The organism is Pseudomonas sp. PDM22, assembly GCF_014851965.1.
Taxonomy (GTDB): domain Bacteria; phylum Pseudomonadota; class Gammaproteobacteria; order Pseudomonadales; family Pseudomonadaceae; genus Pseudomonas.
This window is the reverse complement of the sequence record NZ_JACVAR010000007.1, coordinates 113,818-169,212: the sequence shown is the minus strand read 5'-3', so window position 1 is coordinate 169,212 and position 55,395 is coordinate 113,818. Positions and strand designations below refer to the sequence as shown.

General features: G+C 66.7%; 53 protein-coding genes, 1 pseudogene and 1 riboswitch (1 of these 55 only partly in view). Of the genes and pseudogenes, 36 read left to right on the top strand and 18 right to left on the bottom strand.

The features are described 5' to 3' along the window. The 8 genes in view from nuoG to nuoN are tightly spaced (at most 28 nt apart) and all read left to right on the top strand, a layout consistent with a single transcriptional unit that may run on beyond the window. On the top strand, positions 1–2,510 hold the 3' portion of the coding sequence (nuoG, locus tag IB255_RS24125; RefSeq protein ID WP_192210956.1) for an NADH-quinone oxidoreductase subunit NuoG. 205 nt of this gene lie to the left of the window's left edge; 2,510 of the gene's 2,715 nt are visible here — the last part of the coding sequence; its start codon lies off the left edge, out of view; the stop codon is at positions 2,508–2,510. Further along, positions 2,507–3,496 carry an NADH-quinone oxidoreductase subunit NuoH gene (gene nuoH, locus IB255_RS24120; RefSeq protein WP_081520492.1) on the top strand — a complete coding sequence of 330 codons (990 nt, stop codon included), beginning with the start codon at positions 2,507–2,509 and terminating at the stop codon, positions 3,494–3,496. The genes nuoG and nuoH overlap by 4 nt, the downstream gene beginning before the upstream one ends. An 11-nt stretch (positions 3,497–3,507) precedes the next feature. Continuing rightward, positions 3,508–4,056, top strand: coding sequence for an NADH-quinone oxidoreductase subunit NuoI (gene nuoI, locus IB255_RS24115; RefSeq protein ID WP_015477483.1), 549 nt, complete (start codon positions 3,508–3,510; stop codon positions 4,054–4,056). A gap of 11 nt (positions 4,057–4,067) precedes the next feature. Further along, complete coding sequence (nuoJ, locus tag IB255_RS24110; protein WP_017517115.1) at positions 4,068–4,568, top strand: NADH-quinone oxidoreductase subunit J; 501 nt, start codon at positions 4,068–4,070, stop codon at positions 4,566–4,568. A 4-nt stretch (positions 4,569–4,572) separates the two neighbouring features. Next, on the top strand, positions 4,573–4,881 hold the full coding sequence (gene nuoK / locus IB255_RS24105; RefSeq protein WP_017517116.1) for an NADH-quinone oxidoreductase subunit NuoK: 309 nt from the start codon (positions 4,573–4,575) through the stop codon (positions 4,879–4,881). Beyond that, positions 4,878–6,725: an NADH-quinone oxidoreductase subunit L gene (gene nuoL / locus IB255_RS24100; RefSeq protein ID WP_192210955.1), complete on the top strand. Its 1,848-nt coding sequence runs from the start codon at positions 4,878–4,880 to the stop codon at positions 6,723–6,725. The genes nuoK and nuoL overlap by 4 nt, the downstream gene beginning before the upstream one ends. A 28-nt stretch (positions 6,726–6,753) precedes the next feature. Next, entirely contained in the window at positions 6,754–8,283 is a 1,530-nt protein-coding gene (gene nuoM / locus IB255_RS24095) for an NADH-quinone oxidoreductase subunit M (protein ID WP_081520494.1), read from the top strand. Positions 8,284–8,290: 7 nt separating this feature from the next. Then, a complete protein-coding gene (gene nuoN, locus IB255_RS24090; protein ID WP_192210954.1) occupies positions 8,291–9,754 on the top strand; it encodes an NADH-quinone oxidoreductase subunit NuoN in 1,464 nt (487 codons plus the stop codon). A gap of 100 nt (positions 9,755–9,854) precedes the next feature. On the opposite strand, the gene IB255_RS24085 is transcribed toward nuoN, so the two are convergent. Both IB255_RS24085 and IB255_RS24080 read right to left on the bottom strand, forming a co-directional pair. Further along, the gene (locus tag IB255_RS24085; RefSeq protein WP_192210953.1) at positions 9,855–10,922 is read right to left on the bottom strand and encodes an AI-2E family transporter; all 1,068 of its coding nucleotides are present in this window, start codon (positions 10,920–10,922) and stop codon (positions 9,855–9,857) included. A gap of 92 nt (positions 10,923–11,014) precedes the next feature. Then, positions 11,015–12,334, bottom strand: coding sequence for a Na+/H+ antiporter family protein (locus IB255_RS24080; protein ID WP_081520496.1), 1,320 nt, complete (start codon positions 12,332–12,334; stop codon positions 11,015–11,017). A gap of 292 nt (positions 12,335–12,626) precedes the next feature. Here IB255_RS24080 and IB255_RS31340 point away from each other — a divergent pair. Further along, positions 12,627–13,865, top strand: a pseudogene (locus tag IB255_RS31340) (chemotaxis protein); the annotation flags it as partial. Positions 13,866–14,015: 150 nt separating this feature from the next. Next, positions 14,016–14,771: a methyl-accepting chemotaxis protein gene (locus tag IB255_RS31335; RefSeq protein WP_412548133.1), complete on the top strand. Its 756-nt coding sequence runs from the start codon at positions 14,016–14,018 to the stop codon at positions 14,769–14,771. Between the two features lie 116 nt (positions 14,772–14,887). On the opposite strand, the gene IB255_RS24070 is transcribed toward IB255_RS31335, so the two are convergent. The 4 genes from IB255_RS24070 to IB255_RS24055 are packed head-to-tail and all read right to left on the bottom strand — an operon-like array spanning position 14,888 to position 17,500. Then, positions 14,888–16,207: a sensor histidine kinase gene (locus IB255_RS24070; protein ID WP_081520497.1), complete on the bottom strand. Its 1,320-nt coding sequence runs from the start codon at positions 16,205–16,207 to the stop codon at positions 14,888–14,890. Then, complete coding sequence (locus tag IB255_RS24065; RefSeq protein WP_081520498.1) at positions 16,204–16,878, bottom strand: response regulator transcription factor; 675 nt, start codon at positions 16,876–16,878, stop codon at positions 16,204–16,206. The genes IB255_RS24070 and IB255_RS24065 overlap by 4 nt, the downstream gene beginning before the upstream one ends. Next, on the bottom strand, positions 16,878–17,192 hold the full coding sequence (locus IB255_RS24060; RefSeq protein ID WP_081520499.1) for a PepSY domain-containing protein: 315 nt from the start codon (positions 17,190–17,192) through the stop codon (positions 16,878–16,880). The genes IB255_RS24065 and IB255_RS24060 overlap by 1 nt, the downstream gene beginning before the upstream one ends. Beyond that, positions 17,192–17,500, bottom strand: a complete 309-nt coding sequence (locus tag IB255_RS24055) for a PepSY domain-containing protein (RefSeq protein WP_081520500.1) — start codon at positions 17,498–17,500, stop codon at positions 17,192–17,194. The genes IB255_RS24060 and IB255_RS24055 overlap by 1 nt, the downstream gene beginning before the upstream one ends. A gap of 147 nt (positions 17,501–17,647) precedes the next feature. On the opposite strand from IB255_RS24055, the gene IB255_RS24050 reads away from it, so the two are divergent. Together IB255_RS24050 and IB255_RS24045 are read left to right on the top strand one after the other, a co-directional pair. Continuing rightward, complete coding sequence (locus IB255_RS24050; RefSeq protein WP_081520501.1) at positions 17,648–18,730, top strand: hypothetical protein; 1,083 nt, start codon at positions 17,648–17,650, stop codon at positions 18,728–18,730. Positions 18,731–18,763: 33 nt separating this feature from the next. Then, positions 18,764–19,135, top strand: a complete 372-nt coding sequence (locus tag IB255_RS24045; RefSeq protein WP_081520502.1) for a DUF5329 domain-containing protein — start codon at positions 18,764–18,766, stop codon at positions 19,133–19,135. A gap of 210 nt (positions 19,136–19,345) precedes the next feature. Here the strand turns inward: IB255_RS24045 and IB255_RS24040 are convergent, their stop codons facing one another. From IB255_RS24040 to hmpA, 3 genes are read right to left on the bottom strand one after another with little or no spacing between them, the layout of a single operon-like run. Next, positions 19,346–20,536 carry an NnrS family protein gene (locus tag IB255_RS24040; RefSeq protein ID WP_081520503.1) on the bottom strand — a complete coding sequence of 397 codons (1,191 nt, stop codon included), beginning with the start codon at positions 20,534–20,536 and terminating at the stop codon, positions 19,346–19,348. After that, positions 20,523–20,780: a transmembrane sensor/regulator PpyR gene (locus IB255_RS24035; protein WP_081520504.1), complete on the bottom strand. Its 258-nt coding sequence runs from the start codon at positions 20,778–20,780 to the stop codon at positions 20,523–20,525. The genes IB255_RS24040 and IB255_RS24035 overlap by 14 nt, the downstream gene beginning before the upstream one ends. 50 nt (positions 20,781–20,830) lie before the next feature. After that, complete coding sequence (hmpA, locus tag IB255_RS24030; RefSeq protein ID WP_081520505.1) at positions 20,831–22,012, bottom strand: NO-inducible flavohemoprotein; 1,182 nt, start codon at positions 22,010–22,012, stop codon at positions 20,831–20,833. 171 nt (positions 22,013–22,183) lie between these two features. Here hmpA and norR point away from each other — a divergent pair, with 171 nt between their 5' ends. Both norR and queD read left to right on the top strand, forming a co-directional pair. After that, positions 22,184–23,743, top strand: coding sequence for a nitric oxide reductase transcriptional regulator NorR (norR, locus tag IB255_RS24025; protein ID WP_081520506.1), 1,560 nt, complete (start codon positions 22,184–22,186; stop codon positions 23,741–23,743). A 107-nt stretch (positions 23,744–23,850) separates the two neighbouring features. Further along, a complete protein-coding gene (gene queD / locus IB255_RS24020; protein ID WP_017516521.1) occupies positions 23,851–24,207 on the top strand; it encodes a 6-carboxytetrahydropterin synthase QueD in 357 nt (118 codons plus the stop codon). 64 nt (positions 24,208–24,271) lie between these two features. Here queD and IB255_RS24015 read toward each other — a convergent pair whose 3' ends face one another. Next, entirely contained in the window at positions 24,272–26,632 is a 2,361-nt protein-coding gene (locus tag IB255_RS24015) for a DNA polymerase II (protein WP_081520507.1), read from the bottom strand. Positions 26,633–26,783: 151 nt separating this feature from the next. Between IB255_RS24015 and IB255_RS24010 the strand changes: the two genes are divergently transcribed. Together IB255_RS24010 and IB255_RS24005 are read left to right on the top strand one after the other, a co-directional pair. Then, complete coding sequence (locus tag IB255_RS24010) at positions 26,784–27,935, top strand: murein transglycosylase A (protein ID WP_081520508.1); 1,152 nt, start codon at positions 26,784–26,786, stop codon at positions 27,933–27,935. A gap of 162 nt (positions 27,936–28,097) precedes the next feature. Further along, positions 28,098–28,337, top strand: a complete 240-nt coding sequence (locus IB255_RS24005; protein WP_139791688.1) for a hypothetical protein — start codon at positions 28,098–28,100, stop codon at positions 28,335–28,337. A gap of 5 nt (positions 28,338–28,342) precedes the next feature. Here the strand turns inward: IB255_RS24005 and IB255_RS24000 are convergent, their stop codons facing one another. Beyond that, positions 28,343–29,299, bottom strand: a complete 957-nt coding sequence (locus IB255_RS24000) for an AraC family transcriptional regulator (protein ID WP_081520510.1) — start codon at positions 29,297–29,299, stop codon at positions 28,343–28,345. A gap of 190 nt (positions 29,300–29,489) precedes the next feature. Between IB255_RS24000 and IB255_RS23995 the strand changes: the two genes are divergently transcribed. The 15 genes from IB255_RS23995 to IB255_RS23925 all read left to right on the top strand — a co-directional run bounded on the left by IB255_RS23995 (position 29,490) and on the right by IB255_RS23925 (position 43,208). After that, a complete protein-coding gene (locus IB255_RS23995) occupies positions 29,490–30,401 on the top strand; it encodes a bile acid:sodium symporter family protein (protein ID WP_081520511.1) in 912 nt (303 codons plus the stop codon). Then, positions 30,398–31,141, top strand: coding sequence for a sulfite exporter TauE/SafE family protein (locus IB255_RS23990; protein WP_081520512.1), 744 nt, complete (start codon positions 30,398–30,400; stop codon positions 31,139–31,141). The genes IB255_RS23995 and IB255_RS23990 overlap by 4 nt, the downstream gene beginning before the upstream one ends. Further along, positions 31,138–32,931, top strand: coding sequence for an N-acyl-D-amino-acid deacylase family protein (locus IB255_RS23985; RefSeq protein ID WP_081520513.1), 1,794 nt, complete (start codon positions 31,138–31,140; stop codon positions 32,929–32,931). The genes IB255_RS23990 and IB255_RS23985 overlap by 4 nt, the downstream gene beginning before the upstream one ends. 158 nt (positions 32,932–33,089) lie before the next feature. After that, positions 33,090–33,230 carry a hypothetical protein gene (locus IB255_RS23980; RefSeq protein ID WP_167523196.1) on the top strand — a complete coding sequence of 47 codons (141 nt, stop codon included), beginning with the start codon at positions 33,090–33,092 and terminating at the stop codon, positions 33,228–33,230. Positions 33,231–33,353: 123 nt separating this feature from the next. Further along, positions 33,354–34,523 (top strand): MFS transporter, encoded by a 1,170-nt coding sequence (locus IB255_RS23975; RefSeq protein ID WP_081520515.1) that lies wholly within the window; start codon positions 33,354–33,356, stop codon positions 34,521–34,523. A gap of 222 nt (positions 34,524–34,745) precedes the next feature. Beyond that, positions 34,746–34,850: riboswitch (guanidine-I (ykkC/yxkD leader) on the top strand. 44 nt (positions 34,851–34,894) lie between these two features. Continuing rightward, positions 34,895–35,902 (top strand): ABC transporter substrate-binding protein, encoded by a 1,008-nt coding sequence (locus IB255_RS23970; protein ID WP_225594992.1) that lies wholly within the window; start codon positions 34,895–34,897, stop codon positions 35,900–35,902. A 54-nt stretch (positions 35,903–35,956) separates the two neighbouring features. Next, positions 35,957–36,979: a fatty acid desaturase family protein gene (locus IB255_RS23965; RefSeq protein WP_081520516.1), complete on the top strand. Its 1,023-nt coding sequence runs from the start codon at positions 35,957–35,959 to the stop codon at positions 36,977–36,979. Between the two features lie 2 nt (positions 36,980–36,981). Further along, entirely contained in the window at positions 36,982–37,755 is a 774-nt protein-coding gene (locus IB255_RS23960; RefSeq protein ID WP_081520517.1) for an SDR family NAD(P)-dependent oxidoreductase, read from the top strand. Further along, entirely contained in the window at positions 37,755–38,504 is a 750-nt protein-coding gene (locus tag IB255_RS23955; protein WP_081520518.1) for an SDR family NAD(P)-dependent oxidoreductase, read from the top strand. Before IB255_RS23960 ends, IB255_RS23955 begins: the two co-directional genes overlap by 1 nt. Further along, positions 38,504–39,379, top strand: coding sequence for a DMT family transporter (locus IB255_RS23950; RefSeq protein ID WP_192210952.1), 876 nt, complete (start codon positions 38,504–38,506; stop codon positions 39,377–39,379). Before IB255_RS23955 ends, IB255_RS23950 begins: the two co-directional genes overlap by 1 nt. After that, positions 39,376–40,140 (top strand): creatininase, encoded by a 765-nt coding sequence (locus tag IB255_RS23945; RefSeq protein WP_192210951.1) that lies wholly within the window; start codon positions 39,376–39,378, stop codon positions 40,138–40,140. Before IB255_RS23950 ends, IB255_RS23945 begins: the two co-directional genes overlap by 4 nt. Further along, complete coding sequence (locus tag IB255_RS23940) at positions 40,137–40,775, top strand: cysteine hydrolase family protein (RefSeq protein ID WP_269140624.1); 639 nt, start codon at positions 40,137–40,139, stop codon at positions 40,773–40,775. The genes IB255_RS23945 and IB255_RS23940 overlap by 4 nt, the downstream gene beginning before the upstream one ends. Then, positions 40,763–41,530, top strand: a complete 768-nt coding sequence (locus IB255_RS23935; RefSeq protein ID WP_192210950.1) for a hypothetical protein — start codon at positions 40,763–40,765, stop codon at positions 41,528–41,530. The genes IB255_RS23940 and IB255_RS23935 overlap by 13 nt, the downstream gene beginning before the upstream one ends. Beyond that, on the top strand, positions 41,527–42,357 hold the full coding sequence (locus tag IB255_RS23930) for an ABC transporter permease (protein WP_192210949.1): 831 nt from the start codon (positions 41,527–41,529) through the stop codon (positions 42,355–42,357). The genes IB255_RS23935 and IB255_RS23930 overlap by 4 nt, the downstream gene beginning before the upstream one ends. A 5-nt stretch (positions 42,358–42,362) precedes the next feature. After that, the gene (locus IB255_RS23925; RefSeq protein WP_081520523.1) at positions 42,363–43,208 is read left to right on the top strand and encodes an ABC transporter ATP-binding protein; all 846 of its coding nucleotides are present in this window, start codon (positions 42,363–42,365) and stop codon (positions 43,206–43,208) included. 201 nt (positions 43,209–43,409) lie between these two features. Here IB255_RS23925 and putA read toward each other — a convergent pair whose 3' ends face one another. Both putA and IB255_RS23915 read right to left on the bottom strand, forming a co-directional pair. Continuing rightward, complete coding sequence (putA, locus tag IB255_RS23920) at positions 43,410–47,348, bottom strand: trifunctional transcriptional regulator/proline dehydrogenase/L-glutamate gamma-semialdehyde dehydrogenase (RefSeq protein ID WP_081520524.1); 3,939 nt, start codon at positions 47,346–47,348, stop codon at positions 43,410–43,412. Positions 47,349–47,746: 398 nt separating this feature from the next. After that, positions 47,747–48,070, bottom strand: coding sequence for a winged helix-turn-helix transcriptional regulator (locus tag IB255_RS23915; RefSeq protein ID WP_192210948.1), 324 nt, complete (start codon positions 48,068–48,070; stop codon positions 47,747–47,749). A gap of 109 nt (positions 48,071–48,179) precedes the next feature. On the opposite strand from IB255_RS23915, the gene gstA reads away from it, so the two are divergent. Then, complete coding sequence (gene gstA / locus IB255_RS23910; RefSeq protein WP_192210947.1) at positions 48,180–48,788, top strand: glutathione transferase GstA; 609 nt, start codon at positions 48,180–48,182, stop codon at positions 48,786–48,788. Positions 48,789–48,916: 128 nt separating this feature from the next. Beyond that, on the top strand, positions 48,917–49,321 hold the full coding sequence (locus IB255_RS23905) for a hypothetical protein (RefSeq protein ID WP_081520527.1): 405 nt from the start codon (positions 48,917–48,919) through the stop codon (positions 49,319–49,321). Between the two features lie 248 nt (positions 49,322–49,569). Here the strand turns inward: IB255_RS23905 and IB255_RS23900 are convergent, their stop codons facing one another. From IB255_RS23900 to IB255_RS23890, 3 genes are all read right to left on the bottom strand, one after another. Continuing rightward, complete coding sequence (locus tag IB255_RS23900; protein WP_192210946.1) at positions 49,570–50,679, bottom strand: alkene reductase; 1,110 nt, start codon at positions 50,677–50,679, stop codon at positions 49,570–49,572. Between the two features lie 200 nt (positions 50,680–50,879). Beyond that, on the bottom strand, positions 50,880–51,191 hold the full coding sequence (locus IB255_RS23895; RefSeq protein WP_225594991.1) for a DUF2388 domain-containing protein: 312 nt from the start codon (positions 51,189–51,191) through the stop codon (positions 50,880–50,882). Then, a complete protein-coding gene (locus IB255_RS23890; RefSeq protein ID WP_081520529.1) occupies positions 51,185–51,634 on the bottom strand; it encodes a GNAT family N-acetyltransferase in 450 nt (149 codons plus the stop codon). Before IB255_RS23890 ends, IB255_RS23895 begins: the two co-directional genes overlap by 7 nt. Before the next feature lie 354 nt (positions 51,635–51,988). On the opposite strand from IB255_RS23890, the gene IB255_RS23885 reads away from it, so the two are divergent. Beyond that, the gene (locus IB255_RS23885; protein ID WP_192210945.1) at positions 51,989–52,306 is read left to right on the top strand and encodes a DUF883 family protein; all 318 of its coding nucleotides are present in this window, start codon (positions 51,989–51,991) and stop codon (positions 52,304–52,306) included. Between the two features lie 60 nt (positions 52,307–52,366). Here IB255_RS23885 and IB255_RS23880 read toward each other — a convergent pair whose 3' ends face one another. Further along, positions 52,367–52,594: a hypothetical protein gene (locus tag IB255_RS23880; RefSeq protein ID WP_081520531.1), complete on the bottom strand. Its 228-nt coding sequence runs from the start codon at positions 52,592–52,594 to the stop codon at positions 52,367–52,369. A 413-nt stretch (positions 52,595–53,007) separates the two neighbouring features. Here IB255_RS23880 and IB255_RS23875 point away from each other — a divergent pair, with 413 nt between their 5' ends. Next, a complete protein-coding gene (locus tag IB255_RS23875; protein ID WP_151187296.1) occupies positions 53,008–53,385 on the top strand; it encodes a DUF3509 domain-containing protein in 378 nt (125 codons plus the stop codon). A 2-nt stretch (positions 53,386–53,387) separates the two neighbouring features. Further along, the gene (locus tag IB255_RS23870; RefSeq protein ID WP_167523197.1) at positions 53,388–53,540 is read left to right on the top strand and encodes a hypothetical protein; all 153 of its coding nucleotides are present in this window, start codon (positions 53,388–53,390) and stop codon (positions 53,538–53,540) included. A 150-nt stretch (positions 53,541–53,690) separates the two neighbouring features. Here the strand turns inward: IB255_RS23870 and IB255_RS23865 are convergent, their stop codons facing one another. After that, on the bottom strand, positions 53,691–55,301 hold the full coding sequence (locus tag IB255_RS23865; protein ID WP_192210944.1) for an arylsulfatase: 1,611 nt from the start codon (positions 55,299–55,301) through the stop codon (positions 53,691–53,693). Positions 55,302–55,395 lie beyond the last annotated feature (94 nt).

Genomic DNA, 55,395 nt, shown 5'->3' with positions numbered 1-55,395 from the left:
CTCCCGCTACCGACAACACCTGGATTTCCATCGAAGACGAAGAATCCAAGGCATTCCGTGCCAGCGTCGTCGAATGGCTGATGACCAACCACCCGCACGACTGCCCGGTCTGCGAGGAAGGCGGTCACTGCCACCTGCAGGACATGACGGTGATGACCGGCCACAACCAGCGCCGGTACCGCTTCACCAAGCGCACCCACCAGAACCAGGAACTCGGCCCGTTCATCGCCCACGAGATGAACCGCTGCATCGCCTGCTACCGCTGCGTCCGCTACTACAAGGACTACGCCGGCGGCACCGACCTGGGCGTCTATGGTGCGCACGACAACGTCTACTTCGGCCGTATCGAAGACGGTGTGCTCGAGAGCGAATTCTCCGGCAACCTGACCGAGGTCTGCCCGACCGGCGTGTTCACCGACAAGACCCACTCCGAGCGCTACAACCGCAAGTGGGACATGCAGTTCGCCCCGAGCATCTGCCATGGCTGCTCCAGCGGCTGCAACATCAGCCCCGGCGAGCGTTACGGTGAAATCCGCCGCATCGAGAACCGCTACAACGGCTCGGTGAACCACTACTTCCTGTGCGACCGCGGCCGCTTCGGCTACGGCTACGTCAACCGCGAAGACCGCCCGCGCCAGCCGCAGCTGATGTTGAGCAAGCAGAAGCTCTCGCTGGACGGCGCCCTGGACCAGACCGCAGCGCTGCTCAAGGGCCGCAAGGTCATCGGCATCGGTTCGCCGCGCGCCAGCCTGGAAAGCAACTACGCCCTGTCCGCACTGGTCGGCGCGCAGAACTTCTACAGCGGCATCTCCGCTGACGAGCTGCAACGCCTGCAGCTGGTCCTGAAAGTCATGCAGGAAGGCCCGCTGCCGGTGCCGACCATCCGTGACATCGAAGACCATGACGCGGTATTCGTGCTTGGCGAAGACCTGACCCAGACCGCTGCCCGTATCGCCCTGGCCCTGCGTCAGTCGGTCAAGGGCAAGGGCGAGGACATGGCCGCCGCGATGAAGATCCAGCCCTGGCTCGACGCCGCGGTGAAGACCATCGCCCAGCATGAGATGAACCCGCTGTTCATCGCCAGCCTGGATGAAACCCGTCTCGACGACGTAGCCGCCGAGTGCGTGCACGCCGCTACCGAAGACCTGGCGCGCCTGGGCTTCGCCGTGGCACACGCGATCGACTCGAGCGCTCCGGCCGTCGCCGGCCTCGACGCCGAAGCCGCCGCCCTCGCCCAGCGCATCGCCGATGCCCTGGTCGCCGCCCAGCGTCCGCTGGTCATCTCCGGCACCTCGCTGGGCAGCAACGCCCTGATCGAAGCCGCGGCCAACATCGCCAGCGCGCTGAAGAACCGCGAGAAGAACGGCTCCCTGAGCCTGGTCGTTCCGGAAGCCAACAGCCTGGGCCTCACCCTGTTCGGTGGCGCCTCGGTTGAAGCCGCCCTGGAGCAGCTGACCTCCGGCGCCGCCGATGCCGTGGTGATCCTGGAGAACGACCTGTACCGCCGCGCCGACGCTGCTGCTGTCGATGCCGCCCTGGCCGCCGCGAAGATCGTCGTCGTCGCCGATCACCAGCAGACCGCCACCAGCGCCAAGGCCACCGTCCTGCTGCCGGCCGCCAGCTTCGCCGAAGGCGATGGCACCCTGGTCAGCCAGGAAGGCCGCGCCCAGCGCTTCTTCCAGGTCTACGACCCGACCTACTACAACGCCGACATCCTGGTTCGCGAAGGCTGGCGCTGGCTGCATGCCCTGCACAGCACCCTCGAAGGCAAGCGTGTCGACTGGACCCAACTGGACCACGTGATCGACGCCGTCGTCGCTGCCAAGCCGCAACTGGCCGGCATCCGCGAAGCCGCACCGAACGCCGCGTTCCGCATCAAGGGTCTGAAGCTGGCGCGCGAGCCCCACCGCTACTCCGGCCGCACTGCCATGCGTGCCAACATCAATGTCAGCGAGCCGCGTCAGCCGCAGGACATCGACTCCGCGTTCGCCTTCTCCATGGAAGGCTACGCCGGCAGCGCCGAGCCGCGTCAGCAGATTCCGTTCGCCTGGTCCCCGGGCTGGAACTCCCCGCAGGCCTGGAACAAGTTCCAGGACGAAGTCGGTGGTCACCTGCGTGCCGGCGATCCGGGCGTACGCCTGATCGAGGCCAAGGGCGATGCCCTGTGGTTCAGCGAGATTCCTGCGCCGTTCCACACCGCCGCCAGCCAGTTCAAGGTGGTGCCCTTCTATCACCTGTTCGGTAGCGAGGAGAACTCCTCGAAAGCCGCCCCGGTGCAGGAGCGCATCCCGCAGACCTACGTCACCCTGGCCAAGGCCGAGGCTGACCGTCTGGGCGTGAACGAAGGCGCGATCATCCGCCTGACCGTCAAGGGCCAGGAACTGCGCCTGCCGCTGCGCGTGAGCGAAGGGCTCGGCGCCGGCCTGGTTGCCCTGCCGATCGGTCTGCAAGGCATTCCTGCCGGTGTCATCGGCGCTGTCGCTGAAGGTCTGCAGGAGGCTGCGCAATGAGTTGGCTGACACCCGCCATCGTCGACATCCTGATCGAGGTCATCAAGGCCATCGTCATCCTGCTCGCCGTGGTCGTCTGCGGCGCGCTGCTCAGCTGGGTCGAGCGTCGTCTGCTCGGCCTCTGGCAGGACCGCTACGGTCCGAACCGGGTCGGCCCCTTCGGTGCCTTCCAGCTCGGCGCCGACATGCTGAAGATGTTCTTCAAGGAAGACTGGACCCCGCCGTTCGCCGACAAGATGATCTTCACCCTCGCCCCCATGATCGCCATGGGTGCGCTGCTGGTGGCCTTCGCGGTCATCCCGATCACCCCGAACTGGGGCGTGGCGGACCTGAACATCGGCATCCTGTTCTTCTTCGCCATGGCTGGCCTGACCGTGTACGCGGTGCTGTTCGCCGGCTGGTCGAGCAACAACAAGTTCGCCCTCCTCGGCAGCCTGCGCGCCTCGGCCCAGACCATCTCCTACGAGGTGTTCCTGGCCCTGTCGCTGATGGGTATCGTCGCCCAGGTCGGTTCGTTCAGCCTGCGCGACATCGTCGAATACCAGGCCCAGCACGTGTGGTTCATCATTCCGCAGTTCTTCGGCTTCATGACCTTCTTCGTCGCCGGCGTCGCCGTGACTCACCGTCACCCGTTCGACCAGCCCGAAGCCGAGCAGGAACTGGCCGACGGTTACCACATCGAGTACGCCGGCATGAAATGGGGCATGTTCTTCGTCGGCGAGTACATCGGCATCGTGCTGGTGTCCGCGCTGCTGGCGACCCTGTTCTTCGGCGGCTGGCACGGTCCCTTCGGCATCCTGCCGCAGATCCCGTTCTTCTGGTTCGCCCTGAAAACCGGCTTCTTCATCATGATGTTCATTTTGCTGCGGGCCTCCATCCCACGCCCGCGCTATGACCAGGTGATGGCCTTCAGCTGGAAGTTCTGCCTCCCGCTGACCCTGATCAACCTGCTGGTGACCGGCGCTGTCGTGCTGGCCAGCCAGTAAGGAGTAGGACCATGATCAAGTACATTTTCGACGTGGTGCACGGCACCTACACCCAGCTGCGCAGCCTGGTGATGATCTTCGGTCACGCCTTCCGCAAGCGTGACACCCTGCAGTACCCGGAAGAGCCCGTGTACCTGCCGCCGCGCTACCGTGGCCGCATCGTGCTCACCCGCGATCCCGACGGCGAGGAGCGCTGCGTTGCGTGCAACCTGTGCGCCGTGGCCTGCCCGGTCGGCTGCATCTCCCTGCAGAAGGCCGAGACCGACGACGGTCGCTGGTACCCCGAGTTCTTCCGCATCAACTTCTCCCGCTGCATCTTCTGCGGCCTGTGCGAAGAAGCCTGCCCGACCACCGCGATCCAGCTGACTCCGGATTTCGAGATGGGCGAGTTCAAACGCCAGGACCTGGTCTACGAGAAGGAAGACCTGCTGATCTCCGGCCCCGGCAAGAATCCGGATTACAACTTCTACCGCGTTGCCGGCATGGCCATCGCCGGCAAGCCGAAAGGCGCCGCGCAGAACGAGGCCGAACCGATCAACGTCAAGAGCCTGCTGCCGTAAGGAGACGTCGCGTGGAATTCGCTTTCTACTTCGCCGCCGGCGTCGCCGTGCTGGCAACCTTCCGGGTCATCACCAACAGCAATCCGGTGCATGCCCTGCTCTACCTCATCATCTCGCTGCTCGCAGTCTCGATGACCTTCTTCAGCCTCGGCGCCCCGTTCGCCGGTGCCCTGGAAATCATCGTCTACGCCGGCGCGATCATGGTGCTGTTCGTCTTCGTGGTCATGATGCTCAACCTTGGCCCGGCGATTGCCGAGCAGGAGCGCAAGTGGCTCAAGCCCGGCGTCTGGATCGGCCCCGGCGCCCTGGCTGCCGTGCTGCTGGTCGAACTGCTGTGGATGCTCTCGCGCACTCCGAGCGGCATCGGCATCGGCCACACCACGGTGGACGCCAAGGCCGTGGGCATCAGCCTGTTCGGCCCGTACCTGCTGGTCGTCGAACTGGCCTCGATGCTGCTGCTGGCGGCACTGGTCGCCGCCTACCACCTCGGCCGCCACGAAGCGAAGGACTAACACCATGAATGCAATCCCTCTCGAACACGGACTGGCGCTCGCCGGTGTGCTGTTCTGCTTCGGCTTGGTGGGCCTGATGGTACGACGCAACATCCTGTTCGTACTGATGAGCCTGGAAGTGATGATGAACGCCGCCGCTCTGGCCTTCGTGGTCGGTGGCGCCCGCTGGGGCCAGCCTGACGGCCAGGTGATGTTCATCCTGGTGCTCAGCCTGGCTGCGGCCGAGGCCAGCATTGGCCTGGCGATCCTGCTCCAGCTGTATCGCCGCTTCCATACCCTCGATATCGACGCTGCCAGCGAGATGCGCGGATGAACCTGCTGCCCCTTACTTTCCTGTTCCCCCTGGTCGGCTTCCTGCTGCTCTCGTTCTCCCGTGGCAAGTGGTCGGAAAATCTCTCGGCACTGGTGGGTGTCGGCTCCGTGGGCCTCGCGGCCCTCTCCGCCTTCTGGGCGATCTGGAGCTTCCACAGCAACCCGCCCGAAGGTGGCGCCTACAGCCTGGTGCTGTGGCAATGGGTGAGCGTTGGCGACTTCAAGACCAACTTCACCCTGTACCTGGACGGTCTGTCGGTCACCATGCTCGGCGTGGTCACCGGCGTCGGCTTCCTGATCCACCTGTTCGCCTCCTGGTACATGCGCGGTGAAACCGGCTACTCGCGTTTCTTCGCGTACACCAACCTGTTCATCGCCAGCATGCTGTTCCTGGTGCTGGGCGATAACCTGCTGTTCATGTACTTCGGCTGGGAAGGCGTGGGCCTCTGCTCCTACCTGCTGATCGGTTTCTATTACAACCACGTACCCAACGGCAACGCAGCGCTGAAGGCCTTCATCGTGACCCGCGTGGGTGACGTGTTCTTCGCCATCGGCATGTTCATCCTGTTCCAGCACCTGGGCACGCTGAACATCCAGGAGCTGCTGGTCCTGGCTCCGCAGCACTTCGCCAAGGGCGACCTGTGGATCACCCTGGCGACCCTGATGCTGCTCGGCGGCGCCGTCGGCAAATCCGCCCAGCTGCCGCTGCAGACCTGGCTGGCGGACGCGATGGCCGGCCCGACGCCGGTCTCCGCACTGATCCACGCCGCCACCATGGTGACCGCGGGCGTCTACCTGATCGCGCGCTGCCACGGCCTGTTCGAACTGGCTCCGAATGTCCTCGAGCTGGTGGGTATCATCGGCGCCGTGACCCTGGTCCTGGCCGGCTTCGCCGCCCTGGTGCAGACCGACATCAAGCGTATCCTCGCCTACTCGACCATGAGCCAGATCGGCTACATGTTCCTGGCCCTGGGCGTTGGCGCCTGGGGTGGCGCGATCTTCCACCTGATGACCCACGCCTTCTTCAAGGCCCTGCTGTTCCTTGCTTCGGGTGCGGTGATCGTCGCCTGCCACCACGAGCAGAACATCTTCAAGATGGGTGGCCTGTGGAAGAAACTGCCGCTGGCCTACGCGAGTTTCGTGGTCGGTGGTGCGGCCCTGTCCGCCCTGCCCTTCCTGACCGCCGGCTTCTACTCCAAGGACGAGATCCTCTGGGAAGCCTTCGCCAGCGGTCACCAGAACCTGCTGATCGCAGGGCTGGTCGGTGCGTTCATGACCTCGCTGTACACCTTCCGCCTGATCTTCATCGCCTTCCACGGTGAAGCGAAGACCGAAGCGCACGCCGGCCATGGCGTCAGCCACTGGCTGCCGCTGGGTGTCCTGATCGTGCTCTCCACCTTCATCGGCGCGCTGATCACTCCGCCGCTGGCCGGCGTCCTGCCGGAAAGCGCCGGTCACGCCGGTGGTGAAGCCAAGCACAGCCTGGAAATCGCCTCGGGCGCCATCGCCATCGCCGGTATCCTGCTGGCGGGCCTGCTGTTCCTCGGCAAGCGCCGCTTCGTCACTGCCGTCGCCCAGAGCGCACCGGGCCGCTTCTTCGGTACCTGGTGGCTGCATGCCTGGGGCTTCGACTGGCTGTACGACAAGCTGTTCGTGAAACCCTATCTGCTGATCTGCCGCCTGCTGGCCGCGGACCCGATCGACAAGACCCTGGTCCTGGTCCCGCTCACCGCCCGCGGTGGTCACAAACTCCTCAGCCTCACCGAGAACGGCCGCCTGCGTTGGTACGCCGCTTCCCTGGTGGGTGGCGCCGCGCTGCTCCTCGGCGCGCTGCTGCTGGCTTAATGAATTCACGAAAGAGATTGAGCCCGACATGATTCTGCCCTGGCTAATCCTGATCCCCTTCATCGGCGGCTTCCTTTGCTGGATCGCCGAGTACACCAGCAAGACCCTGCCCCGCTGGGTCGCCCTGGGATCGATGGTCCTCACCCTGGCGCTGAGCCTGTGGGTGTGGCACACCGGTGACTTCCAGCTCGCCCCGGCGCCCGGTGGCGAGCCGCAATGGACCCTGCAGTTCCAGGTGCCCTGGATCGAGCGCTTCGGCATCAGCGTACACCTGGCAATGGACGGCCTGTCCCTGCTGATGGTCGCGCTGACCGGCCTGCTCGGCGTGCTGTCCGTCCTCTGCTCGTGGAACGAGATCCAGCGTCGCATCGGCTTCTTCCACCTGAACCTGCTGTGGATCCTGGGCGGTGTGATCGGCGTGTTCCTGGCCGTCGACCTGTTCCTGTTCTTCTTCTTCTGGGAAATGATGCTGGTGCCGATGTACTTCCTCATCGCGCTCTGGGGTCATAGCTCGGACGATGGCAAGAAGACCCGCATCTACGCCGCCACCAAGTTCTTCATCTTCACCCAGGCCAGCGGCCTGGTGATGCTGGTGGCGATCCTGGGCCTGGTGTTCGTGCACTACAACAGCACCGGCGTCCTGACCTTCAACTACGCCGACCTGCTGAAGACCCAGTTGCCGCCGCACACCGAATGGCTGCTGATGCTCGGCTTCTTCGTCGCCTTCGCGGTGAAGATGCCGGTCGTGCCGGTACACTCCTGGCTGCCGGACGCCCACGCCCAGGCGCCGACCGCCGGTTCCGTGGACCTGGCCGGCATCCTGCTGAAGACCGCCGCCTACGGCCTGATCCGCTTCGCCCTGCCGCTGTTCCCCAACGCCTCGGCCGAGTTCGCCCCGATTGCCATGACCCTGGGTCTGATCGGCATCTTCTACGGCGCCTTCCTGTCGTTCGCACAGACCGACATCAAGCGCCTGGTGGCCTACTCCTCCGTGTCGCACATGGGCTTCGTGATGATCGGCATCTACTCCGGCAGCCCCCAGGCGCTGCAGGGTGTCGTCGTGCAGATGATCGCCCACGGCCTCTCTGCTGCCGCGCTGTTCATCCTGTGTGGCCAGCTGTACGAGCGCCTGCACACCCGTGACATGCGCAAGATGGGCGGCCTGTGGTCGCGCATCCCGTACCTGCCGGCCGTGGCCCTGTTCTTCGCCACCGCATCGCTGGGTCTGCCGGGCACCGGCAACTTCGTCGGCGAATTCCTGATCCTGCTGGGCAGCTTCAAGGTCGTTCCGGTGATCACCGTGATTGCCACCTTCGGCCTGGTGTTCGGTTCGGTCTACTCGCTGATCATGATCCACCGCGCCTACTTCGGCCCGGCCAAGTCCGACACCGCCATCGCCGGTCTGAACTTCCGCGAGCTCTCCATGGTGCTCGGCCTGGCGGTGCTGCTGATCGTGCTCGGCGTCTACCCGCAGCCGGTCCTCGACACCTCCGCGGCAACCATGCACGGCGTCCAGCAATGGCTGGGTGCCGCCCTCTCCACTCTGGCAGCACGGTAAGCGCGAAATGACCTTCACGATTCAACACTTCATCGCGCTCCTGCCACTGCTCATCACCAGCGCCACCCTGGTGGTGGTGATGCTCGCGGTAGCCTGGAAGCGTAACCACTCGATGGCCGCCACCCTCTCGGTGATCGGTCTGAACCTGGCCCTGCTGTCGATCATCCCGGTGCTGAAAGTCACTCCGATCGAAGTCACCCCGCTCATGGTGGTCGACAACTTCGCCTGCTTCTACATGGCCCTGATCCTCATCGGCGCCCTGGCCTGCACTACCCTCGCCCACGCCTACATGGAAAGCTTCCCGGGCAACCGCGAGGAACTGTACCTGCTGCTCCTGCTCTCCACCGCAGGCGGCCTGGTACTGGTCAGCGCGCAGAACCTGGCCGGTCTGTTCATCGGTCTGGAGCTGCTGTCGGTTCCGGTCTACGGCATGGTGGCCTACGCCTTCTTCAACAAGCGCACCCTGGAAGCGGGCATCAAGTACACCGTACTGTCCGCCGCCGGCTCCGCGTTCCTGCTGTTCGGCATGGCCCTGCTCTACGCCGAGTCCGGCAACCTGGGCTTCTCCGCCATCGGTGCCTCGCTGGCCGAAGGCACCAGCCACGGTCCGCTGCTGGCCATCGGCGTCGGCATGATGGTCGTCGGCCTGGGCTTCAAGCTGTCCCTGGCGCCGTTCCACCTGTGGACCCCGGACGTCTACGAAGGCGCGCCGGCTCCGGTCGCCACCTTCCTGGCCACCACCGCCAAGGTCGCCGTGTTCGCCGTGCTGCTGCGCCTGTTCCAGATCGCTCCGGCGGCCCTGAACAACGGCCTGCTGCATGACGCCATCACAGTAATCGCCGTCGCCTCGATCCTGATCGGCAACCTGCTGGCGCTGACCCAGAGCAACATCAAGCGCCTGCTGGGCTACTCGTCCATCGCCCACTTCGGCTACCTGCTGATCGCCCTGGTGGCGAGCAAGGGTCTGGCCGTGGAAGCGGTCGGCGTCTACCTGACCACTTACGTCGTCACCACCCTGGGCGCCTTCGGCGTGGTCACCCTGATGTCCACCCCGTACAGCGGCCGCGACGCCGACGCGCTGTTCGAATACCGCGGCCTGTTCTGGCGCCGTCCGGTGCTGACCGCGGTAATGACCGTGATGATGCTGTCCCTGGCCGGCATCCCGCTGACCGCCGGCTTCATCGGCAAGTTCTACATCGTCGCCACCGGTGTCGAGTCCCAGCACTGGTGGCTGGTCGGCGCCCTGGTACTGGGCAGCGCCATCGGCCTGTTCTACTACCTGCGTGTCATGGTGACCATGTTCCTGGTCGAGCCGAACATGAAGCGCCACGACGCTCCCCTGGACTGGGCCCAGCGCGCCGGCGGCATCATGCTGGTAGCCATCGCCCTGCTCGCCTTCTTCCTCGGCGTATACCCGCAACCGCTGCTGGACATCCTCCAGCACAGCGGCCTGGTAGCCATCGCCGGCTAAGGTCGACAGGCAACAAAAAACCCCGCTTCGGCGGGGTTTTTCATTCGGCGGATTTATTGCCGTGAGGCGTTGCGGCTTTTCGTAGGATGGGTGCTCTGCCCTACTCTGCCGGCTTGGCTGCTTCGCCTTCACGACCGGCGAACAGATCCCACGAGGCCATGAACAGCGCCGCGATCAGCGGGCCGATGACGAAGCCGTTGAGGCCGAACAGCGACATGCCGCCGAGGGTGGAGATCAACACCACGTAGTCGGGCATCTTGGTGTCCTTGCCCACCAGGATAGGGCGCAGGATGTTGTCCACCAGGCCGATCACCACCACGCAGAACAGCGTCAGCACCACGCCCTGCCAGATCGCTCCGGTGAGCAGGAAGTAAGCCGCCACCGGCACCCAGATCAGCCCCGCGCCAATTGCCGGCAGCAGCGAGAGGAAGGCCATCAACGTGCCCCAGAGCAAGGAGCCCTGGATGCCGAGGAACCAGAAGATCAGCCCGCCCAGCGCGCCCTGGGTCGCAGCGACGGCGATGTTGCCTTTCACCGTGGCGCGGATCACCGTGGTGAACTTGGCGAACAGGTGCTGCTTGTGCTCCACGCTCAGCGGCACCGCCTGCTTGATGCGACGCCCCAGCGTCGGGCCGTCGCGCAGGAGGAAGAACAGCAGGTACAGCATGATGCCGAAGCTGATGACGAACTCGAAGGTGTTCTGGCCGATGCTGAAGGCCTTGGTGGCCACCAGCTGGCTGGCCTGCATCGCGCCCGCCGAGAGCTTTTCCTGCAGGCTGGACAGGTCCGCCAGGTCGAAGCGCTCCAGCAACTGATGCGCCCAGCCCGGCAGCGCAGCGACTGCCTGCTGGTAGTAGGCGATGAAGTTCAGCTCACCGGACTTCAGCCGCTGGTAGACGGTCGCCCCCTCCTGCACCAGCGCGCCGGCGATGAAGGTCACCGGCAGGATCACGATCAGGAAGCAAACGGCGAGGGAAAGCAGCGCGGCGAGGTTGTTGCGCCCATTGAGCTTCACCCGCAGGCGGCGCTGCAGGGGCGCGAAGATGATCGCCAGGATGGTGCCCCAGAAGACCGCCCCGTAGAAAGGCAGCAGGATCCAGCCGAAGGCGAGCGTCACCACCAGCAGCAGGGCGAGGAACGTCCGGTATTCCAGTTTCGATTCGAACATGAGCGGGTCCATGGATGGATAAACCTGCTCATTAGTCAGCAGTTGCCCCGCCAAGTGCAACTTTCAGCGCGCGTTCCGTGCGCGCGAGCGCTCTAGAGCACCATTGCGGCCACCCAGCCGAATACCAGCAGCGGCAGGTTGTAGTGCAGGAAGGTCGGCACCACGGTGTCCCAGATATGGTTGTGCTGGCCGTCCACGTTCAGGCCCGAGGTCGGGCCGAGGGTGGAGTCCGACGCCGGCGAGCCCGCATCGCCCAATGCGCCCGCAGTCCCCACGATGCTGACGATGGCCAGCGGGCTGAAGCCCAGGTGCACCGCCAGCGGCACGAAGATCGCTGCAATGATCGGCACCGTGGAGAACGACGAACCGATGCCCATGGTCACCAGCAGGCCCACCAGCAGCATCATGAAGGCGCCCAGCGCCTTGCTGCTGCCGATCCAGCCGGCGGCGCTGTCCACCAGACTGGCGACCTGCCCGGTGGCAGTCATCACCGCGGCGAAGCCCTGGGCGGCGATCATGATGAAGCCGATCATCGCCATCATCTTCATGCCCTCGGTGAACAGGTCGTCCGCTTCCTTCCAGCGCACCACGCCGGACAGCGAGAACACCAGGAAGCCCACCAGCGCGCCGAGGATCATCGAGTCCAGCAGCAGCTGCACGGCAAAGGCCGCCGCGACGGCAACGCCCGCCACGACCAGGCTCATCCTGCTGTAAGGGGTATCGACCCGCTCGGCCTGCTCGATGCGTTCCAGGTCGTAGTCACGCTTGCGGCGGTAGCTGAACAGCACCGCGATCAGCAGGCCGCAGACCATGCCCAGAGCCGGAATCAGCATGGCGTGAGTGACGTTGATGCCCTGCACGTCGACGCCCGCTCGGGCCACGTTGGCCAGCAGGATCTGGTTCAGGAAGATGTTGCCAAAACCCACCGGCAGGAACATGTAGGGGGTGATCAGGCCGAAGGTGATGACACAGGCGATCAGCCGGCGGTCGATCTGCAGGCGCGTCAGCACATAGAGCAACGGCGGCACCAGCAGCGGGATGAAGGCGATGTGGATCGGCAGGATGTTCTGCGAGGAGATCGCCACCACCAGCAGCAGGCCGACCATCATCCACTTGAAGCCATTGGAGCCGTTCACCTCGTGGCGACCGAGCATCGCCAGGGCGCGATCGGCCAGCGCGTGCGCCATTCCGGAGCGCGCGATGGCCACGGCAAAGGCGCCGAGCATGGCGTAGGACAGCGCCACCGTCGCACCGGCACCCAGGCCTTCGTTGAAGGCCTTCAGCGTGCCGTCCATGCCCAGGCCGCCCAGCAAACCACCGGCCACCGCGCCGGCGATCAATGCGACCACCACATGCACGCGACACAGGCTCAGGACCAGCATCAGGCCAATGGCGATCAGCACCGCATTCATCTTCACCACTCCTCTCGCGGATCGCCGCGCCTGGGCGCGGGCAAAAGGCGCGCACTCTGCCAAACCCCTGGCGGGGTGTCAAAACCCGTGTCGAATCAAGACGTTTCCAGAGTCGCCAGGCGTGAATTTCACCGCCGCTTGCACGCTTTTTGCCTGAAAGTCGCCGCCCGTCGTCAGGGCACGCCAGAATCGCCTGTTTTCCCGCGTTTCGCCCCGTCACGGGTCAAGAAGATTCGGGAAAGGCCGATATATCAGGCATCCCAGCGCTTAGTTCAAACAAGGATTCCCCTCCATGCTGCTGCGCCGTCTCTCCATCCAGTGGAAGATCACGTTGCTTGCCGGGCTGTGTCTGCTCGGCGTCGTCTCGCTGCTCTCCGGCCTGTCCGTCTACCGCACGCAAACCAGCACCGCGCTGGTCAAGCAATCGAGCACCGAAATGCTCGATGAAGCGGCCAAGGCCCGCCTGCAATCGCGCGGCGAAGTCCAGGCCATGCGTATCCAGCGCTACATCATGGATGCCTACCAGTACGGCAAGGGCTTCTCGCGGCAGGTACTGTTCCTGCGCGACCAGGCGCAGAAGCGCTTCCTTGACGCCTATGACCTGCGCGAAGACCTGACCCGCCAGGTGAAGACCGCACTGGAAGGCAACCCGGAACTGCTGGGCCTCTATGTCGCCTTCGAACCCGATGCGCTGGACGGCAAGGACAAGCTCTTCGCCGGCCAGGGCGAGCTGGGCAGTAACGACGCGGGCCGTTTCTCCATCTACTGGTCGCAGGCCACCCCGGGCCACCTGGAATCGGAAGCCATGGCCGAGTCGCTGCTGCAGGACACCAGCCCAGGCCCGAGCGGCAGCGCCTACAATGCCTGGTTCACCTGCCCCAAGACCACCGGCCAACCCTGCGTACTGGACCCGTACTTCGACGACGTCGGCAACAAGCGCATGCTGATGACCAGCATCGCCTTCCCGCTGGAACTGGACGGCAAGGTCATCGGCGTCATGGGCCTGGACATCAGCATGGAGAAGCTGCAGGAAATCAGCGTCGAGGGCAGCCAGGAGCTGTACGACGGCCAGGGTCGCGTCAGCATCGTCAGCGCCGCCGGCCTGCTCGCCGGGCACAGCGCGGATGCCTCCAAACTGAGCAAGAACCTCAAGGAGGTCTACCCCAACCAGGGCGCCGACCTGCTGCAGGCCATCGCCGCCAACCATGAGCAGGTGTTCCGCCAGGACGACCAGCTGCGCGTGGTCGAGCCGCTGCAACCGATCCCCGGCTCCAAGCCCTGGGGTGTGCTGCTGGAAGTCCCGCAGAACGTCCTGCTCGGCCCGGCCATCGAGTTGCAGAACGAACTGGACAACCAGCGCGTGCAAGGCACCGTCTCGCAACTCGGCTTCGGTTTGATCGCCATCCTGATCGGCCTGTTCGCCATGTGGCTCACCGCCCGCGGCGTGACCCGGCCGATCCTCAACGTCGCCGCCATGCTGCGCAACATCGCCAGCGGCGAAGGCGATCTGACCAAACGCCTGGACTACAGCGGCAAGGACGAGCTGGGTGAACTGGCCGGCTGGTTCAACCGCTTCCTCGACAAGCTGCAGCCGATCATCCGTGACGTGAAATCCTCAGTGCAGGACGCCCGCGCCACTGCCGACCAATCCTCGGAAATCGCCAGCCAGACCAGCGCCGGCATGCAGCAGCAGTTCCGCGAAGTCGATCAGGTGGCCACCGCCTCGCAGGAAATGAGCGCCACCGCCCATGACGTCGCCAACAGCGCCGCCATGGCCGCCGATGCCGCCCGTGGCGCCGACGGCGCGACCCGTGATGGCCTGAGCGTGATCGACAACACCACCCGCCTGATCGACGAACTGGCCAGCGACATGAGCAGCGCCATGAGTCAGGTCGAAGGGCTGGCGGCGAGCAGCGAGCAGATCGGCTCGGTGCTGGAAGTCATCCGTGGCATCGCCGAACAGACCAACCTGCTGGCGCTCAATGCCGCCATCGAAGCGGCCCGCGCCGGTGAGGCCGGGCGCGGCTTCGCGGTGGTCGCCGACGAGGTGCGCAACCTCGCCAAGCGCACCCAGGATTCGGTGGAGGAAATCCGCCAGGTCATCGAAGGCCTGCAGAACGGCACCCGCGACGTGGTCGGCGCCATGAACAACAGCCACCGCCAGGCGCAGGACAGCGTGAACCAGGTCGAACAGGCCGTGGCCGCGCTGAAGCGCATTGGCGACGCCGTGGGTGTGATTACCGACATGAACCTGCAGATCGCCAGCGCCGCCGAGGAACAGAGCGCGGTGGCCGAGGAGATCAACCGCAACGTGGCGGGCATCCGTGACGTCACCGAATCGCTGTCCAGCCAGGCGCAGGAATCGGCGCAGGTCAGCCAGTCACTGAACAAGCTGGCGAACCATCAGCAGGGGCTGATGGATCAGTTCCGCGTCTGAGCCCCGCAGCAGGATCGGTCGCCGGCAAGGCCGGCTCCTACAGGTGAACGCCGAGTCATATCGGACCTTGTAGGAGCGGGCCATGCCCGCGATCCGCCGGCAAGGCCGGCGTCAGATTAGACCGTGCGGCGCGGCAGCTCCACCACCACTCGCAACCCGCCCAGCTCGCTGCCTTCCAGGGTCAGGCCACCCCCACAGGCCGCCGCGATATCCCGCGCTATACCCAAGCCCAGGCCGTGCCCGGCCACCTGCTCATCCAGCCGCGTGCCACGCTCCAGCACGCTGTCACGCTGGTCCTCGGCAATGCCGGGGCCATCGTCATCAACGCTCAACCGGTAGGCATCGGCGCCCTTCTCAACCGTCAGGCGAACCTGGGCATCGGCCCATTTGCAGGCGTTATCCAGCAGGTTGCCGAGCATCTCCAGCAGGTCCTCCCGGTCATACGGCAGGCGCGTCGCGGGCGGCGCCTGCCAGTCGATGGCGAGGTGGTCGCCATGGATGAGCTTGAGCATGTCGCACAGGCTTGGCAGCTCCGCATCGCAATCGAAGTGGGCGCCGGGCAATGCCTCGCCCACCAGCCGCGCGCGTCCCAGCTCGCGGGCCAGGCGCTGCTCGATCTGCTCCAACTGCTCCTGCAACACACGCCGTAGCTCGGGGTGCTCGCGCAGCTCCTCGCGGTCGGCCAGGCTGATCAGCACGGCCAGCGGCGTCTTCAAGGCATGGCCGAGATTGCCCAACGCATTGCGCGAGCGGCGCAAGGTGTCCTCGGTGTGCTGCAGCAGATGGTTGGTCTGCTCCACCAGCGGCTCCAGCTCGCGCGGTACCTGGCGGTCCAGCTGGCTGCGCTGACCCTCCTGCAACTGCGCGATCTGCTGGCGCACGCGCTCCAGCGGGCGCAGCGCGCGGCGCACGGCGAAGCTCTGGAACACCAGGATCAGCAGCAGCGCCAGCGCGCCGGCCCCCAGGCCGATATTGCGCAGGCGGTTGAAGCTCTTGAGGACGGGTGTGTAATCCTGCGCGACGACAATGTTGAGCTTCTTGCCGTAGCGCTTGTAGTCGCCGCGGAAGACCAACAGGCGCTGACCCTCCGGGCCTTTTTCCAGCTTGCTGGCCAGGCCCTTGTGCGACGGCAGCTTCAGCTCGTTGTCCCACAGCGAGCGCGAACGCCAGGTCTGGTCATCGAAGCGGATCACGAAGTAGCGCCCGGAGAACAGCCGCTCATAGGTGGCGTCGACCCGCTGTCCGTCCAGCTGCAGCCCGGCCGGGCCACGGGTGATGCCCACCAGCAGGCTTTCCGCCTCGTCCTGCAGGCCGTTCACCAGGTAACGGCGCAAACCCTGGTCGAACAACCAGAGACCCGCCTGGGCCAACGCCAGGCCGACCACCACCAGTACCACGCCAAGCCCGAGTCCGAGCCGGCGCTGGATCGACATCAACGGCCGACTCCGTTGCCGGTGAAGCGGTAGCCCTGGCCACGACGGGTTTCGATGATCTCGCGGCCGAGCTTGCGCCGCAGGTGGTTGATATGCACCTCGATGACGTTGGAATCGCGCTCGGTCTCGCCGTCATACAGGTGCTCGGCCAGGTGCGATTTCGACAGCAACTGGCCGGGGTGCAGCATGAAATAGCGCAACAGACGGAACTCGGCGGACGTCAGGTCGACCTCCTTGCCGCCCTGCTGCACGCACTGGCGCGACTCGTCGAGGCTCAGGCCGGCGACTTCCAGCTGGCTCTGGTTGGCCAACCCACGGGCACGGCGCAACAGTGCCTGGATGCGCAGCAACAGTTCCTCGGGATGGAACGGCTTGGTCAGGTAATCGTCGGCACCGGCCTTCAGGCCATCGATGCGCTCAGCCCAGGAACCCCGTGCGGTAAGGATCAGCACCGGAATCGAAAGCCCCATGCCGCGCCACTCCTGCAGCACTTCCAGGCCGGGACGGCCCGGCAGGCCGAGGTCGAGGATCACCAGGTCGTAGGGCTCGCTGGCACCCTGCACGGCGGCGTCGCGGCCGTCGGCCAGCCAGTCCACCGCATAGCCCTGGCGGGTCAGGGTCGCCAGCAGCTCATCGGCCAGGGGTACGTGGTCTTCCACCAGCAGCAGGCGCATCAGTCGTCTTCCTTATCCTTGAGGATGCGGCCGTCGCGGGCATCCAGTTCCAGTTCGCGCACCACGCCTTCGGTGGTCAGCAGTTCCACCTCGTAGATGTAGGTGTCGTGCTCCTTCTCCAGTTCGGCTTCGAGCAGGCGCGAGCCGGGGTAGCGGCTCAGCGCGGCGGGGAGGATTTCCTCGAAGGGACGGATCACCCCTTCCTTGCTCAGGCGCAGGGCTTCGTCCTGGCTCAGGTCATGGGCCTGCGCGACGCCAGCAATGGCGGCAAGCGCCAGGCCGAGCAGCGCCACGCGCGGCAGAACGGTCTTCATCAGTCATCCTGGTGATCGGTGAGGACTTCGCCGGTGACCGCATCCAGTTCGACATCCCACTTCACGCCCTGGGCGTCCTTGAGGTCGACCTTGTAGAGATAGCGGCCATGTTCCAGCTCGAGCTCGCTATCGTACACCGAACCGCCGACATGCTTGGCCAGCGCAGTGCGGTTGAGCTCCTCGAAGTTGCGGATGGTGCCGGCATCGCGCAGGCGCAGCGCCTCGTCCGGGCCGATGTCGTGGGCTGTGGCAGCGCCCGCGCCCAGCAGCAGGGCGGAGAGCGCGGTCAGGATCAGCAGCCATTTCATGAGCGTACCTCGTCAGAATCTTCTTACCTCCAGATTAAGGCGAAGGACTTAATTCAAGCTGAATCGGCAAGGATCATTCACCTGGTGAAGTATCCTTGCTCCCTGCGTACAGGCTCTATAATCGCGGCCTGCCAAAGCGAGGCCCGCATGACCGCCATCCAGATCAAGACCCCCGCCCTCACCCTCAAGGCCGGAAGCCGCGCGCTCCAGCGCATCCGCGAACAGGGGCTGGCCCCTGCCGATGTAGGCATCCTCCCCGGCGCCGCTGGCGGCCCGAAGGCGCTGGGCATCCAGGGCCTGGACCTCGCCCTGTTCGGTGAATGGCTGCCGCGCGCACCGCGTGAGCGCTCGCTGATCGGCGCCTCCATCGGTTCCTGGCGCTTCGCCAGCGCCTGCCTGCCCGATCCGGCCGCCGGCATCCGCCGCCTCGGCGAGCTCTACACCGAGCAGCGTTTCGCCCGCAACGCGAGCATCAGCGACGTATCGAAAAGCTGCGCGAAGATGCTCGACGACCTGCTCGATGGCCACGATGCCAGCGTGCTGGACAACCCCTGGTACCGCCTCAACGTCGTGGTGGTGAAGAGCCACGGTCGCCTCGCGCAGGACGGCAAGGCCAACCTCGGCCTGGGCCTGGGCGCGGTGATCCGCGACAACCTGATCGGCCGCCGCCACCTGCACCGGCACTTCGAGCGTCTGATCATCCACGACGCCCGCCGCACACCACCGCTGGAGGCGCTGTCGGACTTCCCCTCGCGCTACCTGCACCTGGACCTGGCCAACCTGCGCCATGCCCTGCTCGCCTCCGGCTCCATTCCCATGGTCATGGAAGGCGTGCGCGACATCCCCGGCGCCGGCCCCGGCACCTACCGCGACGGCGGGCTGCTGGACTACCACCTGGACCTGCCCTACCAACCCGAGGGCGTGGTGCTCTACCCGCACTTCACCGACAAGGTCATCCCCGGCTGGTTCGACAAGGGCCTGCCCTGGCGCCGCGGCGACGCCGGCCGCCTGCAGGACGTGCTGCTGCTGGCGCCGTCGAAGGACTACCTGGCACTCCTGCCGCACAACAAGCTGCCGGACCGCAAGGACTTCCACCGCTACCTGGGCGACGACGCGGGCCGCGAGCGCTACTGGCGCAAGGCAATGGATGAAAGCCGGCGGATGGGTGACGAGTTCCTTGAACTGGTAGACAGCGGGCGCCTCGGCGAACGGCTGCAGCCGCTGACATAATCAGCGGCTTCACGCCTACAGCAAGGAATCGCCATGCCGCACTCTCGAAAGCTTCGCTCGCTTCTGGGCGCTCTCCTGCTCATCAGCATGGGCGCGCAGGCCGCAGTCGATGAGAAGGCGCAGCGGGAAATCACCCAGTTGCTGGACTTCGTCGAGCTCAGCGGCTGCCAGTTCATCCGTAACGGCAGCGAGTACCCGGCCGCCGAAGCACGCGCGCACCTGCAGAAGAAGATGGATTACCTGGAAAACAAGAACATGGTGAGCAGCGCAGAAGACTTCATCGAGCGCGCCGCGACCAAGAGCAGCATGAGCGGCCAGCGCTATCAGGTGGATTGCCCGGCGGGCAAGCAGGACTCCAGCGCCTGGCTGAATGACGAGCTCAAGCGGCTACGCCAGCCTCAGTGAAGCTTTCCCGCAAATGCGTAGCAGCGGACTGCGTCCACGGCGGCCCCCAGGCCGCTCAGGTCCGTAGTCCGTAGGGCGCATAACCCGGAACGGGTTATCCGCCGATGGGCCCGCGGCGGATAACGCTGGCGCGTTATCCGCCCTACGACCTGTAGGCGCGGGCCATGCCCGCGAGCCGCCGCCGAAAACGGCGTTACCGCAACACTCCGATCAGCCCGGCTGCCCATCCAGCCGCGGCTTCCAGAACATCGGACCGTAGTGCCAGGCGAACATCAGGAACGCCACCACCCAGCACGCTGCCGCGATGCTCAGGCCTTCCAGCGGCCACCACATCACCAGCAGCACCCGCGCGACGACACCCAGGTTGAGCAGCGCGAAGGCCCAGGACATCACCTTCGGCGGTTGCAGCGGGCGACCGGTGTGGCCAAGGCTCACCCGCGCGACCATCGCCAGGATCAGCCCGCCGACGCCACCCACGGTGAGCGCGTGGATTGCCAGGCTCACGTTGAAGCTCGGCGAGAAGTTCCACAGCGCCATGCCTGCCGGGGCCAGCATCATCCACAGATAGGCCAGGTGCAGCGACCAGAGCAGCGGCACGCCCCAGTAGTCCTTGTCGTACCAGCGCCACAGACGGACCAGATGCCCCACCGCCAGCGCGGCGAACAGCAGGCCCACCAGCGGGTGCGGCGTCAGGCCGATGCCGACTGCGCTCAGCACCGCCACCAGCATGGTGCCGCCCAGCAGCGAATTGTCCAGCCAGTTCCAGGCCGGCACCTGGGCGGTGCGGCCCAGCCCGCGCTGGGTGAAGAAGGGAATCACGCGGCCGCCGATCAGGCCCATCAGCGCCGCCACCAGCCATAGCGCACCCAGTGCGCCACCGCGCTGCCAGGCATCGTTGCCGGTCCAGACGCCGGCCATCACCAGCACGTCGGCGAGTGTCAGCAGGCTCAGCACCGCGATGATCGGGTAGTTACGCTTCTGCCGGACCTGCCACAGGCTGCGGCCAATGAAGAAGGCCAGCGCCGGCATGAACGCCAGCTCGAGCACGGTGACCAGCCACAGCGGCGCACCCACGAGCCAGCCAACCCGCGCCGCGAGCCAGACCAGCGACAACACCATCAGCGGCTTGCCGCTGACACCGGGGCGGCCGGTCCAGGTCTGCACCGCGGTCAGCAGGAAGCCGGCAATGATCGCCGCCGCGAAGCCGAAGAGCATTTCATGACGGTGCCAGGCCAGCCAGCCGCCCAGCGGTTGCCAGGCCGGCAGCACACCGAGCAGTACCGCCGCCCAGGCCGCGATGGCGATCAGCGCGAACACCGCGCCACCGAGGAAGAACGGGCGGAAGCCCAAGCGCCACAGGGGCGGTATGGTCAGCAGAGCTTTTCGATCAACCAGTAACACAGCAAGCCTCCCAGCCTTCCTTGCGCATCTGATGTTGGGCTACCAGCCGCAGCACATAGCCCAGCTTCAATAGTGTCGGGCCGAGGATGGTGAAGGCATGCGCTGCGACAATGCTTTGCAGGTTCAGATGGCCATCGACGAAATAGGCTCCCACGATTCCCAGCAGCAGTAATACGAGCCCGCCGGTCAGCAGTGACCAGGACATCGACAGATTGCGTTGCGGGCAGGCGAACAGACTTTCCATCACACACCTCCTCGGGTTGCGCCGGCCCGCCATCGGGCCGGCGCTCAGGTTCAGGCCTCCAGCGCGCTGGCCGGGCCGAAGAACTCGTAGTGGGACTGTTGCTCGGGCACGCCGATATCACGCAGGTGGCGCTTCACCTGGGCCATGAACGGCTTGGGACCGAGGAAGTAGGCGTCCAGGTCGCGGTCTTCCGGCAGCCAGTCCGCCAGCAGCTCGCGGCTGAGGAAGCCTTCGATGTGGGACGCGTCCTGCGCGCGCGGCTCGCTGTAGCAGAAGTAATGCTTGAGCTGCGGATGCTCGTCGGATTGCGCCTCGACCCATTCGCGGAACGCATGCACGCCACCGTGGCGGGCGCAGTGGATGAAGTGCACTTCACGCCCGGACTCCAGCGCCGGCTTGAGCATCGCCAGCGCCGGGGTGATGCCCACGCCGGCGGTGATCAGGGCCAGCGGCTTGTCGCCACCGCGCAGGACGAAATCGCCCGCCGGCGGGAACAGGTCCAGCTCGTCGCCCACGCTCAGGCGATCGTGCAGGTAGTTGGACGCCTTGCCTTCGGGCTCGCGCTTCACGCTGATGCGGTACTCACGGCCGTTCGGCGCGTCGGACAGCGAGTAGGTGCGACGCACTTCCTCGCCATCGATCTCCAGGGACAGGCCGATGTACTGGCCGGGCTGGAAGTCCAGCAGCGGCTCGCCATCCAGCGCCTGGAAGTAGAAGGAGGTGATTTCCTCGCTCTCGGCTTCCTTGCGGGCAATACGGAAGCGCCGCGCGCCACGCCAGCCGCCATGTTGCTCGGCGTTCTGCTGGTACACCGACTCTTCGGCGCCGATCAGGATGTCGGCCAGCTGGCCGTAGGCGGCGGCCCAGGCGTCGATCACGGCCTGGGTGGCGATCTCCTCGCCCAGCACTTCGCGGATCGCCCGCAGCAGGCAGCTGCCAACGATCGGGTAATGTTCCGGCTGGATCTGCAGGGCAACGTGCTTGTTGACGATCTTCGCCACCAGCGGGCCGAGCTGCTCCAGCTCATCGATGTGGCGGGCGTACATCAGCACGCCGTTGGCCAGCGCACGGGGCTGGTCGCCGGAAGCCTGGTGCGCCTGGTTGAACAGCGGACGAACTTCCGGGTACTCGCTGAGCATCATCTTGTAGAAGTGCTGGGTCAGGGTCTCTCCGCCGGTCTCCAGCAGCGGGACAGTGGCCTTGACCAGGGTACGGTGTTCGTTGGACAGCATGTGGATCTCCTCGGGTTGGCCAGGCAATGAGTGGGTGCGCCTGAGCTTTCTGACTGAGGTATTTCAGGAAGCGTGCCAATCCCGCAGGCCTCTGTTTCCGGGACTTTCGCCTGAAAATGAGTCATAATGACCACGCAAATACCAGGTCAAAACGACTCCAAAGAGGTCAATATGACTCGCAACCCTCTTCTGGCCACCCTGCTTCCACTGGTTGCCGACCTGTCCCGCGAGCTGCCGGAAAGCGAACGCTATCGCCGCCTGCTGGAAGCCCTGCGCGGTCTGCTTCCTTGCGATGCCACCGCCCTGCTGCGCCTGGAAGGCGACCAACTGGTGCCGCTGGCCGTCGATGGCCTGAGCCAGGACACCCTCGGTCGCCGCTTCAAGATCAGCGAGCATCCGCGCCTGCGCGCCCTCATCGAGCACCCCGGCCCGACCCATTTCGCCGCCGACTGCGGCCTGCCGGACCCCTATGACGGGCTGGTGGAGGGCTTGCACGGCCACCTGGAAGTCCACGACTGCCTCGGCTGCCCGCTGCTGGTGGACGAGCAGCCCTGGGGCCTGCTGACCCTGGATGCACTGGACCCCGAGCGCTTCTCCACTGGCGACCTGGACAACCTGGAAGCCTTCGCCAGCCTCGCCTCCGCCACGGTGAAGGCCAACCAGCGCATGACCGACCTGGCCCAGCGCGCCGAGCACGAGCAGCAGCGCGCCGACGCCTACCAGCGCGCCTCCGGCGACCAGCCCAGGGAGCTGATCGGCCAGAGCAAGTCGCACCAGGCGCTGATGCATGAAATCCAGGTGGTGGCCGGCAGCGACCTGAGCGTGCTGATCACCGGCGAAACCGGCGTCGGCAAGGAACTGGTCGCGCAGTCGATCCACGCCAATTCGCTGCGCCGCACCGAGCCGCTGATCAGCCTGAACTGCGCGGCGCTGCCGGAAACCCTGGTGGAAAGCGAACTCTTCGGCCACGTCCGGGGCGCCTTCTCCGGCGCCGTGGGCGAGCGTCGCGGCAAGTTCGAACTGGCCGACGGCGGCACCCTGTTCCTTGACGAAGTGGGCGAGCTGCCGCTGGCGATCCAGGCCAAGCTGCTGCGCGTGCTGCAGAGCGGCCAGTTGCAGCGCCTGGGCTCGGACCGCGAACACCATGTGGACGTGCGCCTGATCGCCGCCACCAACCGTGACCTCGCCGAGGAGGTCCGCGCTGGCCGCTTCCGCGCCGACCTCTACCACCGCCTGAGCGTCTATCCGCTGCGCGTTCCGCCCCTGCGCGAGCGCGGCAACGACGTGTTGCTGCTGGCCGGCTACTTCCTCGAACAGAACCGCCCGCGCCTGGGCCTGCGCAGCCTGCGCCTGACCCGCGAAGCCCAGGCCGCGCTGGTCGATTACGCCTGGCCGGGCAACGTGCGCGAGCTGGAACACCTGATCGGCCGCGCCTCGCTCAAGGCCCTGGCGAACCACTCGCAGCGCTCGCGCATCCTCAGCCTGGGTGTCGACGACCTCACTCTGAACGCCCTGCACAAAGGCGCGCCCGATGCCGGCGCGAGCAAAGGCGACAATGCCATCGGCGAGGAGCTGGCGGGCGAGCTTCGCCCGGCAGTGGACGCCCTCCAGCGCCGGATGATCAGCCAGAGCCTGGAACGCCACGAAGGCAACTGGGCAGCCGTGGCGCGCGAGATGGGGCTGGACCGCGCCAACCTCAATCGCCTGGCGAAACGCCTGGCGATCAAGTGAGCCGCTGGCCGGATCGGCCGGCCCGGAGGGTGCGATGGTGATAGACTGTGCGCCCATTTTCCGGCCGGCCCGTTCCAGGGCCGGCGATCGTCACAGAGCACGCTACTTTGGAACTGTTCAAGGAATTCACCTTCGAGTCCGCCCACCGCCTGCCCCATGTTCCCGCCGGGCACCAGTGCGGACGTCTGCATGGCCACTCCTTCCGGGCCGCCATCTACATCGAGGGCGAGGTCGATCCGCATACCGGCTGGATTCGTGATTTCGCCGAGATCAAGCAGATCTTCAAGCCGATCTACGACCAACTCGACCACAACTACCTGAACGACATCCCCGGCCTGGAAAACCCCACCAGCGAAAACCTCTGCCGCTGGATCTGGCAACAGCTCAAGCCGCTGCTGCCGGAGCTGTCCAAGGTGCGCGTGCACGAGACCTGCACCAGCGGTTGCGAATACCGCGGCGACTGATGCGCCCCACGCCATGAAAAAGGGCCGGCCATTGCCGGCCTTTTTCATTTCGGCGCGCCAGGCCTCAGAACAACCCCATCTGGCGGTCGACCAGCGCGCTGAAGTCATCGTCCACGAAGGGCAGGATGGCGTCAGCGATGGGCTGAAGCTGCCGGCTGACGTAGTGGTCGTAATCGATCGGCGAGCTGAGCGTTTCCAGCGGCTCCGGGCCGTTGACCGTGATCACGTAGCTGATCCAGCCACCGCGCTGGTATTGGCGCGGGCGGCCCTGGCGCTCGTTGTAGTCGTCGGCGATACGCGCGGCGCGCACGTGGGGCGGCACGTTGCGTTCGTAGTCGCCGAGCTGGCGACGCAGGCGCTTGCGGAAGATCAGCAGGTCATCCTGCTCGCCCGCCAGCGTGCGGTTCACGTAGTCGCGGACGTAGTCCCGGTATGGCTGGCGCTGGAAGATGCGCAGGTACAGCTCCTGCTGAAACTGCTGGGCCAGTGGCGACCAGTCGGTGCGCACCGTTTCCAGGCCCTTGAAGACCATCTCGTCGCTGCCGTCATCACGTCGCACCAGGCCCGCGTAGCGCTTCTTGCTGCCCTCTTCGGCGCCACGGATGGTCGGCATCAGGAAGCGCCGGAAGTGCCGTTCGAACTGGATTTCCAGCGCACTCTCCAGCCCGTACTCCTCGCGCAGGTGGTCACCCCACCACTGGTTGACGTGACGCACCAGCGCGTGGCCGATCTCGGCGGCGGCTTCCTCGTCGTGGGCGCGACCCAGCCAGACGAAGGTGGAGTCGGTGTCGCCATAGATCACCCGGTGCCCCTGCCCTTCGATCAGCTCGCGGGTGCGCCGCATGATCTCGTGGCCCCGCATGGTAATGGACGAGGCCAGGCGCGGGTCGAAGAAACGGCAGCCGCTGGAGCCAAGCACGCCGTAGAAGGCGTTCATGATGATTTTCAATGCCTGGGACAACGGCGCATTGCCGTCACGCTTGGCGGCGTCGCGACCCTGCCAGACGCGCTCGACAATGGCCGGCAGGCAGTGCTGCGTGCGCGAGAAACGCCCGCCACGGAAGCCGGGAATCGACGCCTCGTCCGAAGGGTCGCTCAGGCCCTCCACCAACCCCACCGGGTCGATCAGGAAGGTACGGATGATCGACGGGTACAGGCTCTTGTAGTCCAGCACCAGCACCGACTCGTAGAGCCCCGGGCGCGAATCCATGACGAAGCCGCCAGGGCTGGCTTCCGGTGCCTTGCCACCGAGGTTCGGCGCCACGTAGCCCAGCCGGTGCATCGGCGGCAGGTACAGGTGGGTGAAGGCCGCCACCGAGCCGCCGCTGCGGTCCGCCGGCAGACCGGTGACGCTGGCGCGCTCGAGCAGGAAGTCGAGGATGCGGGTCTTGTCGAAGATGCGCGTGACGAGCTCGCAGTCCTTGAGGTTGTATTTCGCCAGTGCCGGCTTGTCCTCGGCGAAGCGGCGGTCGATCTCGGCCATGCGGTCGTAGGGGTTGTCGATGGACTTGCCCTCGCCCAGCAGCTGCTGCGAGACGCTCTCCAGGCTGAACGACGGGAAGCTCCAGAACGCCGAACGCAGCGCCTCGATGCCGTCGATGATCAGCCGCCCCGCCGCCGCGGCGAAGTAGTGGTTGCTCGAGGCGTGCTGCCGCCAGCCCATTTCGTCGCCACCGCGCCCCAGGCGCAGAGGAATCTCCAGGCGCTTGGCGTGCTCCTGCAGCACCCGCAGGTCGAACTGCACCAGGTTCCAGCCGATGATCGCATCGGGGTCGTGCTCCGCCAGCCACTGGTTCAGGCGCTCCAGCAGCTGCGCGCGGCTGTCGCAGTACTCCAGCTCGAAATCGCGCTCGCCATCGACACCGTTGGCCGGGCCGAGCATGTACACCTGGCGCTGGCCGCAGCCTTCCACGGCGATGGAATAGAGGTCGCCACGGATGTTGGTTTCGATGTCCAGCGAGGCCAGCTTCAGCTTTGGCCGGTACTCCGGCGCCGGCCGCAGTTGGGCGGTGACGGTGCTGCCGCCCTCGCCCGGCTCGCCGCTGAAGGTGACCGGGGCGGTGATGAAGCGCTCCATCAGGTAGCGCTCGGGTGGGCGGATGTCCGCTTCGAACACCTCGACGCCAGCCTCGCGCAGGCGCTTTTCCAGGTTCATCAGTTGGCGATGCTGCTGGCAGTAAAGGCCCAGCACCGGGCGTTGCTGGAAGTCGCGCAGACCCAGCGGGCGCAGTTCGGCGCCGCGCTCGCCGGCCAGCAGCTTCTCGGCGCGGGCGCGCTGTTCGGCCGGCACGAAGGCTACCGACGTCTGCGGCGGCAGCAGCACGTGCCGGGGCCCGTCATCGGTGGCCAGCCAGAAACCCACCTCGGTGCCTTCGGGCGTATCCCGCCAATGTCGCGTCAGGACGAAACCCTGCCTTGCCTCCACGCTCTAACCACCCGTCAGTCGATTCATGCCGACATTCTACCGGTCCGCCTGAGGATTCGTTGCAAGGCATGTAAATCCGACCGATGCGTTTGACGCACGCCCCGCGTCTGCCCAAGCTAGCGGGCTTTCGTTTGCCTGCCAGGACTCGCCCGTGACCGATTCGTCCCGCCACTGGACCCGCCCTCTCCTCGCCACCCTGTGTTTTTCCACCCTGCTCTCCGGCTGCGGCCTGTTCGGCGAAAAGCCCGAAGAAGCCCAGGCGCCCACCTATTCCAAGGCCGGCTGGTCGGACCTGCCGCAGACCGCCGACACCGACGTGCTGCAAGGTTTCAGCGCCTGGCGCTCGGCCTGCGCGGTGCGCCTGAAGAAGGATGACATCTGGGCCGCGACCTGCGCCGACGCCGCCAGCGTGCCGGCCTCCGCCCCGGCGATCCGCCAGTTCATGCAGGCGCACCTGCAGCCCTACCAGCTTCGTTCCGGCGAAGGCAGCAAGAATGGCCTGATCACCGGCTACTACGAGCCCGTCTACCGCGGCAGCCAGCAGCGCGACGCCAAGCACACCGTGCCGGTCTACGGCGTACCGAAGGATCTGATCACCGTGGCGCTGGACAGCGTCTACCCGGAACTCAAGGGCAAGCGCCTGCGCGGCAAACTCGAAGGCAACACCCTGGTGCCCTACGCCGACGCCGCCGGCATCCGCCGCGATGGCGTCAATGCCCCCGTGCTCGCCTGGCTACCCGACCCGATGGACCTGCAGTTCCTGCAGATTCAGGGCTCCGGCCGCGTGGAGCTCGCCTCCGGACGCCAGCTGCGCCTGGGCTACGCGGACCAGAACGGTCGGCCGTACAAGCCGGTAGGCCGCTGGCTGGTGGAACAGGGGGAGCTGAGCAAGGAAGAGGTCAGCATGGCGCGCATCCGCGACTGGGCGCGCGCGCACCCGCAGCGCGTCGACGAGCTGCTGGCGAGCAACCCCAGCTACGTGTTCTTCAGCCAGCGCCCGGACAGTAACGAGGGCCCGCGCGGCTCGCTGAACGTGCCGCTGACGCCCGGCTACAGCGTGGCCATCGACCGCAAGGTCATCCCGCTGGGCAGCCTGATGTGGCTTTCCACCACCCGCCCGGACGGCGCGCCAGTCGTGCGCCCGGTAGCTGCCCAGGACACCGGCGGCGCCATCGTCGGCGAAGTGCGCGCGGACCTGTTCTGGGGCACTGGCGACGCTGCCGGCGAGCTGGCCGGGCACATGAAGCAGGACGGCCAGCTGTGGCTGCTGTGGCCCAAGGACAAGGCGCTGCCGGGAGCCTGAATCGAATTGCGCATGAAGGCATCAGACAATTCATTCAGAGGTAATTCCTACTCGTCCTACAGAGCTCTCTGAATCACCGGCAGCACCGCACACCGGAAAATGGCCGGCGAATCCAGGCACTCCCTGGTTTCGCCGACTCTCTATCCGAACGCAGTGACCGCCATGAAGAAAAACCAGCCTCCCCTTCGCTCGCAGCGCCAGCACCGTGGCTGGCCGCTGGACTACGACGTGCTCTGCTGGATCGGCGCCATCGCCCTGATCCTGCTGTTCTTCGGCGTCGATCAGTTCTTCGTGTCGAAGCTGCCGGGCACCGGTGTCATCGAGCACCAGCGCAGCGTTCCCCGGCGCCTGGACCTGCCCGCTGCCCAGGCGCTGGCAACGGTGAACCATAACCGCCAGTAAGCGCTTCAGTTGCCCTGGCGGAACTGCCCCGGCGTCATCCCGCTCCAGCGTCGGAAGGCCTTGGCGAAGGCGCTCTCGTCGGAGAAACCCAGGCGCTCCGCCACCTCGCCCAGCCGCGACGAATCGCGCAGCAGCTGCTCGGCCATGGTGTACAACACCTGCTCGCGCAGCAGCTTGAAGCTGGTGCCCTCGTCGGCCAGCTTGCGATTGAGATGACGGCCACTGAGTTCCAGCTGATCGGCCACCTTCTCCTTGCCCCAGCGCGGGTTCTGCCGCAGCAGTTGCTGCACGCGCGCGGCGAGGCTCTGCGCGCCCAGGCGTTCCAGCTGCGCATCGGCCAGCGCACGCAGGTGCTCGCGCATCAGCGCATTGGCCTGGATCAGCGGCACGTCGAGATCGGCCAGGGCGAAGCTCAGCGCGTTCTCGGTGCAGAAAAAATCCACCGGGCACTCCAGCAACCCGACGTAACGTGAAGGCTCGCCCCGTGCGGCATGGCTCAAAGCCAGGCGCTGCGGCCTGACGCGGTCGCCAGTGATCCAGCGCGTCAGGTGCACCAGGCTGGCCAATGCGGCCTCCACCCGCTCCTCGCGGCGTACGCTGTAGCTGGGGCGATAGACCAGCCGCACCTGCGTAGCGTCCTGCTCACTCTGGAACTCGCTGCCCTCGGCAATGATCGGGTAGTACTCGAGCAAGGCGTCCAGCGCCTCGCCGTAATGCTCGCAGCTCATCAGCAGCGCGCCGACCATGTCCAGGTGCCCGACCTGCAGGGCGCTGCCCAGGTGCAGGCCCAGCAGCGGGTCGCCCGAGGCGGCGCAGAGGGCTTCCCAGAAGGCGTCCTGGCGCTGCAGGGGGATGCGCGGTTCGAGGCTGGCGGCCTGCAGATCGGCAGGCACCGGCAGCCCCAGGCGCTGGGCGGCCTGCAGGATGCCCTGGGCGTAATGGACGGTAATGGTGTGCGGCATGGTCCCGAATTAACCGGCGAAGGTCCCGATTGAGCCGTTACCGGGCGGTAACGCTCCCCTATGCTTGCCAATTACAACGATAAATACAAACAAGAGTCGCCTTGCATGCTGATTGAAACCGGAGCCGCGCCCGTGCCGCCGGCTACTGCCCGTTCGCCATTCCCCGCCCTCCTGCTGCGGGAGAACGGCGATGCCTGAAGTCCATCTCGAATTCTCCGGCGGTTCGATGATCGCGCTGAACGCCATCATCGCCCTGATGATGTTCGGTGTATCGCTGGAACTGCGCCGCGACGACTTCGCCCGCATCCTGCGCCAGCCCAAGGCGCCGGTGATCGGCATGCTCGTGCAGTTCCTGCTGCTGCCCGCCGCCACCTGCCTGCTGACCATCGCCCTGCCGATCGACCCGGAACTGGCGCTGGGGATGATCCTGGTCGCCACCTGCCCCAGCGGCACCTTCTCCAACATCATGACCTGGATGGCCCGCGGCAACGTCGCGGTGTCGGCCAGCGTCACTGCCGTATCGGGGCTGAGCGCGGGCATCTTCACGCCGCTGAACTTCGCCCTCTACGCGGGGCTGAACCCAGCGACCCGCGACCGCCTCACGCAGATCCACATCGACCCGCTGGAACTGGTGGGCGTCGTGGTGCTGGTGCTGATCCTGCCGATGCTGCTGGGCATGGCCCTGGGCCGGCACAAACCGCAGCTCGCACAGCGCCTGGAGAAGCCGCTGCGGCAGTTGTCGCTGCTGGTGATGCTCGGCTTCGTCGGCATGGCCTTCGCCAAGAACTTCCAGCAGTTCATGGGCTACTTCCACCTGTTCTTCTGGCTGGTGCTGCTACTCAACGGCACTGCATTGCTGCTGGGCTACACCTGCGCGCGGCTGTGGAAGCTGCCGGACGCCGACGTGCGTGCGGTGACCCTGGAAAGCGGCATCCACAACTCCGCGCTGGGCATGGCGCTGATCCTCACCTTCTTCCCGCAGGCCGGCGGCATGCTCCTGATCGCGGCGTTCTGGGGCTGCTGGCAGCTGTTCTCCGGGCTGGTACTGGCGCAACTCTGGGCGCGCCGCGAACCCCGCGCCGCCGCGGTGACGGCGTCATGAATGCGCCCGCCCTCGCCCTCGGCGGTTTCATCCTGCTGGCCTACACCCTGGAAGCCATCACCGGCTTCGGCAGCGTGGTGATCGCCCTGTCCCTCGGCGCGCTGCTGATGCCCATCGAGACACTGCTGCCGATCCTGGTGCCGCTGAACATCGGCATGACCGGCTACCTGTGCTGGCGCCACCGCCGCCTGATCGACACGCGCCTGCTGCTGCGCACCGTGCTGCCGGGGATGCTCATCGGCATGCTGATCGGCTACCTGCTGTTGCCGCACCTGGACCCGCAACCGCTCAAGCGCGGCCTTGGCGTGCTGATCCTCTGGTTCGCCGGCCGTGAGTTGTGGCGCCTGCGCGCCAGTGCCCCGGAGCGCGGCAGAACGCCCAACTGGGTGGTGCGCCTGGCCACCGGCGCCGCCGGGGTCTGCCATGGCCTGTTCGCTTCCGGCGGGCCACTGCTGGTCTACGCGCTCTCGACCCGCCCGCTGGACAAGACCCGCCTGCGCGCCACCCTGGTCTGCGTCTGGTTCACCCTCAACGGCCTGCTGACCCTTGCCTTCCTCCTCGACGGCCGCCTGCGACCGGCGCTGCCCCAGGTGCTCGCCTACGCGCCCCTGCTGCTGCTCGGCGTATGGCTGGGCGAACGCCTGCACCACCGCTTCGAGGAACACCACTTCCGCCTCGCCATCCACTGCCTGCTGCTGGTCAGCGGCGTCCTGCTGCTGTCGCCCTGGAGCCTCCTGTGAGCTACGACATCATCATCAAGAACGGCCTGTACTTCGACGGCAGCGATGCCCCCGGCAGCCTGCGCCACGTCGGCATCAAGGATGGCCGCATCGACACCCTGAGCGTCAGTCCGCTGGACGAAAGCGGCTGCACGCAGATCATCGACGCCGCCGGCAAGTGGGTCACTCCCGGCTTCCTGGAAATCCACTCGCACTACGATGCCGAAGCCATCGCGGCGCCGGCACTGAAGGAGTCGGTGCGCCATGGCGTGACCACCGTGTCGGTGGGCTCCTGCTCCATCAGCATGGTGCTGGGCGAGGCCGAGGACTGTTCGGACCTGTTCACCCGTGTCGAAGCCGTGCCACGCGAGCAGGTGCTGCCGATCCTGCGTGACAAGCGCACCTGGAAGGACGCCAAAGGCTACCGCGCCTTCTACGACCAGCAGCCGCTGGGGCCCAACCTCTGCTCCTTCCTCGGCCACTCCGAGCTGCGCGTCGCGGTGATGGGTCTGGAGCGCGCCATTAGCGGCGCCAAGCCCAGCGAAGCCGAGCTGCAACGCATGGAAGAACTGCTGGAACAGGCGCTGGACGCCGGCTGCTTCGGTCTCTCGGTGATGACCACGCGGCTGGACAAGATGGACGGCGACCGTGCCTGGTCCAGCCCGCTGCCCTCCACCTTTGCCAGCTGGAAGGAATTCTCCCGCCTGTTCGCGGTGTTGCGCCGGCGCAACGCGCTGATGCAGGGCGCACCCAACGCCGTCACCAAGATCAACGTGTTCGCCTTCCTCTACCAGGCTCACGGCTGGTTCCGCCGCCCGCTCAAGTGCTCGATGCTCACTGCGCTGGACTTGAAATCCCAGCCCTTCATGCACCGCATCACCCGCGCCTCCGGCTGGGTCGCCAACCGCCTGCTGCGCGGCCGCTACCGCTGGCAGACCCTGCCCGCGCCCTTCGTGGTGCGCATCGAGGGGCTGAACATGAACGGCTTCGAGGAGTTCGGCGCCGGCGAGGTGCTGCGCGACATCAAGGACCCGGAAGAGCTCTACACGCGCATCCAGGACCCGGCCTTCCGCGAGCGCTTCAAGAAGGACATCAAGGCCACCCTCAGCCTCGGCCTGTGGCACCGCAACCTGTCCGACTGCTGGGTGCGCGAATGTCCGGATGCATCAATGGTCGGGCGCAACTTCGAGGACATCGGCCGCGAGCGCGGTCTGGACCCGGTGGACGCCTTCTTCGAGCTGGCCGGCCAGTACCGCAACGAGCTCAAGTGGACCACCTGCTACGGCAACCACCGCCCGGAAATCATGGGCAAGCTGCTGGCCAGCCCCTGGACCCAGCCGGGCTTCGCCGACTCCGGCGCGCACCTGGCTTCCCACGCGCAGTACAACTTCCCGCTGCGCATGCTCAAGTACGTGCGCGATGCCGAACTGGCCGGGCAGAGCTTCATGGACACCGGCCGCGCCATCCACCGCCTGACCGGCGAGCTGGCGGACTTCGCCGGGATCGACGCCGGCTACATCCGCGTCGGCGACCGCGCCGATCTGGTGGTGGTCAACCCGGCCGGCCTGACCGATGAGCTGGATGAGGTCTGCGAAGCGCCCATGGAGATCATCGGCCTGACGCGGCTGGTGAAGCGCAACGATGATGCGGTGGAGGCCACGCTGATCAACGGGCGCGTGGCTTATCGGCGCGAAAGCGGCTTCCCGGAGGCTCTGGGCAAGGAGCGTGGGTTCGGGCGGTTCCTGCCGGGACGGGACGTGCTGAGCCGCCCGCAGGAAGTGCCGGCCGGGGAACCGGCATTCGGCCGGTAGTTGCGGCGCGCTCGATTGGCGCCAGTCATGCCGGCGATCCGTAAGCAGGGCTTACGGTGCCGACGCTTGCCGCGATACCGCGCGGCTGGCCGAGATTGACGCCCTGCCGCGCACTCACTAGAGTGCGCGGTTTCCGACATCCCCGTAATACCTGCACCATGACCCCGTTCTACCGCTTCGCCGACCCGAGCCTCGCCCTGCTGCGAGAACCTCCGCGCGTACGCAAGATTGATACGGTGCTGCGCCGTCGCCGCAGCGTGCTGTTCGCCTTCACCTTCTCCCCGCCCGCCGGCTGCTGAGCCGGAAGCCGCGCGCTCGCGCCGGCATTTCCGCATTCCGATTCCGCTCTCCGGTAAGCGCCGGCGGGCTCGTTCGCATGTGTTCGCCCTACGGCCTGAGCGCCGGGGCAAGAGAAGGTTTCCATGAATACCCCAAGCCCCCTCAACAAACCGCTTCTCGCGGTGCTGCTGTTCGCCGTCTCCATCGTCGGCCTGAGCCTGGGCGCGACTTTGCCGCTGGTAGCGCTGCGCCTGCTGGACAACGGCGCCAGCGCGCTGCAGATCGGCGTCCTGTCGGCGGTGCCAGCGGCCGGCATGATCCTCGCTGCCACCCTGGTGGACCGCGCCTGCCAGCTGATGAGCCGGCGCCGCCTGTACCTGCTGTGCTTCGTGCTGTGTACCGCGAGCACCGCAGCCATTGAATTCAGCAGCCACTCCCTCTGGCTGCTGGCGGCGGCACGCCTGGCACTGGGCGTCGGCATGGGCATCGCGATCATCCTCGGCGAAGCCTGGGTCAACGAGCTGTGCGGCGAGAAGAACCGCGGCACCATCGTGGCCCTCTATGCCACCAGCTTCACCGCCTTCCAGCTGCTCGGCCCGACCCTCGTGGCGCTGCTCGGGGCGCAGACACCCTGGGTGGTGCTGCTGGTCAGCGCAGGGCACCTGATCGCCCTGGCCACCGTGGCCTTCGCCATGCCCGAGGAAGGCATTCACGAACACGTCGAGGAGCCACGCAGCTTCTCCCTGGCCGGATTCCTGCGGGTAGCTCCTGCGCTGTGCATGGGCGTGCTGTTCTTCTCTTTCTTCGACAGCGTGGTGCTCTCGCTCTTCCCCGTTTACGCCTCCAGTCACGGCTACGCGGTGGGCATCGCTGCGTTCATGGCGACGGTGATCCTGCTCGGCGACATGCTCTGCCAGCTGCCGCTGGGCTGGCTGTCCGACCGCCTCGACCGACCCACCCTGCACCTTGCCTGCGGCGTCGCGGCAATGCTGATCGGCCTCGCCCTGCCCTGGCTGATCAGCCAGCCGTCGCTGCTGTGGCCGGCGCTGATGCTGCTGGGCGCGGTGGCCGGTGGCGTCTACACCCTGGCGCTGGTGCTGATCGGCCAGCGCTTCCGCGGCCGCGACCTGGTCACCGCCAACGCCGCCGCCGGCATGCTGTGGGGCGTCGGCAGCCTGCTCGGGCCGCTGCTCAGCGGCAGCCTGATGGACCTCGGCCCGCAAGGCGTGCCGGTCGCACTGGCACTCGCCGCCGGGCTGTTCGTGGCCACGGCTGCCGCCTCGCTGCGGCGCACCGCCCTGCGCACCGCCTGATGCCTCAATAGAAGGCAAGGCGCATCGACTTGGTGCCGGCCATGGCCCGGCCGGCACCCACCCTGCACCGGGGATTTCCGCTAAGCGATTGAAATCCCCGGTGGTTTTTGGGGTTTCGGAAAAGCTGGCATTTCAATTGCTCTGTCCCCTGCAACGGGATGCATCACCCACGGCAAGGTAGCCACCGGGTGGGCGAACGCTGCAAGGCACACTGGAGTTGCACCACAGGCGAACTAGGGTTCCGGTCTTTCGCAAGAAAGGCGTCTGGTCCGAGAGTTTTCCGGCCCTAGGGACAGGGCTACACGGCGGGAGAAAAGCCCGGGAGACGTGATGTCATCCCGTGCCGATTTCCAACCGTTAGGAGCAATGCCATGACCATGCCGCTTTCCCTGCGTTCCCTGCGCAAGACCCTGCTCGGTGCCTGTCTGCTTGCTGCCGCCGGGGTCGTGCCGCTGACGCTCCAGGCCGCCGAGAAGCTCAAGATCGGCACCGTCGTCTGGGCCGGCTACGCGCCCTTCTACGTCGCCGACAAGCTCGACCTCTACAAGCCCCACGGGCTGAAGGTGGAGCTGCAGTTCTTCAACGATCCGGCGCTGATCCCCACCGCCATGACCGGCGGCGCCCTCGACGGCGGCATGCTCACCTACGACCAGGTGGTCGGCGGTGTCGCCAAGGGGCAGCCGTACCGCGTGGTGATGCCCATCGATTTCTCCAACGGCGGGGACGCCATCGTCGCCGACAAGTCGATCAAGTCGGTCGCCGATTTCAAGGGCAGAAAGATCGGCTTCAACCCGCTCTCGCCATCCGATTTCCTGCTCGCCTACGCGCTCAAGAGCCACGGCCTGAGCGACAAGGACATCAACCCGGTGAACATGACGCCCGAAGGCATCCCCGGCGCCATGGCCTCCGGCAGCCTGCCGGTGGGCGTGACTTACGAGCCCAACGTCTCGCAGATCCTCGGCATGCCCGGCGACAAGTTCCACGTCGTGTATTCCTCCAAGGACGCGCCGGGCCTGATCACCGACGTGCTGGTGTTCAACCAGGAGGTCATCGGCAAACGCCAGAAGGCGATCAGCGCGATGATCCAGGGTTACGTCGACGGTCTGGCCTACATGAAGGCGCACCCGGACGAGTCCGCCGAGATCATCGGCAAGGTGCTGGGCGTCAGCGCCGCCGAGGCCAAGGAGCAGATGGCCGGGGTCTACAACATCCCGCTGGCGGAGATGAACAGGAACTTCGAGAAATCCGACGCTACCAGCTCCTTCTTCGGCAGCGGCGCGGTGATCGCCCAGTTGCTCAAGGACAACAGTCAGATTCCGGCGATACCCGACTTCGCCCAGACCTTCGACGCGCAGTTCGTCCAGGCCCTCGCCCAGTAAGGCACCCACCCACCGTTCCCGCCGGGAGGGCGGGAACGCCTACGGAGGTTCTTCATGTCCGCGTCCCTGTACCGCTACGCCGATGGCCGGCTGCCCAACAGCCTGGCCCTGGCCTACGCCTTCGGTGGCTACGCCGCCGGCTTCGCTCTGCTGTTCGCCGACAACTGGCTGCTCAATGCCGCCGGCACCCTGCTGCTGGGCCACGCGATGATAGTCGCGGCCTACCTGATCCATGAGTTCGCCCACGGCACCATCTTCGCCAAGCCGGCGCACAACACCTGGGCCGGCGAGGCCTGCAGCTGGCTCTGCGGCAGCTGCTACGCGGGCTTTCAGGACCTGCGCCGCAAGCACATGCGCCACCACGTCGACCGCGCCGACGTGATCACCTTCGACACCAAGGCCTTCCTCGCACGCAGCCCTCGCTGGGTGCGCGCCGTGGTGCTGGCCGCCGAGTGGGCCTACGTACCGGCGGTGGAGCTGATCATGCACTACTACGTGATCCTCCTGCCCTTCATCACCGACAACCCGCGCCATCGCGCCAACCGCCGCCGCGTGGCATTGACCCTGCTGGTGCGCGGCGTGTTGTTCGGCGTGGTCGCCGCCGTGTCGCTCAAGGCGCTGCTGCTCTACTTCGTCGCCTGGACGCTGATGATCATCGTGCTGCGCTTCACCGACGCCTACCAGCACACCTACGACGCCTTCGCGGTGCTGGAGGACGGAGGCAAGATTCCCGACGACAAGTCCCGCGACCGCACCTACGAGCAGATGAATACCTTCTCCAACGTGGTCTCGGTGCGCTGGCCGGTGCTCGACCTGCTGCTGCTCAACTTCGCCTACCACAACGCCCACCACGAGAAACCCGTGGCGCCCTGGTACCGCCTGCGCAAGCTGCACCACGAACTGTACGGCGACGGCTACGCCCAGGTGCTGCCGATGCACCTGCTGTTCAAGGGCTTCCACCAGCACCGCCTGCGCCGCGTGGTGGACGACAACTACGGCGAGGTCGCGCCCGCCGGCAACGACCGTGCCGACGGCTTCTATGGCGCCGTGGGCGTCTCCTTCCTGACGGCGGTCTGAGCATGATCGACTACCGGGGCAAGCGCGTCCTCATCACTGGCGTCGCCAGCGGCATCGGCAAGGGCCTGGCGCGGGCGTTCGCCGAACAGGGCGCGACGCTGGAGCTGCTCGACCGCAACACCGAGGCACTACAAGGCGTGGCGGACGGGCTGACAGCACTGTGCGACCTGCGCACTGCCAGCCTCGACCTGGGCGACAGCGACGCCATCGCCGCCTTTGCCGACAGCCGCCAGGGCGCTGCGCTCGACGTGCTGATCAACAACGCCGGCGTGGAGTACGCCACGCCGCTGGAGGGCGGCAACGCCGAGACCGACCAGCGCTGGCAGGCATTGCTGGACAACAACGTCGCCTCGATGCTGCGCCTCACCCGCGCCCTGCTGCCGCAACTGCACGCCGGCAGTTGCGTGATCAACCAGGCATCGATCTGGGGCCTGAAAGGCGTGCCGGGCTTCTCCGCCTATGTCGCCAGCAAGCACGCGGTGATCGGCCTGACCCGCTCGCTGGCGTGGGAACTGGGGCCAAGGCGCGTTCGCGTCAACGCCGTGTGCCCCGGCTGGATCGCCACCGAAGCTGCAATGCGTTCTCTGCGGGTGATGGCCGAGGCCAACGGCCGCAGCGAGAGCGACGAGCTGGCGCAGATCCTCGCCGCCCAGGCGGTGCCGGAGCTGCTCACGCCGGCTGATCTCGCCGGCACCTTCCTGTTCCTCGGCAGCACGCTGGCCAGCGCCATTACCGGTCAGGCGCTGTCGGTCAGCCATGGTGAGGTGATGCACTGATGAAACCGCTCGCAGGACAGACCGCCCTGGTCACCGGCGCCACCCAGGGCATCGGCCGGGCCATCGCCCTGGCGCTGGCGGGAGCCGGCGCGCAGGTGTGGATCAACCACCTCGACCAGCCGGAAGCTGCCACCGCGCTGGTAGCGCGCATCGCCTCCAGCGGGGGGCGCGCCTATGCCGTACAGGCCGACGTCGCGGAGCCGGAACAGGTCGCCGAGATGTTCGCCCGCGTGCTCGCCGAAGGCGAGCTGGACATCCTGGTGAACAACGCCGGGATCATCCTGGAAAAGCCCTTCCTCGATACCAGCGAAGACGACTGGGCGAACCTGCTCGGCGTCGACCTGCACGCTGTCTACCGCTGCTGCCGCCATGCCCTGACGCACATGCAGGCGCGCGGCAGCGGCAGCATCGTCAATATCGCCTCGGAGCTGGGCCAGCTCGGCCGCGAACGCTACGCCGCGTACTGCGCCGCCAAGGCCGGGGTAATCGGCCTGACCAAGGCGCTGGCGCGGGAGTTCGCCCCGCACATCCGCATCAACGGCGTGGCGCCGGGCCCGGTGGAGACACCGATGGTCTCGGTCGAGCACATGAGCGCGGCGATGATCGCCCGCGAAACCGCCATCCCCGCCGGCCGCCTCGGCCAGCCGGAGGAGATCGCCGCGGCGGTGCTGTTCCTCGTCTCGCCCGGCGCGAGCTTCTTCCACGGACAGATACTCGGCGCCAATGGCGGCGCCTGGATGGGCGGCTGATGCGCGCGGAAATCGTCCTGCTGCTGGGCGCCGCCATCTGGGGCCTGGGCTGGATGCCCCTGGCGCACTTCGCCGGCCAGGGCCTTGCCGGCATGCCGCTGGTACTCTGCACCTACGGGCTGCTCTGCGCGCTGGCTGTGCCGCTGGTACTGAGCCAGCGCCGGCAGTGGTGGCCGCAACGCGGTGCCCTGCTCGCCATCGGCCTGTTCGGCGGCTGGGCCACGGCCGGGCTGGTGGCGGCGCTCTCCGAGGGCGACGTGGTGCGCGCCATGCTGTTGTTCTATCTCGCGCCAGTCTGGGGCCTGCTCGGTGGCCGGCTGCTGTTCGGCGAACGCCTGACGCCTACGCGACTCGGCGCCCTCGCGCTGGCCATGCTCGGCATTGCCCTGACCCTCGGCATCAGCCACGACACCTTCCGCCCGCTGGCCGCCAGCGACTGGCTGGCGCTCTCCGCCGGCTTCGCCTTCGCCCTCAACAACCTGGCCACCCGCGCCGCCGAGCAGGTCCCGCTGGCCAGCAAGGCAGTGGTCGGCTTCATCGGCAGCGCCGCGCTGGGCGGCCTGTTCTGCCTGCTGCAAGGCACACCGCTGCCTGCCCTCGACGACCACCAATGGCTGCAACTGGCCGGCTTCGGGCTGTTCTGGCTGGCCGCCATGGGCGCTGCGCAATACGGTTTCAGCCATGTCGAGGCGAGCCGGGCCGCGGTGCTGGTGGTGATCGAACTGCTGGTCGCCGTACTCACCGCCGCGTGGTTCGGCGACCGCGAACTGGGCCTGCGCGAATGGCTCGGCGGCTCCCTGGTTCTGGCGGCGGCGCTGGTCGCCGCGCGCCCTTCTCCTGACCTTTCCCCCACTCTCTGCGAGGCCGAAACATGACTGTCCGCATGGACCAGCTCAGCTGGGTCGAATACGCGCGCCGGGTGCGCGAGCAATCCCCCGTGGTCTTCCTGCCCTGCGGCGCCACCGAGCAGCACGGCCCGCACCTGCCACTGGGCACCGATGCGCTGCTGGCCAGTGCGCTATGCGAAGACGTCGCCCGCCAGGTCGACGGTCTGGTCGCGCCCGCCCTGTCCTACGGCTACAAGTCCCAGCCCAAGTGCGGCGGCGGCCAGCACTTCTGCGGCACCACCAGCCTCGACGGGCAGACCCTGATCGCCCTGGTGCGCGACGCCGTGCGCGAGTTCGCCCGCCACGGCGTCACCCGCCTGGTGCTGGTGGACGGGCACTACGAGAACCAGTGGTTCGTCACTGAGGGCATCCAGCTCGCGCTGCGTGAGCTGGGGCCTTCCAGCCCGCTGGAAGTGATGCGCCTGGAGCACTGGGACTTCTGCAGCGAAGCCACGCTGAACGATGTATTCCCCGACGGCTTCCCCGGCTTCGCGCTGGAGCACGCGGCGGTGATCGAGACCTCGCTGATGCTGCACTACCTGCCCAGCCTGGTGCGCCTGGACCTGATCCCCGACGACGGCCCGGCCGACTTCCCGCCCTACGACATGTACCCCAGCCGCACCGAGTGGGTGCCGCCCTCGGGCGTGCTGTCCTCGGCGCGCGGTTCCAGCGCCGACAAGGGCCTGCGCATGGCGAAGGACATCGTAAAAGGCATCGCCACTGCGGTACGCAAGGAGTTCGAGCTGTGAGCGTCGCCCTGATCGTCATCGACATGCAGCGCGACTTCTGTGCCCCCGGCGGCTACGCCGACCAGGCCGGGCTGGAGATCGGCCGCCTGCGCGCGCCGATCCCGGCCATCTCGCGCCTGCTGGACAGCGCCCGCGCCCTGGGCCTGCTGGTAGTGCACACCCGCGAAGGGCACCGCCCCGACCTCACCGACCTGCACGAGAGCAAGCGCCGCCGTGCCGAACAGGCCGGCGCGCCCATCGGCGCACGCGGCCCGCTGGGGCGGCTGCTGGTGCGTGGTGAGTATGGTCACGACCTGATTGACGAACTGCGCCCGCTGGCCGACGAGCCGGTGATCGACAAACCGGGCTACAGCGCCTTCGCTTACACCGACCTGGACCTGCTGCTGCGTCGGCGCGGCATCGGCCACCTGGTGCTCTGCGGCGTGACCACCGAAGTGTGCGTTTCTTCCACCCAGCGCGCGGCGGTGGAGCTGGGCTACGCCTGTACGCTGGTGAGCGATGCCTGCGGCTCGCCGAGCGCCGAGCTGCACGCCGCCGCCCTGGCCATGGTCGAGGTGGAAGGCGGGCTGTTCGGTCGCGTACTGGACAGCCGTTCCGTGCTCGCCGAATGGGAGGAAAACGCATGCCTGGCCTGAACACTTCCGCAGTACCGTCCGCCTACCTCGGCGTCTGGCAGCGCACCCTGCTGACCACCACCGGCGGAACGCATGACACCAGCACCCGCGTGTACTGGCTACAGACCGAGCGTCTGTTCGCCGACCTGCGCATTCCACTGCCCGCCCCCGAAACGCCCGAAGCACTGGCGAACCAGGCCGGTTTCGCCGGTCTCACCGAGATCACTGGCGATATCTGCCAGTGGCACCGCGCAATCGACTTCCAGCCGCCCAATGGCGGCGAGGACATCGGCCGCATGCACTTCGTGGACAGCGAAAAGGTGCTGGAGGACGGCCTGGACGGCAGCTACCACGAAGTCTGGGAGCGCCTGCCCGAGTCGCTCGGGCGCAACCGTGGCACCTGGCTGCTCGGAGCGGACGGCCGTCAGGGCTGCCTGCTGCTGGCCGGCGACTGCTTCCTGTTCGCCGCCGGGCGGCGCCTGCCGCTGCCCCACGCACCATCGCTGGCCGCACTGCTCGACAGCGACACCCCCGAGCTGCTGGATTTCGAACTGAGCTTTGGCCGCCACCAGGGTGGCGTAGCCCCCTGGCGCATCGAACTGAGCACCCTGCCGGCGCGCATCGGCGCCCGACTCTTGCCCAGCGACGCCGATCCCGACCACCCCGAGCTGCTGCGCGACGCCCACTGGCTCAACAGCCTCGGCGCCACCCCGCCCGCCGCTGGCTGGCAAGCCTGCGAGCTGCCCCTGTACCCCGATGAGGAGGTGACGCCATGACCGCCCACCAGCCCCTGCCCCGCCCTGTCGCGCAGCCCGCCAGCCAGCGCTGGTGGGTGATCCGCGGCGAACTGCCACGCAGCGCCGTCTGGACCCTGGCCGCAGCCGGCCTGCTGGTGCCGTTGCTGCTCTGGTGGGCCTACAGCGCCGCCGGATTGGCCAACCCGATGTTCTTCCCCGGCCCGGACGCCGTGCTCAAGCGCATCGGTCACTGGTGGGGCGACGAAGGCCTGCTGGGCGATATCGCCATCAGCGTCTGGCGGGTCATGGCCGGCTTCCTCGCCTCGGCGGTGATCGCCCTGCCGCTGGGCCTGTACATCGGCACCTACCGCCCGGTTCAAGCCTTCCTCGAACCGCTCACCGACTTCATTCGCTACATGCCGGCGGTGGCCTTCATCCCGCTGGTGATGCTCTGGGTCGGCATCGACGAAGGCTCCAAGGTACTGATCATCTTCATCGGCACCTTCTTCCAGATGGTGCTGATGGTCGCCGAGGATGTGCGCCGCGTGCCCATGGCGCAGATAGAGGCAGCGCAGACCATGGGCGCCAGCCGCGCCGAGACCATCCGCCTGGTGGTGCTGCCCTCGGCGCGCCCTGCGCTGCTCGACACCCTGCGCATCACCTGCGGCTGGGCCTGGACCTACCTAGTGGTGGCCGAGCTGGTCGCCGCCAACTCCGGTCTGGGCTACGCCATCCTGCGCGCCCAGCGCTACATGCAGACCGACAAGATCTTTGCCGGCATCCTGCTGATCGGCGTCATCGGCCTGCTCACCGACCAGGCGTTCCGCTGGCTCGGCCGGGTCGCCTTCCCCTGGATGAAGAGGTAAGCCTGATGAGCCAGAACAAGATCGCCATCCGCCACGTCGACAAGGTCTTCAGCAGCCAGGGCCGGCACGTACAGGCGCTGCAGGATGTGAACCTGGAGATTCGCGCCAACGAGTTCGTCACCTTCGTCGGCGCCTCGGGCTGCGGCAAGTCCACCCTGTTGCGCAGCATCGGCGGGCTGGAGCGCCACAGCGGCGGCGAAATCCTCGTCGATGGCCGTGCCGTGAACGGCCCCGGCATCGACCGCGCCATGGTCTTCCAGCACTACAGCCTGTACCCCTGGCTGCGGGTGATGGAGAACATCAAGTTCTGCCGCCGGCTCAAGGTGGTGTCCGACACCGTGCGCGGCGATGCCGACGTGGAGGTCGCCAGCGGCCGCGCCGATGCGCTGCTCAACCTGATGGGCCTGTCGGCCTTCGCCCAGGCCTACCCCAGCCAGCTGTCCGGCGGCATGCAGCAACGGGTGGCGATCGCCCGCGCGCTGATGCCCAAGCCGCAGATCCTGCTGATGGACGAGCCCTTCGGCGCGCTGGACGCGCAGACCCGCGAGGTGATGCACGACCTGATCCGCCATGTGCATCGCCTGGAGAACAGCACCATCCTGTTCGTCACCCACGACGTCGACGAGGCGATCTACCTGGGTGGCCGCGTGGTGCTGATGGCGCCGCGCCCCGGTCGCATCGACAGCGTCTACGAGGTGCCGCTGCCGGCCGAGCGCAACCAGGACATGAAGATGGCCCCCGAATTCATCGCCCTGAAGAAGGAAATCCTCGCGCGCATCCGCGAGACCTCGGGCATGAGCACTGACCTGGAACTGCTGGAGCAGCTGACCCGCACTGCGGCGCCGGTCTGAGTCGGCAGGAAAGGAATCGGCGGAGCGGATAGCCCCGCCGTTGTGCCGGGCGCTGGCCCGAGACGGATTGCGCAGGAAGCGCGAGAGTAACGGCCTGCCGGGAGCGGGTAGCTCCGCCCAAGGGCTGGCAGGCCGGTTGGCCGCGGCAAGCGGCCGTAAGACTGGCCGGAAGCGCCCGGTAAAGCGCTTCCGGCACCGTCATCAGCCGATGGTCATCAGGCTGGCGTTGCCGCCGGCAGCGGCGGTGTTGACGCTCAGGGCACGCTCGATCAGCAGGCGTTCCAGCGGGATGTCGGTTTCCCCGCGGTTCAGCCCGGTGACGCCGACGATGGCGCCCTTGCGCTTGCTCGCCTGTTCGCAGACTGCACGCAGCTGGTCGGAGTCGCCGTGGTGCAGGATGGCGTCGAACACCTTGTCGGTCGCGCTCCAGTCGGCGACCAGTTCGATGCGCTGGGCGACTTCCTTGGGCAGTTCCTTGACCACAGCGGCGTTGGACTCGGCCACCAGCGGACGGCTGCCGACGCTGAGCACGGCGCCCAGCTGGGCCAGCAGGTCGGCGCGGTCTTCCGCCAGGCACAGCACATGCTCGCGCGGCAGCAGGGTGTAGGTGTTGCGCTCGCCGGTCGGGCCGGTGAGTACCTGCTGGGTGAAGCTCTGCGCCAATTCACCGTAGCCACCGAGCAGGGTCGCCAGGGCGGCGTCCTTCTGCCCTGCCCACTTGGTCAGCGCGTCCACGGCCTGCTGGGCATCCTTCGGACGCGGCAGCGCCTGGGCACCGTCGCCCTTGAGCTGATTGGCCACGGCATCCTGCGGACGGGTCGACAGCAGACGGTACAGGTACAGCGGGCCGCCGGCCTTCGGACCGGTGCCGGACAGGCCTTCACCACCGAAGGGCTGCACGCCGACCACCGCGCCAACCACGTTGCGGTTCACGTAGAGGTTGCCGACATGGGCGGTGCCGACGACCTGGGCGATGGTCTCGTCGATGCGGGTGTGTACGCCCAGGGTCAGGCCGTAGCCGGATTCGTTGATCTGCGCGAGCAGTTGGTCCAGGTCGGCGCGCTGGTAGCGCACCACGTGCAGCACCGGACCGAAGATTTCACGCTTGAGCTCGCTGAAGCTGTCCAGCTCGATCAGGGTCGGTACGACGAAGGTGCCGCGCTTGATTTCCTCGGCGTCCACGCGGGCGCTCTGGAACACCTTGCGGCCTTTGTCGCGCATGGTCTGGATGTGCTTGTCGATGTTGCCCTTGGCTTCCTCGTCGATCACCGGACCGATGTCGGTGTGCAGACGTTCCGGCGCACCGACGCGGTACTCAGCCATGGCGCCCTTGAGCATCTGCACCACGCGGTCGGCGGCATCTTCCTGCACGCACAGCACGCGCAACGCGGAGCAGCGCTGGCCGGCGCTGTCGAAGGCGGAGTTGACCACGTCGACCACCACCTGCTCGGCCAGCGCCGAGGAGTCGACGATCATCGCGTTGAGGCCGCCGGTTTCGGCGATCAGCGGGATGGTGCGGCCCTGGGCGTCGAGGCGGCCGGCGATGTTGCGCTGGAGGATGCCGGCCACTTCGGTGGAGCCGGTGAACATCACGCCACGCACGCGCTCGTCGCCCACCAGGCGGGCGCCGACGGTTTCACCACGGCCCGGCAGCAGCTGCACGGCGCCGGCGGGTACGCCGGCTTCCAGCAGGATGCGCACGGCTTGCGCGGCGATCAGCGGAGTCTGCTCGGCGGGCTTGGCCAGCACGGTGTTGCCGGCGGCCAGGGCGGCGGCCACCTGGCCGCTGAAGATCGCCAGCGGGAAGTTCCACGGGCTGATGCAGACCACCGGGCCCAGCGGGCGGTGGCTGTCGTTGGCAAAGTGGGTGCTGGCTTGGGCGCCGTAGTAGCGCAGGAAGTCCACCGCCTCGCGCACTTCGGCGATGGCGTTGGCGAAGGTCTTGCCCGATTCGCGCACCAGTACGCCCATCAGCGACTGGATCTCGGCTTCCATCAGGTCGGCGGCACGCTGCAGGATGGCGCCGCGCTCTGCCGGCTGGGTGGACTGCCAGATCTGCGCGCTGGACAGCGCGCCGAGGATGGCGTTGTTGACGTCGGCTTCGCTGGCCTCACGCACATGACCGACCACGTCGCGCAGGTCGGCCGGGTTGCGTACCGGCTGCGGCTCGCCGGGCGCGGCATCGGCCAGGCCCAGCATCGGCTCGGCGACATAGGCGTGGTTGGTGCTCGACAGCAGCGCCGAGGACAGCGAACCCAGGCGGTGTTCGTTGGCCAGGTCGATGCCGGCGGAGTTCAGGCGACTGTCGCCATAAAGGTCGCGCGGCAGCGGGATGCGCGGGTGCGGCAGGCCCAGGGTGCCTTCCTGCGCGGCCATCTGCTCGACCTGCAGCACCGGGTCGAGCACCAGGTCCTGGAGGGAGATGCTGTGGTCGGCAATGCGGTTGACGAAGGAGGTGTTGGCGCCGTTTTCCAGCAGGCGGCGAACGAGATACGCCAGCAGGGTTTCATGGCTGCCCACCGGGGCGTAGATGCGGCACGGACGGTTGAACTTGCCGTCGGCGACCTTGCCCACCACCTGCTCGTAGAGCGGCTCGCCCATGCCGTGCAGGCACTGGAACTCGTACTGGCCCGGGTAGTAGTTCTGCCCGGCCAGCTGGTAGATGGCCGACAGCGAGTGGGCGTTGTGGGTGGCGAACTGCGGGTAGATGGATTCCGGCACGGCCAGCAGCTTGCGCGCGCAGGCCAGGTAGGACACGTCGGTGTAAGGCTTGCGGGTGTAGACCGGGTAGCCTTCCAGGCCGTTGACCTGGGCCAGCTTGATCTCGCTGTCCCAGTAGGCGCCCTTCACCAGGCGGATCATCAGGCGGTGGCGGCTGCGCTTGGCCAGGTCGATGACGTAGTCGATCACGTACGGGCAGCGCTTCTGGTAGGCCTGGATGACGAAGCCGATACCGTTCCAGCCGGCCAGCGACGGCTCGAAGCACAGGCGCTCGAGCAGGTCGAGGGAGATTTCCAGGCGGTCGGCTTCCTCGGCGTCGATGTTGATGCCGATGTCGTAGTCGCGGGCCATCTTCACCAGGCCGAGCACGGTCGGGTACAGCTCGTCCATCACGCGGTCGTACTGCGCGCGGCTGTAGCGCGGGTGCAGCGCGGAGAGCTTGATCGAGATGCCCGGGCCTTCGTAGATGCCACGGCCGTGGGAGGCCTTGCCGATGGCATGGATCGCCTGCTCGTAGGAAGCCAGGTAGCGCTTGGCGTCATCAAAGGTCAGCGCCGCTTCGCCGAGCATGTCGTAGGAGTAGCGGAAGCCGCGGGACTCCATGTTGGCCGCATTGGCCAGGGCTTCGGCGATGGTTTCGCCGGTGACGAACTGCTCGCCCATCAGGCGCATGGCCATGTCCACGCCCTTGCGGATCAGCGGCTCGCCGGACTTGCCGATGATGCGGTTGAGCGACGAGGACATGCCGGCTTCGGTGTGGGTCGCCACCAGCTTGCCGGTGATCAGCAGGCCCCAGGAGGCGGCGTTGACGAACATCGACGGGCTCTGGCCCAGGTGCTGGCTCCAGTTGCCGTTGCTGATCTTGTCGCGGATCAGCGCGTCACGGGTGGCCTTGTCCGGGATGCGCAGCAGCGCCTCGGCCAGGCACATCAGCGCCACGCCTTCCTGCGACGACAGCGAGAACTCCTGCAGCAGACCCTGCACCAGCCCCTGACGGCCACCGGCGTTCTTCTGGTTACGCAGCTTCTCGGCGATGCCCAGGGCCATCTTGCTGGCGGCGCCGGCCTGCTCTTTCGGCAGGCGGGCCAGGTCCAGCAGCATCGGCAGCGCTTCGGTTTCCGGGCGGCGGTAGGCGGCGGTAATGGCCGCACGCAGCACGGACTGCGGCAGGATGCTTTCGGCGAAATCGAGGAAGACCTGCAACCCTTGTTCGTTCAGCGAATCCAGCGACTCCTCGCCCGCCGCCGCTGCCAGGCCGGATTGTTCGGCCGGGGTCAGCCCACCTTCCACTTGCTCCAGGTAGGAGAAGATGGCCTGCTTGATCAGCCAGTGCGGGGTACGGTCGAGTTGCTGGGCAGCCAGCTTGAGGCGCTCGCGGGTGGCGTCGTCGAGCTTCACGCCAAGGGTGGTGGTGGCCATGGGGCTTCCTGTTGTTAGAAGGTTTGCCTGAAAACGGCGCAAGGTTATACCGCCGATTCTCAAGGTGCAACCAGGTGCAACCCAATAAAAACAAGCCTTTGGTCGTACGCGCAGATCCGGTGCAACCGGTGACATTTCCCACACACGGCGCTACCAAACGGAGCACGGCCAGGGGCTCGCCCGGCTGCAACCCGCAGGGGCTGGCTGGACGGCAGGAAGAAAGCAGTGTTCGTGCCAGGGCTGGAAAAGGTGCAACCCGAAATTCGCAGGGAAACACCCTGTAGGAGCGAGCCATGCTTGCGATCGGCCGGCAGGGCCGGCGCTGGCAGCGGCACAACCGCCAGCGGTAGCGGCGAAGCGCGCCATCAGCAGCGTTCCGTGGGGCCTGGCGCCCCGCCCTACAGCTCCGGACGGGCCTTGAGCCAGAGTCCGAAGGTCTTGATCACCTCGACCACCGGCCGCAGCCGGTCACCGTCATCGCTCAGGCAGTATTCCACGCGCGGCGGAACCTCGGGATACACGGTGCGAATCACCAGCCCCGCCTCTTCCAGAGCACGCAGCTCGGCGGTCAGCACCCGCTGGGAAATCTCCGGCATGTCGCGGCGCAACTCGTTGAAGCGCTTGCTGCCGTCGAGCAGGTAAGACACCAGCAACAGCCGCCAGCGACCACCGATCACCCGCATGGCTTCCTCGACCGAGCAGCCCGAAACGTTCTTCTTCATCTTTGCTTCCCGGTAACCTTTTTGTGCCCAGCGCACAAAAAAGTGCGTTCTTACGCGCCGCATCGGGGTCGGGAATACTGGCCGCCCATTTCCGACCAGAGTCCGCCCGATGAAGCTCTACTTCGCCCCCAACGCCTGCTCCCTCGCCCCGCACATCGTCCTGCGCGAGCTTGGCCTGCCATTCTCGCTGGTGCGCGTGAACAATCAGACCAAGCGCACCGCCGACGGCGCCGACTTCTACCGGATCAACCCGAAAGGCTATGTCGCGGCGCTGGAGCTGGAAGACGGCACGGTGCTGACCGAGGGCGCGGCGATTCTACAGTACCTCGCTGACATGCAGCCCGAGGCTGGCCTTGCGCCGGTCAACGGCAGCCTGGCGCGCACACAGTTGCAGGCCCAGCTGAACTTCATCGGCAGCGAGTTGCATGCCGGCATGAGCCCGCTGTTCAGTAGCGAGATTCCGGACGAAGTGAAGGCCTTGCTGCGGGGCAAGCTGGCGAAGCGTCTGGGCTACATGGAGCAGGTGCTGGCGGAAAGCGGGCATGCGTTTGGCGACCGGTTCACTGTCGCCGACGCCTACCTGTTCACCGTACTGGGTTGGTCGGATCACCTGAAAGTCGATCTCTCCCCCTTCCCTGCGACCCGCCGTTTCCTCGAAGTGATCGGCGCACGGAAGACCGTCATCGAGGCGCTTCGGGCGGAGGCTGAATCCGCCTGACGGAGCGACACCGACCGCTCGGCGGAAATCCATCCGATACATCGTGAAAGCCGCGTGTTCCGTGGTCCATCACTCAACCCCGGCCGCCCGCAGGCCGGGCATCGTGCAATCAGCACAGGAGACCATGGATGAGCGATGACCCCGAGAGTTTCGCCAATGCCTACCAGAGTGCCCTGGTGGAGGTGGCCCTGCCGGCCTTCGCCCGCGCCAGCGAATTCGCCCGCGAACACGGTCTGGAATGCAGCGTTGAGTTGCTCGATGGCCGCCGCGACCTGCCGGAGTTGAGCCTGAAGGTCCGCCACTCCTGCTACGACGCCGAGTGCGTCTGCCGTATCAGCGCCGACCCGCAGACCCAGCGCCTGTGCCACGAGAACCGCTGCGGCGAGACCGAAGCCGACGTACAGCAGGTGATCGGCTCGCTGGCCTCGCTCAACGAGCTGGTGCTGGACACCCGGTTGCTGGAGTTCTTCCAGAGCTCCTTCGCCCTGCACCTGGACTACGCCTCCAGCCGGCACGCGGGAGGCTTCTGGTAATCCGTCGCGCAAGCACGACGAAGCCCCTTGCCCGGATTACGGGCAAGGGGCTTTTTGCTGGACGCGATCAGCCTTCGAGTTTCTACTCTGGCGCCGCCGGGCCATCGACATGGATGCCGGTGAACAGGGCGCCTGCGTCGTGTCAGTGATGGCCTCCGGAGTGAAGGCGCCGAACCACACCGCGCGCACGCCCTCAGCATCCATCGCGCCCTGCGCGCCAGTGCAAGGGCCGGAGACGATGATGCAGGTCAGGCAGTCAGGCGCGGGTAATCGGTGAGGCCGTGGGCGCCGCCGCCGAACAGGGTTTCGCGCTGATGCGTGTTGAGCGGTGCGCCCAGGCGCAGGCGTTCGGGCAGGTCCGGGTTGGCAACGAAGGGCCGGCCAAAGGCGATCAGGTCCGCCCAGCCTTCATTCAGCGCGGCGGTCGCGCGCTCGGCGGTGTATTTGCCGGCATAGATCAGCGCGCCGGGGAACACTTCGCGCAGGCGGCGCTTGAACTCCAGCGGCATGTGCGGGGCATCGTCCCAGTCGGCTTCGGCGATGTGGATGTAGCCCACGCCGATCTCGCCCAGCAGGCGAGCGGCGGCCAGGTAGGTGGTTTCCGGGTCGGCATCGGAACAGCCGTTCAGGGTGGTCAGCGGGGCCAGGCGGATACCGACGCGGCTCTTGTCGCCGGTGCCTTCCACCAGCGCCTGGGCCACTTCAGCGAGGAAGCGCAGGCGGTTCTCCAGCGAGCCGCCGTACTGGTCGGTGCGGTCGTTGGCGTTGGAGTCGATGAACTGGTTGACCAGGTAGCCGTTGGCGGCGTGCAACTCGACACCGTCGAAACCGGCGGCCATGGCGTTGCGCGCGGCCTGGCGGTACTCGTCAACGATGACCTGGATTTCCTCCACCTTCAGCGCGCGGGGCTTCGAGGCCTGGACGAAACCGGGAGTGCCGTCGCTCTCGGCGACGAACACATTGACGCCGTCAGCCTGCATCGCCGAGGAAGACACCGGCGACTGGCCGTCGAGCAGGCTGATGTGGCTGAGCCGGCCGACGTGCCAGAGCTGGGCGAAGATGCGCCCGCCGGCGGCATGCACCGCCTGGGTGACCTTGCGCCAGCCGGCGACCTGGGCCGGGGTGTGGATGCCCGGCGTCCAGGCATAGCCCTTGCCCAGCGGAGAAATCCAGGTGCCCTCGCTGACGATCAGGCCGGCGCCGGCGCGCTGGGCGTAGTACTCGGCCATCAGCTCGTTGGGCACATCACCCGGCTGGCTGGCGCGGGAGCGGGTCATCGGCGGCATGACGATGCGGTTGGGCAGCTCGAGCCCACCCAGGGAATAGGACTGGAACAGCGGGGATGCGTTGGTGGTCATGACGGGACTCCTTCAGCGGCAAGAGGCGCGATCGGGAAGTCCGTGAGGGCCTTGGTGCAGCGCCGCGAACCACTCGATCGTTCGAATGGAAAGCAGTCTGCGGGCTTTGCCGACGGGGATTAAGACGCCGTTTCGGCAAAATCAATTGATTCCAGCTCACGAATGCAAGCCGAATTGCCTGTCTGGAAGCGGAGAATCCTTCAGCCCTGGCTGGCAATGGCCTGGGCTACCTGCTGGTCACTCAAGGGTGATTGCGGGTGCTCGCTGCGGTACAGGCGCAGGGCTTGTTCGAGTTGGGCGCCATGAATCTGCCCGGCCGAAGCGACGTACGCCAGTGCATCGTCGCGAGCCTGCTGATAGGCGCGTGGCGCCTGGCTGCTGGACTCGCTGACGGCGGCCGTGCCGAGGCTGGTGCCGACGGTGAAGTGATCCGAGGAGTTGCCCTTGCCATCCATGGCAGCGGCGGGGCCGGCAATGCCGAGCAGCAGAACGGCAGCGGCTTTCTTCAGCATCCGCAGACCGCCGGACGCGCGGTCCAGCCCATGCGCATCTCGGGATGCCCGGTGTGTTCGTCCTTGCGCTCCTCCAGCACCTCGAAACCGTGCCGCTGGTAGAACGCCACGGCGCCGGCATTGGCCGAATAGACCGCCAGTTCCAGCATCGGCAGGTGAATCTTGGCATCGCTCAGCAGGTGCGAGCCCAGCCCTTGGCCCTGGCACTCGGGGGCAACGAACAGGGCGGCCAGTGCGCCGTCGTGCAGGCTGTAGAAGCCAATCACGCAGCCGTCGCTCTCGACGACGCGCGACGCGGCAGCAGGCAGGTAGACGTCGCGCATGTCCTGCAGGCGCTGCTGCCAGAAATCGGTATCGATGAAATTGTGGGCCTGCTGCGAAGCGCGCAGCCAGATATCCAGCACCCGGTCCATGTCGTCATCGCGAAAGTCACGGATCTGCATCGGAGTCGTCTCCCGGTCTTTTTAAGTGCTCATGGCGTGGCGGGCGGCATCCTCGCACAAGCGATCACCCCTGCGCTCCCCCGCGCACTGCCACCAATCGTCGCACCTGCGCAGCCTCCAACAATGGCAAAAAAGAGCCGGCGAGCGACCCTTGCACTCAAGCACGCCCGAGGCGAACCGTCAGGTTCCGCTCATCCGAATCAGTGAACGACCGGCGGTCTCGGGGCTCTCTCGAATGGGTCCGGCAAATCCGCCAATGCGCGCGGCAGCGCGTGCCGACGCCCGTGGCGGATAGAAGCCCGAGGGCGCAACCGACCCGCGAATTCCAACCTGAAGCAATCAAGGAGACAGTCAATGGGCAGCTATCGATGGTTCCCCTCTACCCGCAACAGTGGCGTGCAGGAGTTGCAATCCCTGGTGAACGACCTGGAATCCCTGCTGGCCAGCAGCCGCGACCTGACGGCAGAACAACTGCCGGCGTTCAAGACGAGGCTGCGGGACCTGGTGGACGACAGCCGCGAAACCAGCGAACACCTGATTCAGCGCAGCCGCCGGGCCATTCGCGCGGGCGGCGAGTATGCCGGTGAACACCCCTGGCAGACCGTTGCGGTACTGGCCACAGCCGCGGGCCTGCTGGCGGCTGCCTGTGCCCTGAGCCGTCATCAGCACTGACGCCCGGGCGGTGAGCGGCCGCAGCGTTGCCGCTCACCGCACACTGGTCGATGAGCCGCGCTAGTCGATGAAGCTGTCGATCAGCTCCAGGCCAAGACTGCGCACCCGCCCTGCGCTGCTCAGTTCGTCGCCGTGGATGCCGACCACGGTGGTACAGGGCATGTCCGCCAGCTGGCTGCTGAGTCGGATCGAATAGCGACCACCCTCCTCCCGGTAGCAGGAGAAATTGAACAGCGGGTAGGCTTCGTGGAGCACCGCTTCCACGTCCAGGCGTCGGAACTGCGTCATGGCCACCTCCTCTTCCTGGTTCAACCCTGCCCGCTCGGCTGCCGGAGGGAAATGCTGGCGATTGGCCCAGGCGCCGGGACTCGCCGGCATCGGCAAGCGGATCGCCCGCGCTGGCAGGCGCCGCTGATATCAAGGCTACCTTCGGGCCCGTGCGGGTTTCGGACGGAAGGCCTGCCAGGGGGCAACCATGGCGACGATAACGGCGGCAAAGCTGATGGCCGTGCATTATCCAGCCTCTTGCCGGTGCAACCTTGCATCCTGCAAGTGACCAAAGGCCAGCATGTGCGCACGATTTCCAGCAATAACAACCTGTTAAGCGGATGAAACAGTCTTTCCCGGCCTGGCACGGCTGATGCGAGGTTTCAGGCTCAAGCCAGCGCTCCGGCTTTTGCCAACCACCGGGAGGGATCGACATGTCCAGTTGCCGCGACACTGCCATCGAGCACCTGAGCCACCTATTCAGCGACTACCGTCCACAGTTCACCACCAGGCCCGACGGCACGCTGCTGATCAACCTGCGCAATGCCGCGGGCAAGCGCCTGATCTCCCGTGTCATCCAGCACGAGGAGCAGACCAGCGCCGTGTTGCTGAACAACCTCGTGGAGCGTATCCGGCGAGACCTGATGACAGTGGAAGGTCCGCTGGAGGAGGACAACGTCGACTGGTTTCTCAAGCGCATCGAACTGCAGACCTTCGTTCCGGTGAATCCGACCCACCGGCCGCGCAAGGTGGTGGTGGCCGGTGCACGTCTGCGCGCCCTGGCCGGCAAGCAGGCCCCGCAAGCGAGGTGAGCATGAAAACCCCCGTGGATACCCCTGACCCCGACCCTCGAGTGACCCGCGAGGAGTCGCTGGAAGAACTGGTGGACATCGAGCCCGAGGACAGCCGGCAGGAGCCCCATCTGTCCGCGGCCCACCAGGACGGCCTCAAGGACGGGCCGACGTAAGCCGATAAGACAGAAGGCCAGCGCAGCCAAACCGATGGGAAGTGCATTCCGGTGGCCGCCGTCAGTCCGAGCAGTCGGGCGGCCACCGGTTCTCTCCCCCGCGCACGGGCACGCATGAGCGAGGGAGCAGACAGGCTCCGGCGCTGGCAATCAGCGCGCCAGGAACGGTGGCGGCGCGTCGATCACACCGGTCTCGTTGACGTACTGCTTGTAGTGCTCGATCAGCGCTTCCAGCTTCGCCGGTTCGCTCTTGGCCAGGTCCCTTGTCTCGCCGGGATCGCTGGCCAGATCGTAGAGCTGCCAGGTGGCCGGGCCGACCGGCGCGGGCAGGTACACCGCCTTCCAGTCACCCTGGCGGATGGCGCGCATGCCAAACAGCTCCCAGCCGGTGACGGTCTTCTCGTCGTGGGCCTGCTCGGTCTCGCCGGACAGCCAGCCCAGCCACGACTTGCCACGCACCTCGGCCACTTCGCGGCCATGCCACTGCTTGCCCGGATGGCGCACGCCGGCCAGGTCGAGAATGGTCGGGGTGATGTCCATCACCGTGGAAAAGCCGTGGCTGATCTCACCCTGGCGCTGCAACGCCGGGTAACGCACCAGCGCCGGCACGCGGATGCCGCCCTGCGTAGTGAAGGCCTTGTACAGCCGCGACGGCGCGGTGGCCGCCTGGGCCCAGCGCGGGCCGTACCAGATGTAGGAGTTGGCGCGGCCGATGTTCTCCAGGCTGTTGTCGTAGTGCTGGTCGAGGAAGCTCAGCAGATCAGGGCCGAAGCGCGGGAAGGCTTCCAGCAGCGCGCCCTCGGCGCCGTTGTCGGACATGAACAGGACGAAGGTGTTGTCCAGCTCGCCCTGCTGGCGGAGGTATTCGACGACACGCCCGACGTTCCAGTCCAGGCGCTCGACCATCGCCGCGTAGACCTCCATGGCCCGCGCCGATTTCGCCTTTTCCTCGTCGCTGAGGCGCCCCCATTCCTTGCTGATTGCCAAAACCGGATGCGCGTTCACGTCGGCTTCGATCAGGCCCAGCTGCTTGAGCCGCTCCAGCCGTTCCAGGCGTAGCGCCTCGGGGCCGGCGTCGTAGCGGCCCTGATACTTGTCGACCACCTCCCTGGGCGCCTGCAACGGCCAGTGCGGCGCGGAGAACGGCAGGTAGGCGAAGAACGGCCGGCTCTGGTCGCGCTCCTTGAGGTAGTCGATCAGCTTGTCGCCGAAGGCGTCGGAGGAATAGAAGTCCGCCGGCAGCTCCTCAATGAACTGGTCATCCTCCACGTACAGCGCTGGCGTGCCCTTGAGGATGCGCGGCGTGGTTTCATCGTAGGGCGGCTCGAAACCATAGTGGTTGGCGGCACCCGGCAGCAGCGAGAACGAGCGCTCGAAGCCGCGCGCGTGGGGCGCCTGCTCCAGTTTCAGGCCCAGGTGCCATTTGCCGGCCATCAACGTCTGGTAGCCGGCCTCGCGCAGCAGCTCCGGCAGCGCCACCACGCGGTCGTTCAGGTAGCCCTCGTAGCCGGGCTTGCCTTCCAGCTCCGGGGTCAGCGCCTCGGCCATGGTGCCGATGCCGGCGATGTGGTGGTCGGTGCCGGTAAGCAGCATCGAGCGCGTCGGCGAGCAGGTCGGCGCGGTGTGGAAGTCGGTCAGGCGCAGACCGTCGAGGGCCAGGGCGTCGAGGTGCGGCGTGGCGATCTCGCCACCGAAGGCGCCGAGGTCGGAGAAGCCGAGGTCGTCGGCGACGATGACGAGGAAGTTGGGGCGTTTGCTCATGGAAAGCCTCATGAAATGGAAAGGTCGGTGTACCAGTCTCGCCCTCACCCCAGCCCTCTCCCGGAGGGAGAGGGAGCAGTCCGTGCCGACTGAC

What these genes read in the sequence shown, in the direction of transcription:
- IB255_RS23990 (WP_081520512.1), top strand. Translation starts at nt 30,398, where the DNA reads ATGAATGCGCCCGCCCTCGCCCTCGGCGGTTTCATCCTGCTGGCCTAC.
- IB255_RS23950 (WP_192210952.1), top strand. Translation starts at nt 38,504, where the DNA reads ATGCGCGCGGAAATCGTCCTGCTGCTGGGCGCCGCCATCTGGGGCCTG.
- IB255_RS24080 (WP_081520496.1), bottom strand. Translation starts at nt 12,334, where the DNA reads ATGAATGCGGTGCTGATCGCCATTGGCCTGATGCTGGTCCTGAGCCTG.
- IB255_RS24060 (WP_081520499.1), bottom strand. Translation starts at nt 17,192, where the DNA reads ATGAAGACCGTTCTGCCGCGCGTGGCGCTGCTCGGCCTGGCGCTTGCC.
- nuoK (WP_017517116.1), top strand. Translation starts at nt 4,573, where the DNA reads ATGAATGCAATCCCTCTCGAACACGGACTGGCGCTCGCCGGTGTGCTG.
- IB255_RS23885 (WP_192210945.1), top strand. Translation starts at nt 51,989, where the DNA reads ATGGGCAGCTATCGATGGTTCCCCTCTACCCGCAACAGTGGCGTGCAG.
- IB255_RS23945 (WP_192210951.1), top strand. Translation starts at nt 39,376, where the DNA reads ATGACTGTCCGCATGGACCAGCTCAGCTGGGTCGAATACGCGCGCCGG.
- norR (WP_081520506.1), top strand. Translation starts at nt 22,184, where the DNA reads ATGACTCGCAACCCTCTTCTGGCCACCCTGCTTCCACTGGTTGCCGAC.
- IB255_RS23975 (WP_081520515.1), top strand. Translation starts at nt 33,354, where the DNA reads ATGAATACCCCAAGCCCCCTCAACAAACCGCTTCTCGCGGTGCTGCTG.
- IB255_RS23935 (WP_192210950.1), top strand. Translation starts at nt 40,763, where the DNA reads ATGCCTGGCCTGAACACTTCCGCAGTACCGTCCGCCTACCTCGGCGTC.
- IB255_RS23960 (WP_081520517.1), top strand. Translation starts at nt 36,982, where the DNA reads ATGATCGACTACCGGGGCAAGCGCGTCCTCATCACTGGCGTCGCCAGC.
- IB255_RS23915 (WP_192210948.1), bottom strand. Translation starts at nt 48,070, where the DNA reads ATGAAGAAGAACGTTTCGGGCTGCTCGGTCGAGGAAGCCATGCGGGTG.
- IB255_RS23925 (WP_081520523.1), top strand. Translation starts at nt 42,363, where the DNA reads ATGAGCCAGAACAAGATCGCCATCCGCCACGTCGACAAGGTCTTCAGC.
- IB255_RS23930 (WP_192210949.1), top strand. Translation starts at nt 41,527, where the DNA reads ATGACCGCCCACCAGCCCCTGCCCCGCCCTGTCGCGCAGCCCGCCAGC.
- IB255_RS23980 (WP_167523196.1), top strand. Translation starts at nt 33,090, where the DNA reads ATGACCCCGTTCTACCGCTTCGCCGACCCGAGCCTCGCCCTGCTGCGA.
- gstA (WP_192210947.1), top strand. Translation starts at nt 48,180, where the DNA reads ATGAAGCTCTACTTCGCCCCCAACGCCTGCTCCCTCGCCCCGCACATC.
- IB255_RS24065 (WP_081520498.1), bottom strand. Translation starts at nt 16,878, where the DNA reads ATGCGCCTGCTGCTGGTGGAAGACCACGTACCCCTGGCCGATGAGCTG.
- IB255_RS23890 (WP_081520529.1), bottom strand. Translation starts at nt 51,634, where the DNA reads ATGCAGATCCGTGACTTTCGCGATGACGACATGGACCGGGTGCTGGAT.
- IB255_RS24050 (WP_081520501.1), top strand. Translation starts at nt 17,648, where the DNA reads ATGACCGCCATCCAGATCAAGACCCCCGCCCTCACCCTCAAGGCCGGA.
- IB255_RS23870 (WP_167523197.1), top strand. Translation starts at nt 53,388, where the DNA reads ATGAAAACCCCCGTGGATACCCCTGACCCCGACCCTCGAGTGACCCGC.
- IB255_RS31335 (WP_412548133.1), top strand. Translation starts at nt 14,016, where the DNA reads ATGCAGCAGCAGTTCCGCGAAGTCGATCAGGTGGCCACCGCCTCGCAG.
- IB255_RS23905 (WP_081520527.1), top strand. Translation starts at nt 48,917, where the DNA reads ATGAGCGATGACCCCGAGAGTTTCGCCAATGCCTACCAGAGTGCCCTG.
- IB255_RS23895 (WP_225594991.1), bottom strand. Translation starts at nt 51,191, where the DNA reads ATGCTGAAGAAAGCCGCTGCCGTTCTGCTGCTCGGCATTGCCGGCCCC.
- nuoM (WP_081520494.1), top strand. Translation starts at nt 6,754, where the DNA reads ATGATTCTGCCCTGGCTAATCCTGATCCCCTTCATCGGCGGCTTCCTT.
- IB255_RS23900 (WP_192210946.1), bottom strand. Translation starts at nt 50,679, where the DNA reads ATGACCACCAACGCATCCCCGCTGTTCCAGTCCTATTCCCTGGGTGGG.
- IB255_RS24055 (WP_081520500.1), bottom strand. Translation starts at nt 17,500, where the DNA reads ATGAAATGGCTGCTGATCCTGACCGCGCTCTCCGCCCTGCTGCTGGGC.
- nuoH (WP_081520492.1), top strand. Translation starts at nt 2,507, where the DNA reads ATGAGTTGGCTGACACCCGCCATCGTCGACATCCTGATCGAGGTCATC.
- nuoI (WP_015477483.1), top strand. Translation starts at nt 3,508, where the DNA reads ATGATCAAGTACATTTTCGACGTGGTGCACGGCACCTACACCCAGCTG.
- IB255_RS23955 (WP_081520518.1), top strand. Translation starts at nt 37,755, where the DNA reads ATGAAACCGCTCGCAGGACAGACCGCCCTGGTCACCGGCGCCACCCAG.
- IB255_RS23880 (WP_081520531.1), bottom strand. Translation starts at nt 52,594, where the DNA reads ATGACGCAGTTCCGACGCCTGGACGTGGAAGCGGTGCTCCACGAAGCC.
- IB255_RS24085 (WP_192210953.1), bottom strand. Translation starts at nt 10,922, where the DNA reads ATGTTCGAATCGAAACTGGAATACCGGACGTTCCTCGCCCTGCTGCTG.
- IB255_RS23965 (WP_081520516.1), top strand. Translation starts at nt 35,957, where the DNA reads ATGTCCGCGTCCCTGTACCGCTACGCCGATGGCCGGCTGCCCAACAGC.
- IB255_RS23995 (WP_081520511.1), top strand. Translation starts at nt 29,490, where the DNA reads ATGCCTGAAGTCCATCTCGAATTCTCCGGCGGTTCGATGATCGCGCTG.
- hmpA (WP_081520505.1), bottom strand. Translation starts at nt 22,012, where the DNA reads ATGCTGTCCAACGAACACCGTACCCTGGTCAAGGCCACTGTCCCGCTG.
- putA (WP_081520524.1), bottom strand. Translation starts at nt 47,348, where the DNA reads ATGGCCACCACCACCCTTGGCGTGAAGCTCGACGACGCCACCCGCGAG.
- IB255_RS24035 (WP_081520504.1), bottom strand. Translation starts at nt 20,780, where the DNA reads ATGGAAAGTCTGTTCGCCTGCCCGCAACGCAATCTGTCGATGTCCTGG.
- nuoN (WP_192210954.1), top strand. Translation starts at nt 8,291, where the DNA reads ATGACCTTCACGATTCAACACTTCATCGCGCTCCTGCCACTGCTCATC.
- IB255_RS23865 (WP_192210944.1), bottom strand. Translation starts at nt 55,301, where the DNA reads ATGAGCAAACGCCCCAACTTCCTCGTCATCGTCGCCGACGACCTCGGC.
- nuoL (WP_192210955.1), top strand. Translation starts at nt 4,878, where the DNA reads ATGAACCTGCTGCCCCTTACTTTCCTGTTCCCCCTGGTCGGCTTCCTG.
- IB255_RS24005 (WP_139791688.1), top strand. Translation starts at nt 28,098, where the DNA reads ATGAAGAAAAACCAGCCTCCCCTTCGCTCGCAGCGCCAGCACCGTGGC.
- IB255_RS23970 (WP_225594992.1), top strand. Translation starts at nt 34,895, where the DNA reads ATGACCATGCCGCTTTCCCTGCGTTCCCTGCGCAAGACCCTGCTCGGT.
- IB255_RS24045 (WP_081520502.1), top strand. Translation starts at nt 18,764, where the DNA reads ATGCCGCACTCTCGAAAGCTTCGCTCGCTTCTGGGCGCTCTCCTGCTC.
- IB255_RS24000 (WP_081520510.1), bottom strand. Translation starts at nt 29,299, where the DNA reads ATGCCGCACACCATTACCGTCCATTACGCCCAGGGCATCCTGCAGGCC.
- IB255_RS23875 (WP_151187296.1), top strand. Translation starts at nt 53,008, where the DNA reads ATGTCCAGTTGCCGCGACACTGCCATCGAGCACCTGAGCCACCTATTC.